Below are 57,671 nucleotides of genomic sequence, written 5' to 3' on the forward strand. Positions count from 1 at the left end.
TAATGACGTATGCTTCATTCAGCTTCTGGAATTTACGTGACGCATCAGGATCATCAGGGTGCAAATCCGGATGCAGTTCAAACGCCCGCTTACGGTATGCTTGTTTTACAACATCTTCAGATGCCCCGTTCGGCACATTCAATAATTTATAGCAATCGCGTAGTGTCACGGTTCCTCCATAGAAACAGCATGCAAGCAGGAGCAAAGCTTGCAATCCATATGTACTGAACAGAATTTCTCTGCGCACAGTAACGCTTCAAGAAAAATACCTTTTATATACACAGCATGGAAATTAAGCCAGTTTTACCTGAAAAAGCGTTTGCTCCATTTTACTTGTATATAAGCAGATACAACTTAGGCACGCATCATACAATAACGCACCGCAACTGCACGGAATATACAACATTCTAACAGTATATATAAAAAAAGGCCGGTTTCATAAAAGTACACTCTTATGAATACCCAGCCTTTCAGAAAAATCGCAACGCGTAAGGTTATGCCCTCTTATTCATCATCTAAGATAAGAGCACGAGCCTCACAGTGTTTGTCACTGGCAAGCAAATTATGTTCGCGCAAATAGTCTCGACCTTGCGCTGCAAATTCATCATGGCTTACATCTCTTCGGATGCCCGGGCAAAAGTCTTTAGCCATTTCCCAAGACTCCGAATCAACAATGTTACCACGGAAATACGGCCATGCACGACAAATATCCGGCTTAGCAATATGTACGCCGCAGCCTTTAGATTGTACAAAGAATATACAGTAGTTATCTTCACCTACACGAATTCTTAGTTTGCCGTCTTTTACTTCGCCATATTTTTCTGTAAATTCTTCGGCAGACATCTGTAAGTGTTCGGTAATGCGAACAAGGTCTGTCGGGCTGACAATAATACCGCCCTCACCTTCACAACAATGTCCACACATCTGGCAATCAAATGCTTCTTTCATTTATATACTCTCCAAACCGAGTCTGCTGTGTTCAACCATAATGCATTTATCTTCAACAACAGCAATCTCATTGGCAGCAAGTTTTTCGCCAGCGTCCTGACTTCTGATTCCAGACTGCATCCAGAACATGTTCGGCTTATGCTCCAACGCAAGCACCTCGTCTGCATGGGCTGCACAATACTGAGATGCACGGAATACATTAACAATATCAATTGGAACAGGGATATCTGCTATGGACTTATATGTGACTAAACCCCATACATTCTGCCGAACAGGATGCACTGGAATAACAGTATATCCTTGATCGATAAGATACGTTCCAACCCTATCGACAGGCTGACCAGCCTTATCTTTGGCACCGATTATCGCAATCACCTTTGCATCGGTAAGAGCTTTACGCATGGATTCATCAAAAATCATAATTTCCTCTCAGAAAAAAATACAAGGCAGTCAAAGTAGCTGCCTCCGGCTGACAATAAATCTGGAGACCATTGTAGCATATTGCCTTCAGCAACATACTAAATAACCGCCTACGTCAATCACTGGTTTCTGTATACTGTATTTGATATGAACACCAGAAGTTCATAACACCATTGCTCACAGAGTCAGATTGGCATATAACCAACTGGCATATCTAAGGAGCTATTATGACAAAGATTCTACCAGTTATCGAAAAAATACCTGCGGAAGAGCTTGCATTACGCCATGCACGATGCCGCGACATACTCAACCGGTTTATGCCGGAAGCCTCCGGCATGCTCGTATTCTCCCGTATCCAGCTCTACTACCTGACAGGTACTCTGGCTAACGGAATCTTCTGGCTACCTAAAGAGGGTAAGCCCGTTCTCATGGCTCGGCACGGCATAGAACGATGCAGGCTTGAAAGCGCAATTGAGGAGATTCATCCATTCCGCTCATTTAGCGATATAGAATCCATCGTTAGCAATGCTGGAAGTCCGCTTCTTCCAGCAGAAGCCGCAGATGTGGCGGTAGATTTTGCAGGACTCACATGGCAGCTCGGCGATCTTCTACGAAAAAAATTACCACACCTTTCTTTTATCCCATGTGATCGCGTTCTCACAGCAGCACGCTCTGTTAAGACAGAGTGGGAATTGAAAAAACTTCGCCTCAGTGGTGCGCGCCATCACAAAGCATTATACCACGACCTCCCCCGCAAGCTGCACATTGGCATGACAGAACGTGACGTTGCTCACAGGTCATGGGAAATATTTTTTGCTAAGGGACATTGCGGAATGTTACGCATGAACACATTTGGCGAAGATATTTTCCTTGGTCATATTGCCGCAGGTGAATCTGGAAACTACCCAAGCCATTTTAATGGCCCACTAGGATTAATGGGGGAACATCCAGCGACACCGTTCATGGGCTACTCCGGCAAAGTTTGGCGCAGCAAGTCACCATTGACTGTTGATATCGGCTTTGCTCTGGAAGGTTACCACACTGATAAAACACAAGTGTATTGGGCTGGCTCTCGCAGTTCCATTCCTGATATTGTCCGAAACGCACACGACACCTGCATTGAAATTCAACAAACTCTCGCTGCTGAGCTTCGAGTCGGCAGTACTCCTTCACTCTTATACAAAAAAGCTCTTTCAATGGCAGAACGTGCCGGATTTGAAGATGGTTTCATGGGGCTTGGCAACAACAAAGTGAAATTCGTTGGGCACGGCATCGGACTTGGGATTGATGAACATCCTGTTATTGCAACTGGCTTTGACGCCCCCTTGGAAAAAGGCAACGTCATTGCACTGGAGCCAAAGATAGGCATACAAGGCATTGGTATGGTCGGCGTCGAAAACACATTCGAAATAACAGATAACGCTAGCACATGTCTGACAGGTGATTCATTCGAGATGATTTGCATTGAATAACTTGTTTTAACTATATTTTTGGTTAGCATGGTTGAATCTTCCAATCATGCTAGCTAAAAATTTGGAAATCCATCATAACATGAATATGAAACAGACAAAGCGACTTTATACTCTCATTACAACTTTCCTGCTTGTACTGGCTGCAACTTCTCTTGCCCTTGCGGCAGACGCACCTGTACAATTTTCTGCTGAACCTTTCATTTCAGCGAGCCAAGATAACGCCATTGTCATCAAAATGCAGATTACACCTGATGCCGAGTACCATTTCTATTCACGACAACAAGGTGACACAGGCAAACCAACATCCATTGCTGTCTCCCCTTCTCCGGAAGGGACAACTGTACGGTATCCTGCCGGAGTTAAATCTCCCGACCCGATTTTAAAGAATAAAACAACGTACCTTTATGAAGGTGCAGAAGAATTTTATATTACCATTCCCGATGCAAAAGCGGGTAAAGCAGACCTGACAGTCTCTCTTCTTCTTTGTTCTAATGTCCGGTGTGCACCGGTACGCAAATCTATTCCTGTCACATGGAAGACTGACACGTTGACCGAAGCAGAAACGCAGCCGTGGTGGAAACAATATTCAGCCATCACACCAGTTGCACCGGATACGGCTGTACGTAGTTCCACACCTTCTAGTAGCAAAAATGCAGACCTTGCTAAAAAATTGGGCGTACAACTGCCATCATCTTCCGGTTCCGGCAAAAGCCTGTCTTCGAGTTTGCATGGCAAAACGTCTTCGCTAGGGGGAACCACATCATCTGAAACGTCCGTTTCGCTCATGCCCAAACGCAACCTTGCCCCAAAGCATGAGTACAAATTCACGCCCCGCTACTTTCTGAAAGCACTGGAAGTTTCAACACTTGGCAAAGCAATACTTTTCGGTTTGATTGCTGGCTTTATCCTTAACTTTATGCCGTGCGTTTTGCCTGTCATCAGTTTAAAGCTTTCATCACTGGTTGCAGCTGCACAAATTACAGATGACCAACACCGCAAGCATATGTTCCGTGAGCACAACTTGTACTTTGCTCTCGGCATTCTTACATGGTTCTCCCTCCTTACAATTGTGCTCACCAGCTTTGGTCTGGCATGGGGACAACTTTTCCAAAATGAAAACCTGCTGATTGGGCTGACTATCCTTATTTTTGTGCTCGCATTATCTATTTTCGATATATTCCCGCTTCCGATGTTCAGCCTTACAGGACGTGGCACACAAAACGGTAACGACAAATGGAGTGCCTATTCAACAGGACTACTTTCCACAGTATTGGCAACGCCTTGCAGTGGTCCATTTCTTGGCGGCGTCTTAGGCTGGGCTTTTTTACAACCTGTTGGTATTCTGGTTATTATTTTTCTTTCTGTAGGATTGGGAATGGCTCTGCCATATCTTGCCATGGCTGTTGTGCCAGACTTAATTAACCGCTTCCCGCGCCCCGGAGCATGGACAGGCACGCTCTCTCATATTGTCGGATTTTTCCTCATGGGAACAGTTGTGTACATGCTCTATGTACTTCCAATAGAAATCCTCCCCGACATGCTTATAGTCCTTTGGGCATCAGCTATTGCTGCATGGGCATGGGGACGTTTCTCAGGACTCTCATTTTCCAGAAAGCGGAACATTATTGTGCGATCTCTATGCGCCCTCTTTGTTGTTCTCACCATGTCTGTAGCGCTTAAAGAAGAACCACAAGCACGGCGTTGGAATTCGTTTACACCTGACCTGTTTTTCACCGAATTCAAAAACAAGCGCATAATCGTAGATTTTACAGCCGACTGGTGTCCGAACTGCAAAGTATTAGAACGTACAGTACTCACACCGGAAAATCGTCTCCGGTGGGAAGAAAAGTACAATGTGATATTCATTAAAGTTGACCTGACAAAAGAAGATGCTGAGAAGCAGCAATTCCTTGAAGCCCTTGGTTCCAACTCTATCCCTGTGGTGGCTATTTTCCCTAAAGGAGAAAAAGCGCACTCTCCTGTCGTGCTGCGCGACATCTTTACATCAGGACAGATGGAAGATGCATTACGAGAAGCATTTAAGTAGCTGAAGCTACACTGCGAAATAAAGCCCCTTCGTGACATGCCCATCATGCTAAACGAAGGGGTTTCTTTTTTGTATCCGACGGGCAGGGGATTATGAAGCCCCTTGCATCCCCCATTACGCGAGTCACTCTGTTTTTTAGTATAGGTTTCGGCGCGACAATGCTCTACATCAGAGAGACTCGAGCTACCTGCTCAAAGCAACAAAAAAATCCTCGTAGCTTATGCAACGAGGATTTTTAGAATCAATAGAACTGGTAAATGTAAGAACGCTACCAGAACGTAGGAGAACGAGTTATTCCCAGATAAGTGCAGCCCATTCACCTTCGATGATACGGCGTGCTTCTGGAAGCCCCAATTCTCTGTAAACAGCTTCAACTTGATCTGCCTGAATTGCGAGCAGACCGGAAAGAACAAGGCAGCCACCCGGTTTAACGAGCTTGATAATTTCTACCGCCATCTCCATTAAAGGACGCGCTAAAATATTAGCAAGCACAACGTCAAAATCACCACATACTGCATCAGCAGAACCTTGATATACTTCGAAAGCATCGGAAGAAACATCGTTGAGAACTTTGTTTTCTTCTGTATTTTCGATAGCGAGCATATCGATATCAACGCCTACGCCGGTAAGCCCAAGCTTAACACAGCCAATTCCAAGAATACCGGAGCCTGTTCCAAGATCAAGGAAGCTCTGCCCCTCATGAATGCGTCCTTCGGATGCAAGTTTTGAAACAGCAGAAAGGCACAGCGCAGTAGTCGGATGATGTCCGGTACCGAACGCAGTTTTCGGTTCAATCACAATTGGTGTACGTCCTTCCAGAGGTTCCTTACCCCGCATCCACGGCGCAATAACCTTAAAGTGTTCACCAATTTCAACCGGCGTGAAAAACTCGCGCCACGCTTGCATCCAATCCTGATTTGGAACGTCCTTACGAACCACATCTACTTCCGGTAACGAGCTATGGAGTGCAGCCATAAACTCTTCACAGAAAGCGGGATTTTCAATGTGGACACGATAAAGAATATCACCGGTAGGAAGATTTTCTTCTTCCCATCCATAATTAAGCTGCTGAACCATGACGAGTGTCGCCATATCCTGCATTTGCTCAGGTACACGTATTTCCAGTCTGACAAGGTCTGACATAAATTAATTATCCTCTTGCCTGATATCGAGCCATTTTCTTTTCAAGTTTGCGACTCAAGGCTGTAAGGACGTAACAAATCACGAAGTACATGACAAGGATGGTAAGATAGATCTCCATAGGAGCAGAAAGAGTACGATTGTTCACCTGTACAGCTGCACGAGTAAGTTCTACAACACCAATAACGTATGCCAAAGATGTATCTTTAGTTAATGATACAAACTGGTTAACAAAAGAAGGAATCATATTCCGCAATGCTTGCGGCAAAATAACATACCGCATCGCCTGCAAATGTGTGAGACCGCCAGCTCGGGCTGCTTCCATCTGTCCTCGTGGCAGTGCAATAACACCGGCACGGACGATTTCGCCGATATATGCACCAGTAAATACGATGAAAGCCACTAACGCGGATTCTGCTTCCGGTAACGTTTTTCCTAACAGAATCGGTGCAAGGAAATAAAACCAGAAAATAAGCATCAGCAAAGGTACGCCACGAATAATCTCAATATAGATTACAGATGGATACTTAATGTACCAGCGCTTTGAAAGACGCATTAAACCGGCAACAAGACCAATCCAAAACGCACCGAAAATACCACCTATTGAAAGCACAATACTCAGTGCGAGACCACCCAGCGGTCCTTGAGGATATGCACCCCACAGGAGGTACGGAAAGTTATCTATTACAATATCCCATTGCATGATCGATTCTCCTAATAGCTGACAGCACGCAAGTAGCGCTTGTTGTAGAAGTTGATGGAGAAGGAAACTATCAATGAGATACACAGATAGATAAGCGTACTGATGGTGAATGCCTCGAACCCGCGGAAGGTGTACGATTCAATCTGTCGTGCCATGTACGTTAACTCTGCAACACCGATAGTCATGCAAAGAGAAGAGTTTTTAACAAGGTTAAGTGCCTGCGAGATCATCGGCGGCACAATAATTCTAAATGCCTGAGGCAAAATAACATACCGCATCGCCTGAACAAACGTCAGACCGCAAGCGCGGGATGCTTCCAATTGGTTTTTTGGAATGGAGTTTACGCCTGCACGAATCTCTTCAGCAATAAATGCTGCTGTGTAAACAGACAGTGCAATAACGCCTGCACAGAATTCAAAATCCTGTTCATAAAGCCAATCAAGAGCAAATTGCGGCAACAGACTATCTGCACCGAAGTACCAGAAAAATATTTGTACAAGGAGCGGGGTATTACGGAAAAATTCAGTAAACGAAGCACTGAACCAGATAAGCGGCTTAACCTTTGTCATGCGCATTACAGCGATGGCAGTACCGAGTAGCAGAGCAATAAACAGCGAAACCGCAGAAATCTGCAGAGTAACGCCCACCCCGCTTATAATCCAATCCAGATATTCACCGGAGAGAACTTTATTCCAATCGAACGTATAATTCAAAACATCCTCGAAACAGTAAAACAAAGAGCGCAATGCAGCCATTGCGCTCTTTACCGGTTAGTTAGAGCTTATGGCCACAGTTCCATCTGCCATGTAAGAGGCAGGTAGTAGTTGGAGTCTTTACCAAACCATTTATTGTAAATTTTCTGGTATTCGCCGGAACGCCATAAGTCGTTAAGAGTTTTGTTGATGAGATCGCGGAAATCAGAGTCGTTTTCTGCAATGCCAAGACCGTATGGTTCGGCTGCAATGTACTCACCAACAATTTCCCATTTGGATGGGTCTGGAGCAGAATTTTTAAGACCGAGAAGAATAGTTGAGTCAGTAGTTACCGCAACAGCTTTACCTTGTTTAAGAGCAAGGAATGCCTGTGGGTACTCATCAAAAGACAGTACACGAGCTTTTGGCTGAGCATTTTTGATGTTTTTCTCAGAAGTAGAACCTTTTACAGTTGCAACTTTCTTACCTGCAAGATCAACAGCAGATTTGATGCCGGAATCTTTAGCTACGAGCAGTTTTTGACCATCCATGAAGTATGTAATGGAGAAATCGATAACTTCATCACGAGCATGTTTATGTGTCATTGTAGCAGCAGCAATATCAATCTGTCCGTTAACAACCATCGGAATACGTGTGGAGGAAGTAACAGTCTTCAGTTGCAGTTCTACGCCAAGTTCTTTTGCAATCGCACGGCAGATATCTACATCAAAACCTACAAGCTGGCTTGATGCCTGATCTACGTAACCAAAAGGAACTACAGAATCTTTAACGCCGCAAACTAACGCACCACGTGCTTTAATGTCGTCAATCTTACCCGCAAAAGCAGTAGTGCAGGTCAATACGAGACATAAAGTCAATGCCATCAGCACAAAACGTTTCATATACTTACTCCTATTTAGCTGGTCCAGAGCTTACACCAAAAGGCAAGCTCGCTTTATTCTAGAGGATTTCTTTCAAGAAAGCCTTTGTTCGCTCATGCTGAGGGTTACTGAAAAAATGTTCAGGCGTTCCCTCTTCAACAATTTCTCCGCCATCCATAAAGATCACGCGATCAGCCACTTCACGGGCAAAGCCCATTTCGTGAGTTACGCAAAGCATTGTCATACCTTCGCGAGCAAGATCTTTCATAGCGTTGAGAACTTCGTTAATCATTTCTGGATCAAGTGCGGATGTAGGTTCGTCAAACAGCATAACTTTCGGCTTCATTGCAAGAGCACGGGCAATAGCTACGCGCTGCTGCTGACCACCTGACAATTCGATAGGATACTTGCTTGCCTGATCGTTAATACCGACACGTTCAAGCAACTTCATGGCAAGCTCTTCAGCTTGCGCCTTAGGCATGCTGCGCACTTTAATAGGTGCAAGTGTCACATTATCGAGAACGGTCAAATGCGGGTACAAGTTGAATTGCTGAAAAACCATACCCACTTCTGTACGCAAATCGTTTACATTTACGTCATCAGCATGAATGGAATGTCCTTCCAGCAAAATTTCACCCTTCTGGATTTCTTCAAGACGGTTGATACAACGAATAAAGGTTGATTTACCAGAGCCTGAAGGTCCACAAATAACAAGCACCTCACCTTGCTCGACCTTTTCGCTCACGTTTTTAAGTACGTGAAAGTCGCCATACCATTTGTTAATATCCTTGATTTCAATCATCGCCATGAAGAATACACCCTATGCCGAGTACTACAGTAGCACTCGTTTCCATTTTTGTTATTTAAAAAAAAGAAAAAAGAAGCGTTCAAAAGAGGAGTAAATTCTAATAGTGGAGATAAAATCTGGAGATTTTTTTTAAATTCTTAAAAAGTAAAACCCCATACCCCCATCAACGCAAATTTCTCTAACCTCCCAATCTTATTACATGAGTATTTTATTTTTTGTCAACTCAACGCCAATTGTCGTAAAAAAAGATGCTATCGTATTTAATTGCACGCACAAACATTTTATATTTACCATAATTATTATAGATAATTATAATTAAATTTCTTCATACTATATTTTTCTCTACCACGCCCGCAGCATACAATTTTAATTCACACCAAAACGACTTTTTACCCTCTAAAAAAGGGTTGTTTGCGACTTTTACTTTTTTGTAATTTTTATTTTGAACCTCAAAACACTACCACTATCTTAGCGGTTTATCAGCAACAAGATTGTCGACAATTACGCCGACAACCCTGTTTGTCATTACAATTTATGCTGTTATAAATTACCGCGCAAAAAAAATTGTAAAAAAATAAAAAAAAATCCCCATTTCTTTCGAAACGGGGATTTACATCTATGGAAAAGTTAGCGTTACTTCATTTTTTGAGAAAGAAGCTCTTCAAGTGCACTTGCGAATACATCAATATCATCTTTAGAAATGACGAGTGGCGGAACTAAGCGCAAAACACGCTCCTGAGTGAGATTCAAAATAAACCCGCGCTCAACCAGAGCCTCCCAGATTTCCTTACCATTTTCTGTAAGCACAATGCCAATCATAAGCCCATGTCCTCGGACATCATCAATTGTCCCCGGACATTTTTTTCCGATTTCCCGAAAAGCGTTCATCGCATATTCACCAAGATCACGCGCTTGGTCTGCAAGCTTTTCGTCCACCATTATGTCGATAACTTTGGCTGCCACAGCAGAAAGCACTGCGCCTGCACCAAACGTTGTCGCATGGCTCCCCGGTTCAAAACCTTGAGCAACCTCCTCAGAACAAAGCATCGCTCCCATTGGTAAACCGTTCGCCAATGCTTTTGCGCATGTCATGACATCCGGCTTCAAATCAAAGAGCTGGTGCGCCCAGAATTTGCCAGTACGGCACAGTCCTGTCTGGATTTCATCCACCATAAACAGGATGTCCTTTTCACGACAAATGCGTTCAACGCCTTTTGCAAACTCTTCAGTCATCGGACGAATACCGCCCTCACCTTGAATAACCTCCACAAGTACACCTGCGGTAGATTCTGCAATCGCCTCTTCAAGAGCCGCTAAATCACCCCAAGGAACTTGCCGGAAGCCTTGCGGGATAGGGGCAAATCCGTCAGCAAATTTTGCCTGTCCTGTAGCAGCTACAGTGGCAAGTGTTCTACCATGAAACGCACCGCTAAAAGTGATGATTTCACCTGCATCACGCCCTTTAACCCGCTGTGTATATCGTCGGCAAATTTTAATAGCAGCTTCGTTTGCTTCTGCACCGGAGTTACAGAAAAACGCTTTATCAAAATGACAGGTGGCAAGAATTTTTTCTGCAAGCTCGAGCTGTTCTTCCTGATAAAACAGGTTACTTACATGCACGAGCTTTCGCGCCTGCTCTGCCATCACATCTGCAAGCTCCGGTCGACAATGCCCAATGTTGGTCACGGCGATTCCGGCTAACAAGTCGATATATTCTTTACCTTCAAAGTCATACAAACGAGCACCTTCGCCTCGCTCAATAGCAAGGGGATAACGCCCGTAAGTGCGGCATAAAAGCTTCTCTTCACGCTGTTTCAATGCATCAAAACTGGTACTCATTCTAATTTCCGCTTTTTACCGCTCACTGCGGGTTACAGGTTGTTACTACATGGTTCCGGTATGTCCAAAACCGCCTTCACCACGCTCAGTTTCTTCCAATGAATCCACTACAGAAATTTGAGCACGGAAAAACGGTTGAAAAACAAGCTGTGCAACACGCTCACCGCGTTTAATCACACGCGTTTCACCAGAGGTGTTCAACAGGGAAATAAAAATTTCTCCACGATAATCAGGGTCAACAACACCGACACCTTGACTGACAGTGAGTCCCTTCTTAGTGCCAAGCCCGCTGCGTGAATAAATAAATCCAGCTACAGCATTGCATTGCGGGTCAATCGCAATGCCTGCCGGAATAGGATACCGACCACCAGCTGGAATGGTAATTTCTTCCTCTTCAAAACAGGCACGCAAATCCAGTCCCGCAGAATACGGGGTTGCATATGCAAGTCCGGATGCTCCGTCTTCCCCAGCACTATATAAATCAGCGGCTGAATTACGCAAAAAACGCACATTCAGCTGTAATGACATGGTATTAGATAACGAGTCGTGATTGCTCACAGAGTACTCCAAAAATTCTAAAGTTGGTCAAACAAACGCAATCAATATTCCAGACACGCTGGAGAGTAAAGAAGCGAAAGTACGTTTTCACTGTTCGAATTATAAGTACAGCACAGATTCCCTGTTACTAAAAATAATCCGGCAAGATAGCTATCTTCCCGTTCTTATTGAGCGCTGATTAATCATCAAAAACCCTGCGAAAAAAAACTACTCTGTGGCATAACAGTGCTTAAATGCTCTAATCTACGCAGGAGAAATTGCATGCAGCCGTTAAAAATATTCAACGTAATTCCTAAGCTTCCTGAAGGTCTGGAAGATTTATGGAGACTCGCTTATAACTTCCGCTTTACATGGTGCGGGCATACTGACGATGTATTTAAGCAGATAGATCAGCAACTGTGGTCAAAAACAAGCCATAACCCTTTGCTTTTTCTCCATCTTGTATCCCCAAAGCGCCTAGCCACCGTTGCAAAAGATCCTTTTTTTCAATCACGGCTCAAGCTCACTATAGATACGCTTAACGAATATTTCGAAGACCGCCCTGCACCTATGATTGAGGGCGCATCACCGGAACACCCTGCAATTGCATATTTCAGTTTTGAATTCGGCATAGCCAGCTGTATGCCTATTTATTCCGGTGGATTGGGAATACTTGCGGGCGATCATTTAAAATCTGCGTCCGATTTAAATATTCCGCTTGTTGGGATAGGTCTACTCTACAAGCACGGTTACTACCGTCAGTACCTCACACCGGATGGCTGGCAGCAGGAATCATATCCTGATCTAGACTTTGACCAAATCCCTATTCAGCCTATGGAAGATGAAAGCGGCAACCACATTCAAATAGATATTCCTCTGGGAACGCGAAGGCTTAAAGCGCAAATTTGGAAAGCCAATGTAGGGCGCGTTACTCTTCTATTAATGGATACAGAAATTGCTGAGAACCCGCCTGAGCTTCGTTCCATTACCGCAAGTCTGTACGGTGGTGATAAAGAAATGCGCCTCTGGCAGGAAATCCTGCTGGGTATCGGCGGAATGAAGGTACTAGAGGTATGCGGATATCACCCGCAAGTTATCCATATGAACGAAGGGCACTCCGCCTTTGCCGGAGTTGAGCGTATCCGAAGTTTCATGCGAAAAGGTCTTTCCTTTGAATCTGCTTCTGAAATTGTGGCATCAAGCTCCATCTTTACGACGCATACACCAGTGCCAGCTGGCAATGATCGGTTCAGCCCTGAACTTATGGAACAATATTTTTCAGATTATGCGCGCGACCTTGGACTCGCATTCAAAGTATTTTTGTCATTCGGGCGCGAAAATCCTTTCGACGATCAAGAAGATTTCTGCATGACCGTGCTGGCACTCAAGCTTTCCCGCTTCAATAACGGGGTATCTAAACTACACAAACACGTATCCCGCAGAATGTGGAAATCACTATGGCCGCTCTACCCGCATGATGACATTCCCATTTCTGCCCTGACAAATGGTATTCATGCCGCAACGTGGACTGCTGATGACATGCGCGAAGTCTTTGACAGATACCTCGGTAATAACTGGCGGGAAGACCCGGATTGCAAAACAATCTGGAGCCGTGCCGCGAATATTTCGGACGCTGAATTGTGGCGAACACATGAACGCCTGCGTGCACGACTTGTAGATTTTGCTCGCGTGCGCTTACGTGAACAGCTACAGGCACACGGAGCACGGAAACAGGAAATCCAAAATGCCGATGAAATCCTCAACCCTCAAGCGTTAACCATCGGTTTTGCCAGACGTTTTGCAACGTACAAACGCGCAACGCTGATTATGCGTGAAAAAGACAAACTGCTGCGCCTGTTCAAAGATGCGGATAGACCTATCCAGTTCGTATTTGCAGGCAAAGCCCACCCTGCGGACAGTGAAGGTAAAAAATTCATTAAGGAAATTGTATCAACTTGCCGCAGCCTTGATTACCGCTTCCACATGGTTTTTCTGGAAGATTACGACATGGAAATTGCAAAACATATGCTTGCTGGTTGTGACATATGGTTAAACACACCACGCAGACCATACGAAGCATGCGGAACCAGCGGCATGAAGGCTATTTTTAACGGTGCGCTTACATTCAGTACACTAGATGGCTGGTGGGATGAAGCATACTTGCCGGACAACAGCATTGGTTGGGCAATCGGTAAAGGTGAAGAATACAACGACCCTGATTATCAGGACTATGTGGAACTTCGAACGCTGTTCAACGTGCTTGAATTTGAGATCATACCGGAATTTTATGATCGAGGACGCGGCGGACTTCCTCGTCAGTGGATTCGCCGCATGAAAAAAGCATTTACGACACTGGGACCGGAGTTCAACTCACATCGTATGGTCATAGATTATGTCAACAAAGCGTACAAACCGGCATACGATAATTATATCAAGCTCTCACGCTACGATTTTCAACCAGCACGTGAGCTTGCAGACTGGCGTACAGACATTATGACCAAATGGAGCGGCGTGAACCTCCGCAACGCTCATGTTCAAATCAAAGAAGAAACATTTGTGGGAGAATCAATTCTCATCAGCGTTGATGTCAAACTTAACGGCATCCACCGTGACAGCATTCTTACCGAAGCATATTTTGGGCAAGTACAACAAAATGGAGAATTTGCCTCCCGCAATATTAAAAGGCTTACCCCTGTGGGGGATACTGACGCAGATGGCTGGCAACATTTTGAAGGTGAAGTTACACCTTCAAAACCAGGACGGTTCGGATACACAATTCGTGTCATTCCTACCCACCCTCTTCTTATTGACCCTCGCTCACTTGGGCTTATCCGCTGGGCTGTACCGCAAGAAATGCTCTAGAGTAGCCATCAGCAACACAGATTTTTCACCCCAACGTAACATTATATATAAGGGCGAAGAAGCACCATTGCCTCTTCGCCCTTTCTAAAAGTGTTGCTAAACTGAAGCCAATGGTCTATTGGACGCACATTCCCATAGGAGGCTTCTGTGTCAGAACTATCCAACATTGCTATCATAGGCGGCGGTCTTGCAGGCTGCGAGTGTGCACGCAAACTTTCCCGTGCCGGAGTCGCCGTTACCATATTTGAAATGAAACCGGAGCATTATTCTCCGGCACACACCTACGAAGGACTTGCAGAACTTGTTTGTTCCAACTCCTTCCGCTCCGACCAGCCAGAGGCTGCGGTAGGCGTTCTTAAACAAGAAATGCGTGAACTCGACAGCCTTGTGCTGGAAGCCGCAGAGGCTACACGTGTTCCTGCCGGTAAAGCATTAGCGGTTAACCGTGAGTTGTTCAGCGATTACATTACGAGAATCATCACCGAGGATGAAAACATCACCCTCGTGCATAAAGAAATCACATCGCTGGATGCTGAAGAGCTTAAAGACTTTGACGCTGTTGTACTTGCAGCAGGTCCGCTTGCAAGTGAAGCTCTCAGTGATTCTCTCGCAGCTACCATCGATACAACGCATCTATATTTTTATGACGCAATTGCTCCGATTATTGCTGCTGATTCCGTTAACATGGATATTGCATTCTGGGGCTCTCGCTATAATCCAGACGACAAAGACTACCTGAACTGCGCATTGAACGAGGAAGAGTACCACGCTCTGCGCGAGGCTCTTATCAGCGGAGAAAAAGCACCTACAAAAGATTTTGAAAAAGAAATCCATTTTGAAGGCTGCATGCCTATTGAAGCACTTGCTGAACGCGGAGAAATGACTCTTGCGTTCGGTTCCTTCAAACCTGTTGGTTTCAACGACCCGCGTACCGGAGAACGTCCGTTTGCTTTGGTGCAGTTGCGTACAGAGAATTTAAACAAATCTATGTTTAACCTTGTAGGCTGCCAGACCAAACTCAAATACAAAGAGCAGGATAGAATTTTCCGCATGATTCCGGGTCTGGAAAATGCAGAATTCGTTCGTTACGGCAGTGTCCACCGTAACACATACGTTAATGCACCAAAGACGCTGAATACCGAACTGGCATTAAACAACCGCCCTAATGTCTATCTTGCTGGTCAAATTACCGGTGTTGAGGGCTATGTTGAATCCGCTGCTTCCGGTCTCTGGCTTGGTATTGTGCTGGCTGCTAAAGCCAAAAAACTTGCCATCGCTGAGCCTCCGGCAGAAACATGCCTTGGCGGCTTGCTTTCTCATCTTCGTACAGAGCAAAAGAACTTTCAGCCTGCAAACGTCCAGTTCGGTCTCACTCCTGAACTGAACAGAAAAGCACGCAAAAAAGAACGAAAGCTGCTGTATGCACAACGTGCACGCGAACGCTTTACAGCATGGATTACAGAACAAGAAGAAGCTTTAAACGACTGCTGCTTATAACTATAAAACGCGCTCCATTACGGAGCGCGTTTTTTGTATATGCTCTTTATCTACAAGCTACCATTGGCAAAACACCGCCAGACAAGGTGTTTTGATTAGCAGCCAAAACACGTTGCGAGTAGCCTACTTTATTGGACGTACAACATACGTTCGCCCTGTGCGTGGAGGAATAGACACTGAAAAAACTTTTTTTACAGCATGCAATTTTTCTCCTGTCAGCACTTCTTCAAGCACAACCTTTCCATTTGTAACTTTCTTCAACAAAGAAAAATCTTCCTTCATTGGCTTATCGGAAAAGTTAAATATATTCACTGCCGCAGTCGCATTCAAACTATTTTTCTGCGGCAATTGAAACACCTGAATCAGCAATCCGTTATGTTGTGTTCGCGGCAGTTGAACGAGCGTCGCTTGTGGCATTCCCATAGCATTTCGAACGTTAATGATGCGACGCATAGAGCCTGCAAACGACTCTTCCATCCGCACATCAACATCCAATTTACCGAACACGGTAGATGCTTTTGGTAACCCAATTTCTGTAAGGATATTACCACCAGCACGCGACGTCACATCATATGCGCCAGCTACGTTTTGGCGCAATGCATCATGTTCTGTGGAATACTCCAACAGTCCGGCAGATAACGGCAGCACGCCGAGTAATTCATCCGCTGAAAGCATAAACAGCCCCGGCTGCATAGCTTGAAAATGCCCTAACAAGCTCAAACCGTTGCTTACAGACTGCTTCTGCTCTTTCGTCAAATACCGGAAATCTCGAATGCCCTGCACGGTTGCAACAAATGCTGCTGGCGTCAGATACAATTGTTTTCCATGGAAAAAGACATCGCCACCATTCTGAGAAATTTTCTGGCGGACAGTTTCAAAGTACTGTTCCCGAATTGCCCTGTTTCGTTCATGCCCGGGATGGAACATAAACGGAAAGGAAAAATCAATGTATGACTCCGGCTGGATTCTATTGATAAAGCGCTTTTGGTCAAAGCCCATTTGAAGGATACTATAAAGGCTTTGATCTAACAACGTCGCATCGCCTGTTGCATACGCATACTGGGCAGCCGTTGCCACAGCATGATTCATTATGAAATCAACACCTTTTTCAGACGCGGCTTTCAAATCAGGAAGCGGCAAATTGTCTTCAAGGAATGTCCAGCCGCCATATCGTCGCACTTCCTGCGCGATATCGCGTGCAGCTTGTACTGCGGTGTCTCCGATGGCAAATCCAGAACGTTCTGCATTCGGATACGATGGTTCAAGCCCATACAAAGGAGAAACACTGACGCTTGTCACGGCGGCATGCAGCATTCCAATCTCTTGTATAAGAGAACCGGAAATTAAACGCCGTGCCGCCTTGGATGGGTCATTCCAGTTCAGCAGCGGACGCGCTTCTGAACCATATCCAAGAAAAACAAAACGGCGACCATTTCCATCCAGCCCTTGCACGACACCTGTTGCATACCAGTGCAAAGGCGTAAGTGGAATAACTGCCGCTTCGCGCACAAGCGGAGGAGGAAGAATGCGGGCACGGCGCAGCTTATCCAGCGAAATATCATCAACACGAACCGCACGGGTACGTGCAGTAATCTCTGGCAGAGCCTCCCACAACTCGCGGGGAACCTCCACCATACAATATAAGCCTTTGTATGATTCAATGCCGCGAGTGCTTAAAAAGTAGTCTGCCCCCCGTCCTGTTGCAAAAGGAACTGAGGTATCGCCTACTATCATCCCCTGTTGATTTGCTTTTCGTACGAACATATCAAAGCCAGCTTCATCACCAAATCCTTTTGAAAAAAGATAGCTGACAGTATCATCACCAAGCTGGCGCTGTTCGGACGGGTTACCCCAAATAGCACCACTCTCTCGCATTGATTTGATATGCACACCGCGCACACCCAATGTTTTCATGGTGGATAAAAATGTATTCCTCTGCAATGCTGACAGCACAGTGGCAGAACTTGGCGCAATTGTACGGGTTGCATCCAGTGTTATCCACACCGGAGCAAGGTTAAGCATCAATTCGACACGCGGCTTTTCATATGGACCAAGCCAAAAAAGATTAGTGCCGGATACAACTGAAGTTAATTCTTTTGAAGCACTCAGCATGGCTTGCTTTTCAAGCCACTGCACATACCCCGGATTAGCCCTGCCCATTGTTTCAGCTTCCAAAGACAGCCCTGTAGAAGCTGCTGAACGGGTTTCTTTTTGAGCAGAACACCCACCCAACATAGTCATAAGCAGCGCAACAATCAGCAACAAATTGTATTTTTTTATTCTCACAACTCTCTCCGCAATAAGCCATATATTCGCGACACAGCCATATGCGTAACGCATAGATACTGTTTTTTATTCAAACAAAACTCATCACACAAGTGCTGACATCCCAAATAAGTTAAAGAAAAAAGCGGAGACAGAACCCAAATACGTCTTCACAGCAACGCATCATTCTCGAAAATCTACCCTGAGTGTGCTCTGCCTCGTTCAGCACTTGCGATGTAAAGCGCCGCATACACTGCTAGGAAAAACGCGATCAGGCAAGTTGTTTAGCGTGGCTTTCTAAATTACAAACGTGTGCTGCTATCATCGTTTCTTCTTTAATACGTTAGTAACAAGGAGTTTGTGTTCTCTTTGCAAGTATCGCCCATCAGCTTCACAATCTTTTTACCTATTGTGCCCACAGATATATCTCGCTAAAAGAATTGACGAGAACTACAAGCAACCACGTAGATTGTGGATGCTCAAAAACTAATCAGCAAGATTGAGAATAAATTTGCCGAGTGAACATGAAGAAAAGCTCAAGAGAACGGCACAGTTCACATAAAACAACTAACGCCTGTTCAATAACGCGCACTATGCAAATTTGTCATCAATCTTAGAACCGGAGACTCCAAGATGGCAGCTACCAACAGCACGGATCACTTTATTCAAGAAAAAGCCGAAGTACAAAATGCAGATGCATCTATAACTTTTGGAAAAAAAACTGAGATCGATACTTTTTCAACCACCGATCAACATATATTCCTCATAGGTTTTTCCGGTAGTAAACGCGGAGAGCTGGCAGCACTTCTTGCCCAAAAGCTAACTATGGATGTTCAAGCACCGGAAGCAATTACTTCTTCAGCAGAACTTGACGCATTGTGCAAAGAAAAAGGCAGCATTATTATTGTGCCGCAATCTGCAATGGGAATTAGTGAAGTGCGTGATGTGCTGCGTGAAAAAGGCAAGGTTTTTTACCTGATGACAGAGTTATTACACCTTGCACATAATTTAGGGCTTGATGCAGAACAAGGGCGCGAGCAAATTGGACCGGACTTTATTGAGCTTGAGCCACATATGCTGGCTTCGCTTCATTTCATTCTGCATGGTTGGAAAGAACCAGAAGATTTAGTTGAAAATGTGCTAGAGCCTCTTAACCTGTTCTAGTAGCTTGTTCAAAAGAAAAAAGCGGGGAACCCAATAAAGGTCACCCGCTTTTTTTATACAGTTACATTGCACCGCGCCATATTTCAAATAGCCAACGCCCGATACCAGCAGCAAAGAGTAATGCCCCCTCGCTTCGAGAAATCTTTCCCTGCGTCCGAATAAATATCCACAGCACAGCAACCACTACAACGGCAAAAGTCATATTAAGCAGTTCATCCGGCATAATTGCTATCGGTCTAATCAGGGAAGTTATCCCAAGTACTCCAGCAAAGTTGAAGAAGTCACTGCCAATAAGGTTCCCAAGAATCATGTCATTCTTGCCTTTCACAGAAGCGGAGAGGCACGTCACCAGTTCAGGAAGCGAAGTACCCGCAGCAACAATAGTCACGCCGATAAGCCACTCACTCAATCCGAATGCACGAGCAACGCCGGAAGCACCATCAACAACGAACTGGCTGCCGAAGCTTACCGCAAGCAATCCAACAGGAAGCAGCAAGTAATCTTTAACCGTAGCTACTTCGCTGTCACTTACCATATCACACAAAGCCGCATCACTTGCTGACGAAGGCTTTTTGCAACGGTAATACATCCATGCAAGATATCCGACAAAAACAGAGGTAAGAATAACGCCGTCAAATCGTCCCAGCTCGCCGCCGGAAACCATCATGCGGATTAACAGCTCAACACCAAACAGAATTGGTATGTCACGGGTAATCAACGTCTTGCTACCGGACACACTTTTAATCATGGCAACAGCACCAAGAATAATGCCGAGATTGAAAATATTAGAGCCAACAATATTTGCAAAAGAAATTGAAGGAATTCCTTTCAATACAGCAGTCAACGTTACAAGAAATTCCGGCAGGCTGGTTCCCATTGCAACAATGGTCAAGCCAATAATAAGTTCTGAAATGCCAAAACGGCGCGCAATGGCAGAAGCCGCATCCACAACCCAGTCAGCTCCTTTCCATAAAAGAAGACCGCCAGCCAGAAGGTACGCAATGTGTAAAAGCATGAAGCTACCTGATTAAAAAGTTATTGTGCATAGTCAAAGTACGTTGAGACACAGTCTTTAGAAAGGGCTGATGTAAGATGTGTTCCACTCATTGTCTAGGGCTTGTTTGCAATTCTATAGAGTATAGAAACTTGATGAAAAAACTCTACAGGCATATTCTTTATCACAACTCAGTTAACTCTACGTAAAAGGATAAATCATGTCTGTGATAGCAGAACTTTCTATTTTTCCGATGGATAAAGGAGTCAGCATGAGTCCCTACGTGGCTCGCGTTGTCACTGTCATAAAACAAAGTGGACTCGCCTACGACTTTGGACCAATGGGCACTACCATTGAAGGTGAATGGGATGAAGTAATGGGGACAGTCTCAGCATGCTACAAAGAACTGGAGCAGGACTGTGACCGCATCTACCTGACACTTAAAGTAGATGCACGCAAAGGCAGAGTAAACGGCTTGAAGGGCAAAACGGATTCAGTAGCCGCCAAGCTTGAAAAATAAAATACCCGGTACGCTTGAACAACTTCAAGCGTACCGGGCTATAAGCTCTTATACAGGCTCTGTTTCTATGACTTCTATGTGTTCCCATTTTCCCGAACGGAAACGCAGGAACGCAGTAAGCGCAAGAATACAGACATATACAATCAGCATCGCCCACAGTGTATGCAAGCCAGCATCAAAGAAGAAGCGACCCGCTACTACAGGTACACCAAGGCAGAGCGTTGCACACAGCGCCATTGCCCGCATAACAAACATCGTGTCCCCTGCACCCTTCAATGCACCAAAAAAGATAAGTGCAACAGAATCCTGAAGACAGAAGAACGCTACGTACGCAAGCAACACCTGACACGTTGACTGAATTGCGGCAAACTGCTCAGCAGGAATCCCTTCCGGTCTGAACAGCGCTGTCAGCTCATATGGGAAGAGCAAGAAGATTGCAGCAAAAGTTCCCATCCAGAGCATGGCAATATGCAAAACATTGCGCGCTGCCACACGAGCCTTTGCAACATCTTTTCCGCCCATTGCCTGACCAACTAAAATGGAAGCAGCAATATTCAGTCCTACTACAGGTAGAAATGCCAGAGAGTTAATGGACAACACAATATTAGAAGCAGCAAGTTCCACTTCGCCAATTCGTCCAACAACCATAATAAAGACTGTAAATGCAAAGATATCGAAGAAGTTATTCAGACCACTTGGAATACCAAAGCGCATCATTCGCATAAACAGCTTTGCATTAAAATGCCATGCACGTTTTACATGATACGTAACATCATTTTGTGGTGTAAATACCAGCCACGCATACATAATAAGCTGCATGCCCCACGAAGAGACCGTTGCCAGCGCTGCACCCGCTATACCTAATTCCGGAAAAATCCACACACCATTAATCAGCATGTAATCAAGTGGAATATTGATAAGGACAGCAATAATATTCACAATCATGTTGGGACGAGTTTTCCCAAGCCCTGTGAAAAAGCAACCTATAGCGTTTGCAATAATTGCGAAGCCAGTTCCCAGAGTCAAAATAGAGAAGTACGTCACTTCCTCTTTTTGCACTTCGGGAGCATGCCCAACAAAAGCAAAAAACGGCTCTGCAACAAATACAAGCATCGCGATGGCTATCCATGCGAAGCAACAAAAATATATTGCCTGCCACACAGCTGAGCCAATTTTATCAAACTTACATGCACCGTAATACTGTGCAATAAATACTGAGCTGTACGAAGCAATACCCAGAGCAAAAAGCAAAAACACAAAGTTCGCCATCGCTGCCGGTAATGCAGCTGCAATGGATATCAGTGAGTAATTACTCAAAAAGATTCTGTCCGTGAACTCCATTGTTGTTGATGAGCCAAGGCTTACAACTAAAGGAAGTCCCACGTTGAGGGCATCGCGATACCCGAAAGGTTCGTTCCAGCGTTTTTTTAAACGGGATAGCATCAATTTCTCCTGAGGTAATCCCCTGACGGCATACTCGATAACCAAAATCTGTAGCCGACAGGACGTTAATAAAACTGTGTTGTGCCCCGCTTACACGGGCGTTAAAATAATCACAACTGTTTATTATTGAACTGTATTAATTGTACATTCAATAATACCGACTAGACTGTAACAACGTTACCGCCTGCTTAAATCAATAAAAATTGAAGTGACTAAATCAATTTTCATTGAAATAAGAAGCAACCTTCTACGCAACCAATTTTATTTTTACAAGAAAAACCTTCATAAAAAACTTTATCCTTTAAGCACAGCACCTTACTCACTATAATCAGGTACATTTTCTAATTACCTTTATGCATATGCATTTTAACCCTAGTATTTTCTTGAGTTTCTCATCCAATCAAGCTTATTTTATGCTAACTTTGAATGCACACCCTAGTTTTTTTGAAGCTACTCAAACATACAGGATATATCATGAGCGACTTTTCTGATTCCTCAAAGTCACAAAAAAAAACGAAGCCTACCGAAGAACAGCCAACTGGAGCTGAACAACAGGACGCTATCGATACTCCTTTAGAACAGGAAGAACATACTGACACCGAACCTGTCCTTTCTGAAGAATCTACCACTACGAACGCACCTTCTGAAAAAGAAATTACTGCCGCTTCTCCAATAGAACAGGATAATCAGCCGGAACAGGCAGATGAAGCACCGCAAGCTGATACACCTGCTGAAGCTGAAAAGACTGATGACATGCAATCGCATGAAAGCTCAGAAGAAACAGTTGATGCTGAAGTTGTATCAGCACCAAAAGATGCTCAAGAAAATGAAGCGACCTCTTCAGAAGAACCCAGTGCAGCACTTAGTGTAGAAAAAGATGATGATGTACATGACACCGATGACGAACTTATCGGTGCAGCAGCTTCTAAACTCAGCAGTAGGTTCGGAAAAAAAAGCAATGAGCCTGCCCAACCAGAGGCAGAAACTGTTGAATCGAAAGAAACACCGCCTATGCACGGCACTGTCTCAGCAGAAGTTCCACCAAAAAGAAAACCTGCCAAAAAGAAAAAAGAGAAAAAGCCCAAAGAACCACTTCCAGATGTTGCTCCTGAAAGTAAAATTCTCAACACTCTTTCTCTTATTCCAATTTTACCACTTCTAATTTTTGCAGCGTTGCAAGGTGGAGTAGCTCTCTTCTTCCGTGAATTGTGGCCATTACAGGAAGTTCAAACAGTAGCGGTTGTTCAAGATACCCTAGCCGCTTCAAACTGGCTCACCCCAATACTGGACGGCGCTCCTTACAGTAGCGCTATGCCGCTGTATTACTGGTTCAGCAGCATTATTGCTCTGATTCCAGATATTCCAATAAATTTTGCAATTAAAGCCAGCACGGTCATCAGTAGTGTACTGTTTGTACTTTCTACGTACCTCTTTGCCCGCGCCGCAGGTGTTTCTAAAAAAACAGGTCTTGCAGCCGGTATGTTGACCATGAGTGCTGTTATTCCAGCTGTTACAATACAGCTGAACGGCATGGAAACCCTATTTGCCGCTCTGGTAACGTTCTCGCATGCAGCCTTTGTTATGGGTTGGAAACAACAGCGATCTTACTTCTGGCTTGCTGCCGGATTCATCTGTGCAGCAGCGGCAACATTAACAGCTGGATTCCCCGGACTGTTTATTCCGCTTTTCTCTATTCTTTTCATCTCCTGCTGGCGCAAGCGTCCTACCAGATTCGGCGAATGGGATGTTGCAGGTGGATTCGGCGTATATCTCATTATTGTACTCAGCTGGTTTGCGTACGTATACTTTGCAGTTCAGCCGGAATACTTGCTCAATCTGGTACCAAACGTACTGGCAGCACCATTTAAAGGTGCACTCGCGCATCTTCCATACTGGTGGCATATGCTCAGCATACTCCCACTTATTTTACTGCCTTGGTTAGTGGTAGTACTTGTACTTCCATGGACAAAAATTGCCAGCATCTCTCTGTACAAAAACATTCTGGCAACGCGAAATCCTGAAAATATCGGTACTGCCTACTTGTGGCTTTCTGCGGTAATAACATGTGCAATGTACTGCTTCCTTGACTACATGACACCTGTATGGCTGCTTGTGCTGCTGCCGCAACTTGCAATTCTAGCCGCACGCGCCATCAAAAACTTTTCACCACTGCGCAATACAATTTTTTACCGACTTATTGCACTCGTCTTTTTTGCAGCAGGTATTACACTGATCGGTCTTGTTAACTTCACCCAGTTTATTCCATTTGAAATCAATGGCTGGATGTACCTTTCTGCAATCATGCTCGCTACTGCGGGAATATTCTGGCTCCGCGCACCGTGGAACAGCAGACTCGGCACAGTGGGTCTTGCACTTGCTGTCACAATTCTCCTCCAGCCGGTATTCATTATGTCAGCTTCTACAATCAACGAAGCCATCTCTGCAAAAGATATTTCCATGACTATGGAAGAATACGCAGAAAAGAACTTTGCGCCGGTTGTGTATAATGCTGACCCTGCCCCGTTTGCTTACTTTGTAAGAAAACCTGTCAAACATGCTTTTGATCTGCACACACTCAGCACAATTTTAAACACAAACAAAGATGTTGTTATCATAATGAGCGCAACAGATTGGGATAACTGGCTCACAAAACCGGAAACACTTAAGCTCGTCGACACACAGCACACTCCTATACCACACCTCGGAAAAGGATTTATTCTTGCGATTCAGGAAAAAAGTGCAGGAAACTATCGACCGGAGCCTCAAGTACAACCGGAAGAAGAACCTTCTGTAAACGAGCCAGAAACACCTCCTGCAACAGAGGAACAGCCTGCGTCTCCTGCTGAAGAAGAGCCTGCCACAGACTCTCCGCAGACAGATAATGAAGACGAGCCAGCCCCTCTCAAGCGACCGATTTTAGAGGAAACTACAACAGCAGAATCAACCGAAACCGCTCCTGAACCGGAAACTGATGAGCCAGCACAAGTTGAGCAAGTGTCTCAGGTAGCGCAGCCTGCACCTGTGACTCAAGAACCGGTCACCGAATAATCGCGATCTTCACAAACAAAAAAACGCTCTTCACATGCTGTGAAGAGCGTTTTTTTTAATTTAGCAACTTACTTTTTTTCTTCTTCAACTGGCTCACAGTCAATCACTATTGCCTGTCGAGGAGTTTGTTCTGCATCATTTTTAATTTCGCTATAAATGGTCTGCTCGTCTTTCTGCTGACCACCTGAGGAATGCCATGTGTAATACGTGAACCCTGCATGATTTTGCGCTCCGCCCTGTATAGTGGCAGCACTGAACTGCTTACGCAGCCAGCGGGCAAATGGTTTACGGGTTACCGGAAGCAACAAGGCAAGACCTGCAAAATCTGTAATAAAACCAGGAGTAAGCAACAGCAAGCCTGCAATAAGAATAAGCAATCCTTCTACCATTTCATCAGCAGGCATAGCCCCTTCGTTCAAAGACTGCCGTACCTTCTGCATGGTGTGAAAACCTTCCATGCGTGCAAGCCATGCCCCTGCAATCCCTGTAAGAACTACAATCCCGATAGTAGGAAGCCCGCCAATAACGGAGCCTACTGAAACAAGCATGTATAATTCAAGAATCGGGATGAGAGTAAACAGTAAAAATAATCTTCCAAACATATTGTTGTGCCCTTCATATTCTAAGCAATCTATCCGTACCTTTTTAAAACTAGTCATCCTGAACGAGATGACAAGTGTTTTTATGGTACATCCCCACCGCTAGAGTGCCATACACCCAATACACAATAAATAATGCAGAAGTCACCACCACTTACTGCATAGCACATGATCCATGTGTATTTCGGGTGAAAACTGGTACAGTATGTACAGCAACGCACTATAAAAAAATATCTGAATCAACGAGAATCATCTGGAGTGTAGAGTTCACTATCTGCGGTAATTAGTAAAGAAACTAATTAAGAAATGGCTCTTTATGACAGTAAAAATAAATTTTTTCTCAAAAAAGCAAGGAGTAGGTGTGCTTCTAGGTAAAAAAAAATCTCACCATTACTGGTGAGATTTTTTCTTTTCTTGTCCAACTGGATCGCCGAAAAGCTTAAGCACTCTTAGTTGCTACAGGCTTCACAACAGCGCCAGAGCGCAGACAACGGGTGCAAACATTGATAGCTTTTACCTGACCGTTAGGGAACTGATGACGAACTCGCTGAAGGTTAGGCAGGAAGCGACGTTTGGTTTTGATGTGTGAGTGAGAAACATTGTTACCCACCTGTGGGCCTTTACCGCAAATAGCACATTCTTTAGCCATGGCGATTCTCCGTATATTTAAAGAAAAAAATTTATTACTTTGATTTCTACGCGAGGGGAATTTTTTAAAAAATGTTCGCCCGCCCACGCAAGCAAAGAGATGGGTGTATTATACCCTCAGTACAAAAAAGGCAACCCTTTTCTTGACAAACAAACACTCTCGCATGTAGAAATCCCCTTCCGCAAGAGGACATCAATATGAAACAACTTTGGCTAGCAATCAAGGATCTGCCTCCAGAAGGCAAGGAAATAATCATCAACGATCAGTCCGTATGGCAAAGTCCGATTGATGAATTCGCTCTTCCCTACACTATTAAGGAAGAGCTTGCAGCCCGTTTATTCCTCATCCCTCAAGAAAAGGGATGTATTTTGCACGGTAGCATGACAGGTACTGTTAATCTGCCTTGCAACCGTTGCACTCAAGACGCAACTGTCAACATCAACCAAAATTTTGATGAAGTATTCATACTTGACGAAGAGCTAAGTTCGGACGATACCGAACCTAACGTTCGCATCGTCAATGAAAGTACTGGAATTGAAATTGAAGTTGCAGGCGTTCTTTGGGAAGAATTTGTTATCGCCCTTCCGGTCAAACCTTTATGCAAGGAAGACTGCAAGGGTCTTTGCGCTGAATGCGGCAAAGATTTAAACACTGGAAAATGCGAGTGTGAAGATTCAACACTCGATCCACGCTTTGCGGTTCTTAGAAACCTTAAAGTGGGTAAATAACGATTACGTCTTTCGGAATTCGTTCGAAAGCAGAATAAAGAGAGGATCTGTCATGGCTGTAGCACAGAAAAGAAAATCCAAGTCCCGTAAGGGCATGCGTCGCTCCCACCACCGTGTGGCTGTACCTTCCGTAGTATACTGCGAATGCGGCGAAGCAGCGCTTCCACACCGCGTTTGTGCAGCTTGCGGCACTTACAACGGTCGTCAGATCAGTAAGGACGATGCATAGCATTCCCGTTATAGCCGTAGACGCAATGGGCGGAGACATTGGTCCGTCCGTTAACGTCTCAGGTGCTATTAAGGCTGCTCGCACTTTCGGTATTAAGGTTATTCTTGTCGGTAACGAAAAGTTAATTAATGCCGAACTCGATAGGCTACCCCTAAAAGGGGTGGCCTATGAAGTTGTGCACACCGATGAGGTGGCAGGCATGGACGAGAAGCCTTCAGATATTCTTCGCCGTAAAAAAAATGCGTCCATTCAGATTGCATGCCGCCTTGTAAAAGAAGGCAAAGCAGATGGCATTGTAAGCGCCGGTAACTCCGGTGCTACTGTTGCATGCGGCATGTTTATTATTGGTCGCATTTCCGGCGTAGAACGTCCGGCTCTTGCGAGCGTAATGCCTACAGAAAAGAACCCTATTGTTCTTTTGGATGTAGGAGCCAACGTAGATTGTAAGCCTCAGCACCTGTTCCAGTTTGGCCTTATGGCTAACGCCTTTGCCCGTGACCTTCTGGAGTATGAATCTCCTAGAATTGGTCTGCTTTCTATTGGCGAAGAAGAGGGCAAAGGAAACACACAGGTAAAAGAAGCCTACGACCTGTTTAAACTTACAAACGATATCAACTTCCTAGGAAATGTTGAGGGACGTGACCTGTTTACAGGGGAAGTGGATGTTGTTGTATGTGACGGTTTTGTAGGCAACGTGGCCTTGAAACTCAGCGAGGGCTTAAGCACCTCTATGGGTCGGCTGTTAAAACGACAGTTGATGTCTAGTACAATTGCAAAAATAGGCACGTTACTGGCCAGAAAAGCGTTTAAAAAATTCGCGAAAATCGTGGATTATGCCGAATACGGCGGCGCTCCGGTACTGGGTCTTAAGGGGATCGCGATTGTATGCCACGGCGCATCGAATGATAAAGCTATCTTCAACGCTGTTAAAATGGCATCTACTTTCGTACGCAAAAAAACAAATGAGCGCCTAGTCGAGGCAATCAGCGCCAATGAAGAGCTGACAAGCTTCGGCAGAGCTATTAAGAACTAAAGCTGAGGCGGTGCAGTGTTACTGTGCCGCTTTGTGACTTTTCCGGAAACAGCAATGAAAAAGCAATGTTACATCCGGGGCTTCGGAGCATTTGTTCCTGAAAAGGTTCTAACGAACTTCGACCTCGAAGCGATGGTCGACACAAGCGACGAATGGATCAGAACTCGTACAGGCATCGAGCAGCGCCACATTGTGGCAGAAGGTCAGGCAACATCCGACCTTACAGCCCAAGCGGCAGAAGCTGCACTTGCTGATGCGAAAATGAACCGGGAAGAGTTATCCCATATTCTTGTGGCGACCTGTACTCCTGATGCCTACTGCCCTAACACGGCGTGCATCACTGAGGACAAGCTGGGCTTAAAAGGGCGTATGGCTCTTGACGTAAGTGCCGCTTGTTCCGGCTTCTTGTATGGGTTAAAGCTTGCAAGCTCCCTTGCACAAACAGAAGAAGATGCAAACATTCTTCTGTGCGGCGGCGAAACCATGTCATCCCGCATCAACTGGGAAGACCGCAACACCTGCGTTCTTTTCGGTGACGGCGCTGGTGCTGTAGTTATCTCCGCTACCCCCACTGAAGACTCCACAACTGTTGTAGACATCGAACTTTCCTCTGATGGCTCTTTATGCGAACTGCTGACAATTCGCGGCGGCGGCTCTTCTCTGCCGTACAAAGTCGGACAGCAGGTTCCTGAAGAACACTTCATCATGATGCAAGGACGCGAAGTCTTTAAACATGCTGTCCGCAGCATGGTCGGCGTGTGTAACACTCTTATTGAACGCAACGGTCTTAGCCCTGACGATATCGACATTCTCATTCCGCATCAGGCGAATATGAGAATCATTGAAGCTGTCGGCAAAAAACTTACTATCTCCAGCGAGCGAGTATTTGTTAATGTAGACAAGGTGGGCAACACATCCGCTGCGTCTATTCCGATTGCACTTGGACAGGCTAAAGCAGCTGGCACTCTTGAACCGGGTAAAAATATTCTGCTGACAACATTCGGCGGCGGCTTTACCTGGGGTGCAGCACTGCTTAGAACCTAGAAATCGTATTGCTTGCCGTCTTTTCCCAAAAACTTAAATATTCTTCAATGTTACACAGCCAGTTTTGGGAATTGAAGTTATACTCTCTTTGAGGTATAAGGCATTGCTTTTAACTCCTAACCAGAAGCGATTTATTATGGAATTACTTTCAACAGCACTGGTTACCGGCGGTTCACGCGGAATTGGCAAAGCTATTGCTGAACAGCTGGGCAAAGCCGGATTTCAGGTTTACCTCACATACGTTTCTAAGCCTGAAGAAGCTCAGAACGTAGCAGCTTCCATTGAAGCTGCTGGTGGTAAAGCAAAAGCGTTCAAATTAGATGTTGGCAATCCAGATGAGATTGCAACATTTTTTAAAGAAGAAATTAAAGACAAGGTGAAACTTGATGTTCTTGTTAACAATGCAGGTATCACCAAAGATGGTCTTCTCCTTCGTATGAAGAACGAAGACTTTGATCGTGTCATTAACGTAAACTTGCGCGGAGCTTTTGTTGCTTGTAGAGAAGCAGCAAAGATCATGAGCAAGCAACGCTGCGGTCGCATCATCAACCTTACTTCTGTAGTAGGTCAGATGGGCAACGCAGGTCAGGCTAACTACTGCTCTGCTAAAGCAGGCATTATCGGTATGACAAAATCCATGGCAAAAGAACTCGGTGCCCGTAATATCACCGTTAACGCTGTTGCCCCCGGCTTTATCAAAACCGATATGACAAATGCTCTTCCAGAGGCTGTTCGCAATGATTACGAAAAAGCAATTCCTCTTAAACGCATGGGCGATGTAGAAGATATTGCAAACACCGTAGCCTTCCTTGCATCAAGCGGTGCTGGCTACATCACAGGGCAGGTTATTGCCGTTAACGGCGGCATGTACTGCTAGCGGATTGCATCCGTAATAAAACTTTACTGCTTTCTTTCCAGAAGGCAAAATAACAAAAAAGAAAACAATCCATTGGAGGAATCCATGTCTGCAGAAGCTAAAGTAAAACAGATCATCATTGAGCAGCTCGGCGTATCTGAAGAAGAAGTAAAAAACAACGCTTCTTTCGTTGAAGACCTCGGCGCAGACTCTCTTGACCTCACCGAACTCATCATGGCTATGGAAGAAGAGTTCGGCGTAGAAATCGACGACGACGACGCACAGAAAATCCTGAAAGTTCAGGATGCATACGACTACATCGCAAAACAGCAGTAGTCCGCACTGTTACAGCGTTTTATATACAGGCGTCTTATGCTCGTTAGCATAAGACGCCTTACCCGCTTATTTTGACAGTACATTAATGAGGTAGTGCTGTCCGCGCAACGTACAGAGAAGCGGGTTGAACTAATCTCTTATACAGCGCACTTTTTCCCAGGAATGAAGCATATGACTGAAAAAAGAGTAGTAGTAACCGGCGTTGCCACCATTAACCCTCTCGGGAATGATGTTGACACCAGCTGGGAGAAACTTATTGCCGGAGAATCCGGCATCGGGCCTATCACCCAGTTTGATGCAAGTGAGTTTACTTCACAGATTGCAGGTGAAGTAAAAGACTTTAATGCAGCCGACCATATTCCGGCAAAACAGGCGCGTCGTATGGATCGCTTCGTACAGTTCGGTGTTGCCTGTGCAAAACAGCTCATGGAAGACTCCAAGTACGAAATAACTGACGAAAACGCCAAACGCGTCGGCGTTATGCTTGGCGTAGGTCTTGGTGGTCTCAATACTATCGAAACCTTCCATACTAAGCTCACCAGCGCGGGTCCTAATAAAATCAGCCCGTTCTGGATTCCGATGCTTATCTCGAACATGGCACCGGGGCAGGTTTCCATTTTCACTGGCGCAAAAGGTCCAAACCTTGTGTTCACCAGTGCCTGTGCGTCCGGTACTCATGCCATCGGACACGCATTTGAAGATATTAAATCCGGTCGCTGTGATGCAATCATCACCGGCGGTGTAGAATCTACAATCACCCCTATGGGTGTTTCCGGCTTTACCGCGCTTAAAGCGCTTTGCAGCAACCGTAACGATGAGCCTACCAAAGCTTCCCGTCCGTTCGATGGTGAACGCTCCGGCTTTATCATCGGTGAAGGCGCAGGTCTCCTGCTGCTTGAATCATACGATTCTGCAAAAGCACGCGGTGCAAAAATTTACGCAGAAGTTGTGGGCTTCGGTTCTACCGGTGATGCATACCATATGACTGCACCACGCGAAGATTCCGAAGGAATGGCTCAGTCCATGCTGAATGCTATTGAAGAAGCAGGCATTGAAACTGATGCTGTAGACTGCATCAACGCACACGGTACTTCCACCTCTCTTAACGACAAAGCAGAAACCGGTGCGATGAAAAAAGTCTTTGGGGATCATGCATACAACTTGCGTGTTTCCGCAAACAAATCCCAAACAGGTCACCTGCTAGGTGCCGCTGGCGGTATGGAAGGAGTATTCTCCTGCCTGACGCTCGATAAGGGGGTTGTTCCGGGAACCGCAAACCATGAAACACCCGACCCAGAATGCGATCTGAACTACATGGGGAATGGTTCAGAAGAGTATCAAGCTGAGTACGTACTCAGCAACAACTTCGGTTTTGGCGGCACCAACGCAAGTGTGCTGTTCAAACGTTTCGAAGGGTAATGTGTGGGCGTACACGGCAAGCTGCTGTGTACGCCCTTTTTCTTCCTCATTTAAATCGTAAGGGGCATCACTCATGGATGAAGTTTTTATCCAAGATCCTGAAGTAGGCCGTTCTATTTTTCAGGAAATCGATCGCCAGACCGGTGGGCTTGAATTAATCGCATCAGAAAACTTTGTGTCCGCAGCTGTACGCCAAACTCAAGGCTCAGTACTTACTCACAAGTATGCAGAAGGCTACCCGGGCAAGCGCTACTACGGTGGTTGTGAATACGTAGACGTTACCGAAACCATCGCTATCGAACGCGCAAAAGAAATCTTTGGTGCAGAATATGTTAACGTGCAGCCGCACTCCGGCAGTCAGGCTAACATGGCAGCGTACTATGCCATCGCGAACGCGGGCGATACTGTACTGGGTATGGACCTCTCCCACGGGGGACACCTTACACACGGCAGCCCTGTCAACTTCTCCGGTAAGTTCTTTGATGTAAAAGCGTACGGTGTAGACCGTGAGACTGGTCGTATTGATTACGATAATGTTCTCAAACTTGCGAAAGAGCATAAGCCTACTGTTATTATTGCAGGCGCAAGTGCTTACCCTAGAGAAATTGATTTTGCGAAATTCCGTGCTATCGCAGACGAAGTAGGCGCAAAGCTGTTTGTAGACATGGCGCATATTGCAGGTTTAGTTGCAGCTGGTTTGCATAACTCACCTGTTCCACATGCACATGTAACAACAACTACTACACACAAAACCCTGCGCGGTCCTCGCGGCGGTATGATTCTTTCCACAGAAGATCTGAGCAAGCCGTTGAACAGCCAGATTTTCCCTGGAATCCAAGGCGGCCCACTCATGCACGTGATTGCAGCTAAAGCAGTTGCATTCGGCGAAGCTTTACGTCCTGAGTACAAAGTCTACCAGCAGCAGGTTATCGATAATGCTAAAACCATGGGACAGGCTCTTCTTGATGAAGGCTTCAATCTGGTTTCCGGTGGTACAGACAACCACCTCCTGCTCATCGACCTGACCAATAAAGATATCACTGGTAAAGAAGCACAGCTTGCTCTTGATAAAGCTGGCATCACTACCAACAAAAACACTGTTCCTTTTGAAACACGCAGCCCGTTTGTTACTTCCGGTATTCGCATCGGAACACCGGCACTTACAAGCCGCGGTATGAAAGAAGCAGAAATGCAGCAAGTAGCAGCTTGGCTTGTTGATGCGCTCAAGCACATCGACAATGATGCGTACCTTGCCAACATACACAAGCAGGTTACGGCGTTCGCGCGTACATTCCCGCTTTTCGCTTGGTAACACACTAAGCCGGGGATTCTTCCCCGGCTTTTTTTTTTGCTCATGCTTCCTGCTTTTCGCTTTTATACTTTGGGTGATTTTTTAAATTATCTATGGTGGCTTGACTGCAACAAGTCAGACACATATCGTATCTGTCCCGTAATCATTTTTACAAATCAACGTCCCATTAGAAACACCTCCCGTCGGAGTTATTATCAATGCAGCAGAGACTTCCTTGGCCTCAATATTTCATGGACATAACCTACATGGTTGCCGAACGCTCTACTTGTCTTCGCCGTAAAGTTGGCGCTATCGCAGTTAAAGACAAACGCATTCTTGCAACAGGCTACAATGGCGCCCCTGCCAGCACATCACATTGTCTGGATATTGGATGTCTTCGTGCCGAACTGGGCATTCCTTCCGGTCAGCGTCACGAAATGTGCCGCGGACTTCATGCAGAGCAAAATGTTATCATTCAGGCAGCTGTTCACGGGGTATCCCTTGCTGGTGCAGAAATTTACTGTACCACCATGCCGTGCCTTATTTGCACTAAAATGCTGCTTAACTGCGGTATCAAAGGTGTTTACTATGTAGAAGGCTACAATGATGAACTTGCAGCAGCTATGGTACAAGAAGCTGGCATTCCGTTCACTAAAATAGATCATGTAGTCAGAGGCGCATAATGCAGCACCGCAATGCCCATTTTATGCGCCGTGCCATTGCGTTGGCTGAAAAAGGACGAGGAACTGCCGCCCCCAACCCGACTGTTGGAGCTGTGCTCGTCAAGCACGGACAAATTGTTGCTGAAGGATATCACACTGCATGTGGGCAACCGCATGCAGAAATAGAGTGCCTTCGCAACGCTGCCGAAAACAATATTTCTCCAAGCGATTGCAGCATGTATGTTACGCTTGAGCCATGCAATCATTACGGAAAAACTCCCCCTTGCTCCAAAGCTATTTTAGATGCTGGCATCAAGCATGTTGTCGTAGGGTTAGAAGACCCTAACCCGAAAGCTAAAGGCGGCGCACAATTTTTACGCGAAAACGGCGTGACTGTTGAAACAGGCATGCTTGAAGAAGAGTGCCGAAACCTTGTAGCAGATTTCCTCACTTGGATTCAGACGCCCTACCCTTTCACTGTACTGAAACTAGCCTCTACATTGGATGGAAAAATTGCCACCAAGACAGGACATTCTCAATGGATCAGCTGCGAAGAATCTCGAAAGCGAGTCCATGAGCTTAGGAAAAAAGTACAGGCAGTTATCGTCGGTGGGGGAACATTCTATGCAGACAATCCTCAATTGACCTGCCGTCTGGAAGGCGTTGAGCAGCAACCGCTTGCTGTAATTATAACCAAGCATCTTCCGGAAGACCCAGCACAGTTTACACTCTTGAAAGAGCGTCCTGAGCAAGTTATTTTCTGGACAAATGAAGAATCTGCATTATCTGAAACAGCAAGGAAGCTACAGACAATAGGCTGTTCTGTTGTAAGCTTACCGGAGCAAAACGGGAACCTTGATCTTGCAGCAGGGCTTATCTGGCTGCGTGAGGAAAAAAAGTGCCTCTATACCCTTTGCGAAGGCGGAGGAAAATTGGCATTATCGCTTCTTGAGAACAATCTCGTAAACGAATTTCAGTTGCATATGGCTCCCAAAATTGTCGGAGATCACAACGCACCCGACATCTTTTCTGGTAGAACTATCGCAACAATGGACGAAGCGCTCCGCTTACGAATTATCAAAACGGAACTTAGCGGCGATGATGTCATACTGACATTACGCCGACAGGAAATTTAGCATGTTCACAGGAATAATTCTTGGACAGGGTGAAGTCCGCTCTGTTCAGAATATGGGCAAAGAAACACGCCTTACAATTATACCACGCTGCGAGCTGACCGACTACGTACTCGGTGAATCCATCGCAACCAACGGCGTATGCCTTACTGTTGAAGAGTTCGGCGCTGACTGGTTTACTGTTTATGCTTCTGCGGAAACAATGGGGCTTACCAACCTTGGTAAGCTTAAATCCGGCAGTAAAGTAAACCTGGAACGCGCTCTTACAATGGGTGACCGCCTTGGCGGACACATTGTAAGCGGACACGTTGACTGTATCGGCACTGTAGATTCTGTACGTCCGGCAGGGCTTTCAAAAATCTACAAAATTTCTTTCCCGCAAGAGTTCGAAACGCAGGTTATCCCTAAAGGTTCAGTTACCCTTGATGGAATCAGCCTCACAGTTAATGCTTGTGGAAACAATTTTCTGGAAGTAAACATTATCCCCGAAACTCAAAAGATCACTACAATAGCCCAGTGGAATCCGGGATACAGTGTTAATATAGAGACGGACGTGATTGGAAAATACGTTCAACGCATGCTTGGGGCATGGCAGCCCAATGCTGCGCAGGAGAAATCTGCTCCTTCCTCTATTACTGAAGAGTTTCTCAGAAAAAATGGATTTTAATTTTCGCATTCATTAATCTGCTTCGTGGGACATGCAGTTTAAGAACATACAACGAGGTGCGACAATGCCAATGTGTACGGCCGAAGAGGCCATTGAAGAGATTAAAAAAGGTCGAATGGTTATTCTCGTAGATGACGAAGATCGCGAGAACGAAGGTGACCTTACTATTGCTGCTGAGCATGTAACACCAGAAGTTATTAACTTTATGGCGACATACGGGCGTGGACTCATTTGTCTTGCGCTGGCTCCTGAATGGGTAGACAAGCTTGAACTGCCGATGATGACCCAGCGTAACGGTTCCAAGTTCGGTACAAACTTTACCGTTTCTATTGAAGCGCGAACAGGCGTTACTACCGGTATCTCCGCTAAAGACAGAGCTACAACAATTCTTGCTGCAATTGCAGACGACGTACAGCCGGACGACATTGTTACTCCGGGTCACATCTTCCCATTACGCGCCCAGAGAGGCGGCGTACTTGTACGTGCCGGTCAGACAGAAGGTTCCGTTGACCTTGCTAAACTTGGCGGTCTTAAAGGCGCTGCTGTTATTTGCGAAATCATGAAAGATGATGGTGAAATGGCTCGCATGCCTGACCTCGTTGAATTTGCAGAAAAGCACGATTTAAAAATCGCAACTATCCGCGATCTTATCCGCCACCGCATGCGTCCGGACGAACTTTCCGTTACTCGTGTTGCAGAAGCGGAAATGCCTACTAAATATGGTGAATTTAAAATCATCGCATACGAAAACGAACTTGAGCCGGAAACTCATATTGCCCTTGTGAAAGGTCCAATCGATTCCAGCAAACCAGTACTCGTTCGCGTACACAGTGAGTGTCTCACTGGTGATGTGCTTGGTTCCATGCGTTGTGATTGCGGCGACCAGCTTGCAAACGCGATGTGTAAAGTTCAGGCAGAAGATCAGGGCATCATCCTGTACATGCGCCAAGAAGGACGCGGTATCGGGCTTGCCAACAAAATTAAAGCATACAACCTTCAAGATCAGGGCTACGACACTGTAGAAGCGAACGAAAAGCTCGGCTTTAAAGCTGACCTTCGTGATTATGGTATCGGCGCACAGATGTTGGTTGATCTTGGTGTACGCCAAATGCGTATGATGACCAACAACCCGAAAAAGATTGTTGGTATTGAAGGATACGGCATTGAAGTTGTAGAACGTGTTCCTATTGAAATGAACGCTTGCGAATTCAATGAAGACTACTTACGTACAAAAAAAGAAAAAATGGGTCACATGCTTGAACATCTTAATGATTCCAAGTAGTAACCATTATTCAAATTAAATACATGCTCCCTATCCCTAAAAATAGTTCTTTTCAGGGCTGGGGAGCTTGTTCTATACTTACCGACCCGCTTTTGCTGTTGGAGTAAAAAGTGGACTTAAGAAGGAGATTACACATGCTGCATATCAAAACTATCGAAGGTCAGTTCGACGCAAAAGGTCTTAAAATTGCAATTATCGCAACACGTTTCAACGATTTTGTTGTTGATCGTCTTGTTGGTGGCGCAGTAGACTACCTTGTTCGCAACGGCGGTGACCGCGAAGACATTACTATTGTAAAACTTCCGGGTGCATTCGAAATGCCGATTGCTGCCAAAAAACTGGCTGCCAGCGGTAAATATGACGGCATTGTAGCAGTTGGTGCAGTTATCCGCGGTGCTACTCCTCACTTTGATTTTGTATGTAATGAATGTGCAAAGGGTCTTGCTCAGGTTAGCCTCGATTCCGAAACACCAGTAGGCTTCGGTCTTCTTACCTGTGATTCCCTTGAACAAGCAATCGAACGCGCTGGCTCCAAAGGTGGCAACAAAGGCGTTGAAGCCGCATCCGCCATGCTTGAAACATACCGTGTTCTGGAGCAATTGTAATATATGGCTAACAAACCCAAAAAAACACCACGCAAGTTGGCACGTGCACAAGCATTTCAGTTTTTGTACGGCTTAAATTTTTCTCCTGCCATGACCATTGAGTCTTTGCAGGAAGCCTACACTATTTCGCCTGACAATGCCGACAAACCAGAAGCTCAGTGTCAGCCGGAAGGCTTCACATGGGAACTGATTGAAGGTGTATGGAGCAACTACCGTGCTCTGGACGACGTGATTGGACAATTTTCCCGCCACTGGAAAGTGGATCGTATTGGCAAAATTGAACTCACCGTGCTCCGTCTTGCAGTTTTTGAAATGCTTTATCGTGAAGATATTCCACCAAAAGTTGCTATTAACGAAGCTATCGAACTTGCAAAGCAGTTTGGCGACGAACGTTCTCGTCCATTCGTTAACGGTCTGCTAGATGCTGCTGCAAAAGCTCTGGATGAAGGAACACTGAAACTTAAATACTAGTACCAATGCCTCCGGCGAAAAGGTTACCCCTTACGCCACAAAGGAATATCCTTTAACCGCAATATGGCGAGCAATATCTCGCAGTACTTCCGGTTTTGGCATTGCTACGTATCCCATTTCAGACGCCTTCATATATAGCGTTTTTTTGTGCCCGGACTTCTTGAAAAAAGAAGTTCGGGCATCTCCCGTTAAAAAAATGACATTTTTGCGCAAAACAAAGCTTCCTTCTCTTGCCGAATAACAGGTTGTTTTGTATTGCAAGGCAGTAAAAATAAGTATGAAGTTCCAGACGGCTCGACAATCTGGTAACTATTTATATTGTTTAAGAATCAAAAAACTGTTGCGTGCCCCCATGTGGTAGCACAAGCGTAGAGTTGCTGAACAACCACATATACGCACAGTCACGGTAGTTTTCTGCACGGATAACGAATATCCTCCGTTAGAAATCGATTCCATGGCTGTAACAACAGACGTTTTTAATGAGCGAAAGATTAAAGGAACTGTCGGCAATGAAATATGATCCGCAAGCCATAGAAACTAAATGGCAGCAAACTTGGGCAGCCAACGGTGATTTCCACACCGATCACACTTCAGACAAACCTAAACACTATGTGCTGGAAATGTTCCCGTACCCTTCCGGCAACATTCACATGGGTCATGTTCGCAACTATTCACTTGGTGACGTTGTAGCGCGTTTCATGCGTATGAAAGGCAAAAACGTAATGCACCCTATGGGTTGGGATGCTTTTGGTCTTCCTGCGGAAAACGCAGCTATCAAAAACAACATCCACCCGGCAAAGTGGACTCATTCCAACATCGACAACATGCGTGACCAGCTTTCACGCCTTGGCTACTCTTTCGACTGGCGTCGTGAGCTTGCCACCTGCGATAAAGAATACTACCGCTGGGAACAGTTGTTCTTCCTCAAATTTCTTGAAAAAGGTCTGCTCTACCGCAAGCGTCAGGCTCAGAACTGGTGTCCTACATGTAACACCGTTCTTGCTAACGAACAGGTTGAAGACGGTCTTTGCTGGCGTTGTGACTCTGTTGTAGAACAGCGTGACCTCGCACAGTGGTTCCTTAAAATCACAGACTACGCTGAAGAGCTGCTTGCCGACCTCGACAAACTCAAAGGCGGCTGGCCGGATCGTGTTATCTCCATGCAGGAGAACTGGATTGGTAAATCTGTAGGTGCAGAAATCCAGTTCAAAGTCGAAGATTCCGACGAAATTATCCCTGTGTTCACCACCCGCCCAGACACTGTGTTTGGTGTATCTTTCATGAGCCTTGCGCCAGAACACCCACTGGTAGAAAAACTCATCGAAGGTAAAGAGCAGGCTGATGACGTACGTGCATTCGTAAAGCGCATCACAAACATGGATCGCATTGAGCGTACCTCTGACAATCTGGAAAAAGAAGGTATCTTCACCGGTGCATACTGCATCAACCCAGTGAATGGTGCTAAAGTTCCTGTATACGTTGCCAACTTTGTTCTCGTTGACTACGGCACAGGTGCTGTAATGGCAGTACCGGCACATGACCAGCGTGACTTTGAATTTGCACATAAATATGAGTTGCCACTGCATGTTGTAATTCAGCAGGAAGGCGAAGAGCTTGATCCTGCTACCATGACAGAAGCATACACTGCGCCTGGCATCATGGTTAATTCCGGTGAATTCAGCGGCATTACCAACGAAGAAGGCAAAGAAAAAGTTGCCGTATGGTTGCAGGAAAACAACTGCGGCGAAAAAACCGTCAACTACCGCCTGCGTGACTGGAACATTTCCCGTCAGCGCTACTGGGGTGCTCCAATCCCTGTAGTATATTGTGACGAATGCGGCATTGTTCCAGAAAAAGAGGAAAATCTTCCTATTGAACTTCCACTGAACGTGCAGACACATGCCGATGGTCGTTCACCACTTCCAGACTCTCCTGAATTCGTAAACTGCACTTGCCCTAAGTGTGGAAAGCCTGCACGTCGCGAAACAGATACCATGGATACTTTCGTAGAATCCTCATGGTACTTTGCACGCTACACTGATGCACAGAATCACGAAGCACCATTTACACCGGAAGCTCTCAACTACTGGGCACCAGTTGATCAGTACATTGGTGGTGTTGAACACGCTATTCTTCACCTGCTTTACGCACGCTTCTTCACCAAAGCACTGCGTGACTGCGGCTACATGAACTTCGACGAGCCTTTCGCTAACCTGCTCACTCAGGGCATGGTTCTCATGGATGGCTCCAAAATGTCCAAATCCAAAGGTAACGTTGTTGACCCGACTGCTATGATCGAGCGCTACGGTGCTGACACAGTACGTCTGTTCTGCCTCTTTGCTGCCCCACCAGAGCGTGACTTTGAATGGTCTGAAACCGGCATCGACGGTTCTTTCCGCTTTGTAAACCGCATCTGGCGTCTCATTGAAGAGCTTGAAGGCGACCTTATTACCGCTGAACCTTGTTCTTCTACTGCTGATGACTGCACCTGCAAAGAAGCAAAAGGCATTCGTCTTAAAGAACATGAGACCGTCAAAAAAGCGGGTGACGACATTGAACAGCGCTTCCAGTTCAACACCGCTATCGCAGCGGTTATGGAACTGGTAAACGAAATCTACCTTGCTAAAGATGCTCTGAAAGGTGACGAAAAAGGTCGCAAAGTTCTGTCTTCAGCAATCAGCACAGTTATCAACCTCATGTCCCCATTCACTCCGCACCTGTGCGAAGAAATCTGGGAACAGCTTGGACACACTGAGCGCCTTGTACATGCAAGCTGGCCAACCTACAGCGAAGAAGCAATGGTAAAAGATGTACTCACCGTTGTAGTACAGGTAAACGGCAAGGTTCGTGCTCGTCTCGAAGTGCCTGCCTCCGCAAGCAAAGATGAAGTTGAAGAACTCGCAAAAACTGATGCGAATGTTCTCAAGCACATTGAAGGAAAAACAATCCGCAAAGTGATCGTTGTTCCTGGCAAGCTTGTTAACATCGTAGCTAACTAAATCATGAAGGGTGGAGTTTTTACTCCACCCTTTTTCTTGCTAAGCTTTTTTTGCCTCCGACGGGCAAGGGACTTCAAGCCCCTTGCATCCCCGATTAGGCGAATCAGATTCTATGCGTGAATAGCCCTTGCGGCGCTATCAACGTGATTCAAAAAAAGTGGCGAGCAGAATATTTTTAGGGTGGAGTTTTTACTCCACCCTTTTTTTTGCGATAACATCATAAAAACAAATGGTATTCGCTTAATAGCTAGTGCTGATTATTTCTATTGGGAAATGTAATCTGTAAAAAAGGCTTCACATTCTAAATACAATGCGCGAGAAATTATGAAAGAAAAAACTACACAACGTAACCTCCGTATAACGGACTTTTTGGACTCACATGCAATCAAAACTCAAAATCATACTCGCACTTATTGGCGGTGTCCTGTGCATCGCAGTGGTATCCTTACTACTTTCCGGCATTCGCGTAATCGCCGACCTTTTCGCATACATAAATCCGGTCTACGTTCCGATTGTATTCTGGTCACTTACCGCTATTGGTAGCGCACTACTTAGCTACGCAGCCCTGACACTATTTATTTTTCCAAAACCACTGCTCATACCGGAAAACCCAACGGATGAGCAGCTAGAAGAATACCGTCGCAGATACATTGAACGGCTTCGATGCAATCCTTTTATCAAAAGCCAGCAGTTAGCTTGCGAAACTCAGCAAGAAATTGACGACTGTATCGCTGTTCTGAAAACAAAAGCCAACAAGCAGATTGAAGAAACCTCTAAGCGAGTTTTTGTCGGTACTGCAACAGCACAAAACGGCAGACTGGATACGCTTATTGTCTTTGCACTTATCACTCATCTTATCTACAAAATTACTAAGTTGTATGCGCAACGCCCACACGTAAGTGACTTGATAACACTCTATAAGAACGTTGCTGCAACCGCCTTCTTCGCTGGTGCATTGGAAGATATAGTTGTGGAAGAATACACGCAGCAAATCGTAGCTCCACTTGTGGCAACCTCGGCGATTGGCAGTATTCCGGGGGCACAATCAGTTGCGTCCGTTGTTACAACCTCAATTCTTGATGGTTCCATGAACTCACTGCTAACCATGCGCTGTGGAATTATTGCCCGCAACTACATGAGCATTTATTCAGACAGTGATTTAGTCTCACAAAAAGAGCTGCGAAAATCTGCAACAGCAGAGGCAGCCGCAATGTTTATGCGAACATCAGGTGACACAATCTCAACAGTTGCCCAGCTACTCATTTCCGGCGCATCCAAAACCGTTAAGCGTAGCATGGCAAAAGCATGGGATGCCGTTCGTAGCGTCGCTCCGTCCTCAAAAAAACGTACAGCATCTGAAGAGCCTGAAGAAGCCACAAAACCACCAAAGGAAAAGAAAGAGCGTTTCAGCACTGCGCGTTCCTGTGTATCTGGTGCAGCAGAAAAAATTGCTTCTGGAGCTTCCGCTACGGGGACAACCATCAAGCATGCGACGAAAAAAACAGCCTCGGGCGTAGCTTCCGGCTTTTCCACTGCTACGTCTACTGCAAGCAAAGGTGTTTCAGCAGCGGCGTCCAGCGCATCAAAAAGTGCTTCTTGCGCCGCACACACCGTCTCAAAGGGAATTTCAGATGTTGCATCTGCGGCAAATGTCGCCAAAAAGAATATCAATACGACAGTGTCCACAACAGCAAGCCGTATTAATGCGAAAGCCACTGACGCAACAAGTGGATTACACACCGCCGCAACGGCTGCTACACATAACCTTCACTCCGTTAGCAAAAAGACAGCAACAGCAGTGAATAAAGCTGATGCCAAATTAAAAAACGGTGTAAAAAAATCCGGTAAAAAAGTATCAGCTGTCGCTGGAAAAGCTAAAAAGACTCTTGTCCGTCCTTTCTCAAAGAAAAACACTGGAAAAGACTCAACACAGCACCCTGAATAATTCATAAAAAAAGAGCTGAGAAGGTGACAGTCCTTCTCAGCTCTTTTTTTATAACATTACTAGCTGCTAGCAAAATAGTGAGTAGCACAGGACACTGTTTGCTGAAAACTTCTTGAAAGCCCAAAAGCTACCACAGATGCCCACGTCAGGTGTTCGCTACTCACCTTCTTCGTTAAGCCTGCGTGTCACAAATTTATCCAGCTGGTTTGTAAATTCCTGTTTATCCCGTGCACCAAGGGGAGCAGGTCCACCACCGACCATTCCACCGCTACGTAACTCTTCCATAAGATGACGCATGCGTAGCAACCCTTTGATATTATCTTCTGTATACAGCTGCCCTCGTGGGTTCAACCCAGTGGCGCCCTTTTCAACAACCTTGTCTGCAAGCGGAACATCCGCTGTCACTACAAGGTCACCCTCGTCTGCACGCTTTGCAATTTCATTGTCTGCCTCGTCAAACCCAGCCCCTACTCGAATAAAATCAATATATGGAGAAGGCGGAACAGCCATTCCGCTGTTCGCAACAAGTGTTGTTCTTACTTTTCGTCGCACAGCTACCTTAAAAAGCACATCTTTAATCACTCGGGGGCAGGCATCTGCATCTACCCATATCTGCATAGTAACTCCGGTGTATTTTGTTGGATACCTTACCATATCAACGTGTCACAAGCCTTGTTTTTACAACGCCTGTTTACCTGTTAACCGCATCCGAAGCTAGACGTAATCACACTTCATCTGTTATCTAATATCGTGTTGGTATCTCATTGCATATACCGAGTTGTACCAACTGTATTTTCTTTTTTGACACAAACAATAACATAGGAATCTCGAATGACGCTTCCTGCATTATCCTCTGTATCCCGCCTTTGTGCACTCATATGCCTGCTTGCTACGCTCGCTCTCTCAGGCTGCGGATATACATTTACTAACAACCAGCCAAGCCTTTTCGGCGACGGTTCATCCACAATGCGTATTAGAGAAGTAAAGAACTCTACTATTTACCCGTGGATTACTCAGGTTGTCCGTACTGCTATGTACGACGAAATTACCGATAGAAATCTCGCTGTTATGACCGCATCTGACAAAGCAGATTATAGTATGGTCATTGATATTGAGAAATTCACTATCAACAGTCGTATTAAAGGTACAAAAGACGAAACACTCGAATACACTGTCACTATCATATTTAGTACATCCGTTTACAGCAAAGCAAATAAGCTGGTGTGGACTTCGGACAAAACAACTCTATCACGCTCATATCCTGTTTCTGATGAACGCACAGCAGGTGTAGAAATTATCAACCTGCTGGTTGAAAAAATGGCTGATAAGATGCGTAACACATTCTAGCGTTGCATTACTGCCCATAGACCTGCGTGATACCATTGTATATAAAGAGGCTCGGAGTCATTGCTCCGAGCCTTTTTTAGTAATTATACAACGGCAAGCATCGAAATATCATTTCGGTGTAATGCAATGCCGAATAGTAGTGCTTACCGCCCTAATTTTGAACACCACAAAACAGGATACCACATGCCAAGACCCGGATTTTCCATTTGCGTCTGCCCCGATATACAGCTGACCAAAAACTACATCAATTCCCTATTACAGGAAAATCCCGCTCCAGAGGGAGCGTGGGAAAAACACGTATACTGGAGCGATGAAGGGCTGCCGCCTGTCTTCTGGGAAAACCTTACGCTGCAAGGATTGTTTGCCTCACCCAAAGTGCTCATGATTCGTAATGCACAAAACCTTCCCATTGATGCGTGGCGTAAACTCAGCACAAGTCTCGGGCAATATAATCCGCTGGCATGGGTCATTATTTTCCTTGAAGCCCCATACGATAGAGGCAAACCTAAAATCCCAGCTGCAATAAAGAAACTACCATGCTGGAAACTGGCAGAAACGAAAGCATGGATATGGCAATCAGCAGGACTTACAGAACGTGCAATGCGTGGTTTCATTGAACAATGGGCAGCACAAAATCATATGCAAATTGAACCCAAAATAGTTCATGCGCTATCACAAGTTTTACCCCAAGATGCCTCTGCCGCAAAAAATGAGCTGGAAAAACTCGCTCTTGCTGCCGGAGATGCTCGAATAATTGCAGACGAGCACATTAAAGATATTTCCCATGATGCTGATATGGATATATTCGCGTTCATCAACGCACTACAATCAGGCAAAACACCTGATAAGGTGTGGAACAAGGTTCTATCCAGTCAGGCAGCAGGCGACGCAATGATCTTTTCATTCCTTGCCATGCTCCTGCGCGAAGCACGTATTTTATGGCAACTCTATGCAGGCGAAACCGTCCGCTTACCCTCCGGTATTGTGCAACAAAAAAAACGACTCGCAACAAACCTCGGTCCAGTTCGCCTTTCAAAAATATGGGATCTGGCTCTGGAAGCAGAAATGGGTATCAAAACTGGTGAACGCAAGCCAGAACAGGCGATGGAAATATTAGTTGCCGGTCTTCTTGCTCTTTTTTCTCCAAAAAAGTAGCTTTTTTGCCTTGTTTTACCACTAACTGTCTCTTTTTTTCTGCTTGATGCACCTTTTTTGTTGAAATATAATTAAAATTCACCTGTTATCGCTTGCCACGTTGCAATTCCTGTTTATTATGACAGAAAAAGCTCACTATCATGGACATAGGAAGCGTCTGCGCGAAAAATTAAACAAAGACGAGCAGTCGCTTGCTGACTACGAAATCCTAGAACTTGTGCTCGGAACTGTTATTTTGCGTTCCGACACAAAACCGCTCGCTAAAGAACTATTACATCGATTTGGTACACTTCGAGGTGTGCTAGATGCGCAAGATGAAGACCTGCTTCAACTCAAAGGCTTCGGGGCATCTCTTCTGAGCCACTGGAAGTTACTACGGGAACTCTTCTCCCGTTACATGGAATCTGGAATCTCGGAAAAGAAAAAGCTTTCCAGCCCTGCTGAAGTTGCAGAAATGGCACGCATCCGATTGGGACGTAAAGATAAAGAAGAGTTTTGGGCAGCTTTTTTGGATAACCAGAACAGGCTCATTTCTTGGGAAAGAATTTCAACCGGCACAGTGAATACTACCATGATCTACCCAAGGGAGCTTATGGAGCAGGCACTGCAACGCAAAGCCAGTTCGCTGGTAATTGTACACAATCATCCGGGTGGCAATCTTAATCCTTCGTCACCGGATATAGAAATAACACGGCACATTGTACAGGCAGGACGCATATTAGGCATTAGACTACTCGACCATCTAATAATTACAGCAGAGACATACTACAGCCTGAAGGATGAGGGACACATGTAACATCTTCCAAAAGGAGGCGTATCATGGCTAGGCAGCGCTATATCATATCAGGGAAAGTACAAGGGGTTGGGTTCCGGTATTGGGCACACCACACAGCAATTTCTTTGGGATTAAGCGGTTGGGTACGCAATCTGCCGGATGGACGTGTTGAGCTTGTTGCAGAGGGAGATATCAGTAGTCTGCGTCAATTTGAAAAAGAACTGTGGCAAGGTCCGGTAAGTGGGCATGTCACGGATGTTCAGCCGTGTGACACAAATTTACAGGAAGAACTTACGGGTTTTTCCATGCATTAAACACATGTTACTGTCGTAGATACGCCAGCAACTATATATAACACCGTATCTGCCCAGCTTGGAGGGCACCCATGACTGACGATATAATGAACAGCACACCGTTAATTACCGAAGAGGAAGTTCTTTCAGGCGCTCTGGAGCACGATGCAGATGCAACGCTACCGGAATTCCCCGCCGAACTTCCTGTACTTCCGGTTCGAGATATTGTTGTCTTCAATTACATGATTCTTCCGCTCTTTGTAGGGCGTGAAAAATCTGTTCAGGCCGTTGACGCTGCCCTTAACGGCAGCCGCTACATGATGATTACAACACAGAAAGACGAATCCACTGAAGATCCTTCGCCAGAGGATTTGCACACCACTGGTACTGTTGTAATGATTATGCGCATGCTTAAAATGCCTGACGGACGCCTCAAAGTGCTCGTACAAGGTGTAAGCCGTGCAAAAATCGATCACTTCACCAGCACAGAGCCATACCTTGTGGCAGAAGTGAATGGTCTGGAAGAAGTCGAAATCGAAGAAGTTTCCGTTGAAACAGAAGCTATGATGCGTGCCGTACGCGAACAGAGCGAAGAAATTCTCTCCCTGCGTGGTGTTGCAACATCTGAAATTATGTCTGTTCTCAACACAGTGCACGATCCAGGACGCCTTGCAGATTTGATTGCAGCAAATTTGCGAATGAAAGTACCGGATGCACAGTCTATTCTTGAGTGCAACGACCCTCTGGATCGTTTAGACCTTGTCAATAAGCAGCTCCAAAAAGAATCAGAAGTTGCTAACGTACAGGCACGCATTCAATCTATGGCTCGAGAAGGCATGGATAAGGCACAACGCGACTACTACCTGCGCGAACAGCTTAAAGCTATCCGTACAGAGCTTGGTGAAGGTGAAGGTGCAGAAGAAGAAGCAGAAGAGCTTGCTGAAGCACTGAACAAAGCAGGTCTGCCTAAGGATGTTCGCAAAGAAGCTTCTAAACAATTGCGTCGTCTTACCGGAATGCATCCAGAATCATCTGAAGCCAGCGTTGTTCGCAGCTACCTTGAGTGGCTTTCTGAACTTCCTTGGAAAAAGCTTTCCCGTGATCGACTTGATATTTTAAAAGCGCAGGAAATTTTGGACGAAGATCATTACGGTCTGGAAAAAGTCAAAGATCGTATTCTTGAATACCTCTCTGTTCGCAAACTTAACCCGAAATCTAAAGGACCTATCCTTTGTTTCGCAGGCCCTCCGGGGGTTGGTAAAACGTCTTTAGGACGTTCCATTGCGCGCTCTTTGGGGCGTAAATTTCAGCGTATTTCGCTTGGTGGTATGCGCGACGAAGCAGAAATCCGCGGTCATCGCCGTACATACGTCGGCGCTATGCCGGGGCGTATAATCCAGACAATGAAACTTATGGGAACTCGTAACCCTGTCATCATGCTGGATGAAATCGACAAGCTCGGCTCTGATTTTAGAGGCGACCCGTCTTCTGCACTGCTGGAAGTCCTTGACCCTGAGCAGAACAGTAATTTTTCAGACCACTACCTGAATGTTCCTTTTGATCTGTCGAAAGTCATGTTCATCTGCACAGCAAACCAGCTGGATACTATTCCGGGACCTTTGCGTGACCGCATGGAAATTATCCAGATTCCGGGATACACAATGCAGGAAAAAACCCGCATTGCGCGTCGCTATCTGTTGCCACGTCAGGCAGAAGAAAACGGTCTGAAAAAAGACGAAGTTTCTATTGCAGACAGCGTGCTCTCTAAAATAATTCAAGAATACACACGCGAAGCCGGACTGCGTAACCTTGAACGTGAAATCGGCGCAGTATGCCGCAAGCTTGCGCGTCAAAAAGCAGAAGGCACAGCTGGTCCTTACAAGGTCACTGCCAAAACGCTTCAGAAGCTGCTGGGTATCCCACGCTTCATTGATGAAGAAAAAGATGCTGATCTTATTCCGGGTGTCGCACAGGGGTTGGCATGGACTCCATATGGCGGCGTGATTCTTAACATCGAAGTGACGCCTATGAAGGGAAAAGGCAAACTTACCCTTACAGGTCAGCTCGGTGATGTTATGAAAGAATCCGCACAGGCTGCACTAAGTTATGCACGAGCCAATGCAGAAGAGTTGAACATTGATGCCGATTTCCTTGATAAGCACGATATTCACATTCACGTTCCAGCGGGTGCTACCCCTAAAGATGGACCTTCCGCCGGTGTAACTTTGCTCATCGCGCTTATCTCCGCTTTGAAAGGTGAACCTGTGAACCACGATCTTTGTATGACTGGCGAAATTACTCTGCGTGGACGTGTCTTACCTGTTGGTGGCATCAAAGAAAAAATTCTTGCCGGTGTTGCCCGTGGATTACATCAAGTATGCATTCCTAAACAGAATGAAAAAGACCTTGAAGATGTTCCAGCGGATTTACTCAAAAAGATTGATGTGCATACCGCATCGCACATTCAAGATATCATCCCGTTAGCTTTTACAAAATAGTCGGCTAAATCTAACAACATGCTGGACTCTGCTTGCTACTTCTGGTAGCGCAAAAGTCCAAGAACATGTACGCAATAAAGGCGGTGAACCCAATGTTCACCGCCTTATTTTTTTGATAAAAGGACGCCAGTATGCAGACTGATGACACTTCGCTTTCCAACATCCACCCATTATTCAGCCGTCTGTCCGGTCAGGTTGTTTGGTTACTTATGGAAGAAAATGATGCCTCATCCGAGGACATCAATGCTTTTATGGATAATGTCATTGCATGGCGAACTGCTCATCTAAAAACGATGCGAGCACTTCTGGAAGACTCCAGCCTGTACATGCAGATAACTGTTGACCACATTGGAGACATTCCCGCAGACCAAGAAGCATGCAGCAGATGCGAAAATTTGGCAGGTAAAATTTTGCCAGCATCCCATCCTTCTCTTATCAGCATGCTTCCTCCTTACTCGCTCGGTTGTCGATGCCGTGGAAAAATTTTGACTGAATCTGAGCTGCCAGAAAATCCAGACTTTCTTGTCCCTGAAGATTGTCCGGAACATTCTTTTATGTGCCAAACAGGATGGTTTCTCCATTACCCGTGGGCAAGTAAAAAGAAAGAACAACAATAAGCCTGTTTCTGAAAAGCAAATGTTCAAAAGACGCTGTCCGGTCTTTTGAAAGGCTTTGCTAAGCAACGGCTCATGCGCTATCTTCCCGCACACAAGAGGGAACAATGAATCAAACTCCACTAGACATTCTTCGGACAACCTACGGATTTAGAGACTTCAGAGGCAAGCAGGAAGACATCATCAATCACATGATTGATGGTGGCGATGCACTTGTCATCATGCCTACAGGCAGCGGTAAATCGCTTTGCTATCAATTGCCTTCTATTATCCGCAAAGGCACTGGCATCATCGTTTCACCTTTGATTGCGCTTATGCAAGATCAGGTAAACGAATTAGTGCAAATGGGGATACGGGCAGCTTTTCTGAACTCAAGCCAAAGCCCGCAAGAACAGCAGCTAGTGGAACAACAGCTCCGTAATAATGAGCTGGACATGCTCTATGTTGCGCCTGAACGCCTTGTCACACCTGTATTTCTGGCATTACTTGACACAATCCACCCTGCACTATTTACTATTGATGAAGCACACTGCGTCTCACAGTGGGGACACGATTTCAGACCGGAATACACGCGCCTGTCAATTTTACGTGAACGTTTCCCGCAAGTTCCGCTCATTGCACTTACAGCAACAGCTGATGACCCCACCCGCAAAGACATTGCAGAACAGTTGCACCTTCAACAAGCCCCTGTTTTTGCCACAGGGTTTGATAGACCGAATATCACGTATACTATTCAAAATAGAGAACGAGGACAGGATCAACTTTTCAGTTTTATCCGCAATAACTACAAGGATGAGTCCGGCATTGTCTATTGCCAGTCACGCAAAAAAGTAGAAGAGATTGCCTCTAAGCTTACCGAGGCAGGTTTCAACGCACTGCCGTACCATGCAGGGATGAGCGCAATTCAGCGAAATCATAACCAGTCCAGATTCATGATGGAAGAAAACGTCATTATGGTTGCCACTATTGCCTTTGGTATGGGGGTTAACAAACCAAACGTGCGTTTTGTTGTACATATTGGACTACCCAAAAGCCTTGAGGCATACCATCAGGAAACAGGTCGTGCTGGTCGCGACGGTCTTCCGGCAGACGCTCTTCTTTTATACAACTTGCAGGACATTGTGCTTGCAAGACGTATGATTACACGATCTTCAACAAACCGTGCCATCATTGAGCAGCACAAATTCAACTCCCTACTCGGATTCATTGAAACAACTGAATGCCGCCGCAACGTTATTCTCTCTTACTTCGGCGAACACCGTACAGAAAAATGCGGCAACTGCGACACCTGCCTGTTCCCTGTCGAAACATGGGACGGCACAATTGCAGCGCAAAAAGCACTTTCATGCGTGTATCGAACAGGGCAACGGTTCGGGGCAACGCATCTTACAGATATTTTGATTGGCAACCTGACGAAGCGAGTTTCAGAGCACGAACATAATCTGATAAAAACATTTGCGTGCGGTAAAGAACTTGGGAAAGAGACGTGGAAAGGTGTATTCAGACAACTGGTTGCCTTGCAGATGCTTGATTCTGACCCTGAAAACGGAAGCCTGAAGCTTAATGACACAAGCTGGCAAATTCTGCGTAGCGAAAAAACAGTCTCACTGCGACGCGACTCTCTTTCTGCCACAACCACAAAACATGTGAATAAGAAAGAACTGGACGCAGCCATGCAGCATGCGCTTCAACTTCCGGATGCAACCTTGCTGCTTGATCTTCTTAAGATAGAACGCACACGTATTTCACGGGAACAAAACATCCCGCCATACTCTGTACTCCCAGATAAAACGCTGCTGGAGCTTGTTGCCTATCGCCCTATTCAAAAAGACGATCTGTGTAATATTCACGGAATCGGACAAACAAAGCTTGCTATGTATGGTGACCTGATGCTCTCCGTGCTTACCAACTTTGAGGCAGAACACGGACGCCCTGACTCCTTGCCAGAACTTCCGCAACGGGCAGCTGCAAAGCAAAAAAAGAAAGATGCCGGAAAAACTATTACCGACACCGTCCAAAAATCAATCGACTTATTCCGACAACTGGGAAGCGTTACGCTAGTTGCTGCTGAACGCAACTTAGTAGATGGAACTGTTTATGGACATATCGCCCGTGCCGTTGAACTAGGTGAAATTGAACTTGCAGCCGTTACAGCACAACTGACAGCAGACGAAATAGAAGCTGTGCGGGCACAAGTTGCCGCAGCCATTGGCTCAGGAACAGGGATCAAAGGTGCGCATACAGCCCTGAAAGGAAAGTATGACTACGGTCTTTTACGGTGTATTGCGGTAGATTTAAAAAAAGCCAGCTCAGAAGAATGGTAAAAGAAAAGCCCGTTACTACTCAGGTAGTAATGGGCTTTTGATTTCAATATCATCAACAGCATCCTAGCCGCCACCAACGGCAGGAAACAAGCCAAGGCGATCCCCTTCGCTAAGCACACTGCTCAGTGATTGATGCTTTCCGTTTATGAACATAATTTTCACATCTTCAGTTTTAATCCCAAGAGCATCAATAACCTGCTGAATGGTTGCACCATCTTCAACAGTCATCATATTCCCTTCCGGTGTAAAATCAGAAAGAGTCGCAAAACATTTTATTTCTATCTGCATGGCATATCCTTTTATTTACAACCACAAGATACGCAATAAGAAAAAAGAAATGGAAACACAAGCTCCTCTCGTATCATACGCAAAAAACTATGCTGTGTACTGACGGACAGACACAGATAGGGGCATTACATCCCCTCTACCAGGGCAGCTCCGTTGTACATTTCATCCATTGGAGCTAACACTCCCCGCAAAAAAGTATCCCCGTTACGCTGCAGCGGAGTGATATGCAGGCTGATATTTTTTTGTCCTTCCGCTGAATCAAGAACTGTTTGTGTACGCATAGTGCTTTGTGTCTTAGCAAGTGATTCTGTTTGATACTCTTGCTCAGGGACACTGAAAGCACAGCAACTGATAAGAAGCGATGCGATACGCTCACGCTCTTCTGGAATAAGAAATTCTGTCAAATACCTTTTTTCTGGTGTGGCAACACTGCCTAACAATTTGCTGGCGAATTTATTAGTAATCAGGATACGTCCGTTTTTACTCAAATCTACGACGCCAGCAGGCAACGAATCTGAAAATGCAATAACATCCTCGCCACCGCACTTAAAGCATTTATACAATTCAAACACTTCTACAGCAGACGCACAGTTCTTACAGACAATAGAAAGCAGTGCCATTTCAACAGCAGTAAGATTTTTGGCACCTTCTGAAAAAACGCCTACAAACATCCCCCTCACACGCGAAGATGTTTCCAGAACATGCAACACTACTCTACGCTGCAATTCAACAGAGTGCACAATCACAGGACGCCCTTCCCGCAGAGCAAAGGTAAACATCCCGCTATCAATAAATGATGTTATTGCGGATTCTATCTGAGCACTCCATTCCTGCCTGTCTGAATATGCCTGATAAAAATCCGAACTCCCTTCATCCACAAGATACACAGCAGAAGCAGCAAACGGTGTAATAGTTGCTACTCGAGCTACAACCTCGCGCAAAAGCAGTGTCGGCTCGTGCAGTGAGCTTATCCCCACTTCAAACTCGCCCAACGACGCAGCAAGTTCCAACGCATCCAAAGTAAATCGAGTTTGATCTTCTAACCGAGCGACCCGCCCCTCAAGAGACTCTACGTCTACAGGTGCTTTTTTACTCTCCATATACCAACCGTATGATTTCGTTAGACTTCAAATAAATAACTTCCACAATCTCAGACAGTGACTCTTCTGTAATATTCAGTATAGCCCACGCATCACTATCTAAAGAAGGCGGAAGGGTGTCGTACTCCGGGTTATAAAAAAGAGCCTTTGTCACAAACGCTGCTACCTGCATAATAGCATGCTCTTTTGTTCCAACCTTGCTGAAGCGTAAGTGGTGTTCCAACACGCTTTTTTCTGCCGCTACAGGAAAACCCAATGCCTTTAATATTCGTCCCCCGACCTCAGCATGAGTCATCCCAAAATGTAAAATTTCCGCAGTGCAAATATTCAAGTTATTCTGTGCTGCTGTCCTGCGCACTGCATTATATTCCGAAGAGAAATGACGTACAAAAAACAAACGTCCGACGTCTCGCAATATTCCATTGCTAAAAAATGAATCTTTACTACTTGCACCAGATGCAATTGCAATGTAGCGCGCTGCCACACCTGTTGCAAGAGCACTTTTAGCAGTATGTAACACTGCTTCAGAAGAATTAAGTTCGTATAAATGCTCAAGATAAACTAGAATAATAGCTAAATATAGTACAGTCCTATTTCCTAAAAAAGCTGCGCAGCTATAAATAGATTTTATTTCACAACCCGTAACATTGATAAAACTTTCGCAAATTCTAAGAATTTTATCCCGTATCCGTTTATTTTTTTCAATTACTGCAACAACAGTTTCGGGTGTTGTATATACATTGTTCAGCATCTGCACAAAAACAAAGTAATCCTCAGGAAAACCATCAAAGTAATATTGAATATCACCTGCAAGAGCATCAGCAATTTTCTTTTGACTATTTGATAGCTGGTGGCTTCCAGAAGTTTGCTCGCAACATGATGGAAAAAGACCGTCTTCCCCCCTCCCGTCAACATTTGCCAGTCTGATACAATCTTCAACAATACTGGAAACAGGAAATATTCCGGCTTTACTCTGGCGTAACAATATCCGGATAGCAGAAGCTGAATCTGTGATACAAGTATGTCGGCTACTGTCTTCACCAGCAAAATTGCTGGTGCAGTCATCAGACGTACCATGAACAGATACGTGCTGTACTCCCCATATTTTAAGAACACGCAGCGTCTGGTCTGTAACAATATGTCCACGAGAAAACAGCCTTCTTCCATTGGCAATCTGCACATCGCATGAAAGAGCCTGCCCTATCTCAAGGCTGGAAATCGTCATTGTATTTTATTTCCCTCTAATAAGAACACGATAACAACGAATTATAACAGTTTATTTTCACAACAAGTACTCATAGTTATCAACAAACGCAATTGCAATTGTGTAAATAGCTGTCTTTTCCAACGTATTTTTTTATGTTATTGGTCGCGAAGTTTCAAAACCGATTACTTTTCTGTAGGCAGTGCATGAACTATCTTGATCTCATTTTTATTCTTATTACTGGATTTTTTTGTGTCCGGGGCTTTTTCAGGGGTCTAATATTAGAAATCACTTCAATTGCAGGAGTCATTGGCGGTTTTATTCTTGCCAACAATTATTACGAACAGTTGGCACCGCATCTTGCTACTGTCATCTCCCCAAAGTGGGCTGATGTTACAGCATACGCACTCATTTTTATTGGCGTATTGCTTGCTGCTGCTATTATTTCAAGCTTGCTGCGAAAAATCATCGGTGCAGCCGGTGCGGCATGGCTTGACTACACTTTTGGCGGAGTTCTCGGCGGCGCAAAGGGTGTTCTGCTTTGCTGCATTGTTCTCGCTTTTATCTTACATTTCTTCCCATACTCCGAAACAGTGCAGACATCTATTGTGGTTCCCCATCTAAGCTCAGTAACAGACATGCTCCGGCAGTTTATCCCCGAAACGCTATAACCATTAATTTCGACAAACTGCCCTTGCTTCGCCAAGGGCTTTTTTGTGTATACCTCACACCAACGTATAAAAAACGAAGAGCAGAACAATGACCAAAAGTACTACTGAAGCCTTACTTGCCCTGCGGAACGTAATTGACGAGCTCCTCGGTGAAAACGGGTGTCCTTGGGACAAAGAGCAGACTCCACAAACGTTATGCGACTACCTGCTGGAAGAAACCTACGAGCTTGTAGATGCCATTCGCAGTGGTAGCGTTATTGATGTCCGAGAAGAAATGGGCGATGTTGCATTTCTCATCCTCTTCATAAGCAGCCTGTACGAAAAAGAAGGCTTTACTCTTGCCGATTCTATGCAGGAAAATGCTGCTAAAATGATCCGACGTCACCCGCACGTATTTGGTGAACTGGATATACAGAACGTTGAAGAAGTATGGGCTAACTGGGAAAAAATTAAGCGCACCGAAAAACAATCAGACGCTGAAGACAAACCTAAAGGCACTTTTGACAGCTTGCCTAAGGGACTCCCTTCCTTGCTTAAAGCCTACCGGCTCAACTCTAAGGCTGCACGGGTTGGCTTTACCTGGAACTCAGATGCTGATGTAGAGAAGCAATACCATGCAGAATGGAAAGAGTTTCAAGATGCACTCGCATCAGGTGATACTGAAGCCATTACCTCCGAGTTCGGTGATGTACTCTTTACCTTGGTAGAGCTTGGCAGACGCAAGGGAATTAAAGCGAACACTGCACTTGATGGAACCAACTTAAAGTTTCTTGATCGATTTGAAAAAATGGAAGCACTCTCCCACGAACGCGGCATGACGTTTTCTGATCTTTCTTTTGAAGAGATGGATGCACTGTGGGATGAAGTTAAAAAGCAGAGCAGCTAAGCTACGACAAGTTGCCCTGTATAATCATTCATAAAAGAGACTCTGCATTACATGCAATCCACTACCAAAGCCGTCTACGCCAGTATCATAGCATGGTTGAAAGGCGGGCAACAATTCACAGCAGACGTCAAGGACTACGCAGAAGCTGTCCTTGGCGTCTGTACTCTTTCGGAACTGGAACCTCTTCTAGCGGAAAGCGACAATCCAGACATTGAGCCGTTTGTGGAGCTAATTCTTTTTCCGGATGATACGTTACGCCACAGGCTTGAATCTATTCTTACGCAGCCACTGCAAGATGAAGAGGTAGAACAACTAACGGAACACCTTGCTCTAGCCTCGCCGTCCCTAATGCTTCATAGCGACGAAAAAACACTCTCACTTACCGTTCCAGAATGGATGTGGGGTGATGTTGTTACACGCCTTTGTCTAAAGGACTCAACCGTTGCATCGCTACTTCACTTAGCGCCACAAATCGAAAGTACGCTGAGCATTCCAACGCAAAGTTACCTTCGTACCGCAAAAATCCCCACGTCTACAGCAGCATATAAGACTCTTATACAGTTTTTCACTACCACTCTGCCGCATGACCCGCTTTTCCATCTAATGCTTTCCACATGGGTATCCGTGCTTACATCTGTATCACCAACTTGTGAATATGATGAAAAAAAGCTTATGGAACATTTGGAAAAATTCAGACGCCGCTTATATAAAGCTATTTTTGATGCCACAGAGTTTACGCGAAAGCTCCAGCGTTTTAATATGGAAACACTCATGCTTTCCGGTGACGTGCCGCCCGCAATCAATATCAACGAAGCCCGATTACAAATTCGTCTCATAGATCGACTCTCCATTGCCCTCTTCGCAAAAAATGTCGGCGCAATTGAAGAGCTTGAAGACAGAGCATGGGGAGACTACAGAGACTACCGCGAACACGCCCTGATGCTCCCTGTGGACATGTAAGTTTTCTTACCTTCTGTTTTCTTAGTCTACACCAATGAATAATCCCGTACTTTTTTGTTGGCGGATAAAATCTATTATGGATACAATATCCCATAAACTGTTTTCAAATACATACAGGTTCTCTGCCTGATGTATGTAACTACTATCCGGATAAATTCTTTGCTTATGACTGAAGAAACAAAAAACAACAGTACGGCTGAATATACTGCTGAAGACACAGAACCTACTCTTAAATTCCCGCGGAATAACCTGTTCCGCTACTTCACCATTCTGCTGCTTTTATTTTCCCTGTACCTTGCATACCTCATTGCAGCGCCTTTTTTAAACA

53 protein-coding genes (2 of these 53 cut by a window edge) are annotated in these 57,671 nt (G+C 45.3%); 34 read left to right on the plus strand and 19 right to left on the minus strand.

The genetic code is table 11. From position 1 onward, the window contains the following. From N4A56_RS07240 to N4A56_RS07250, 3 genes are all read right to left on the minus strand, one after another. On the minus strand, positions 1-169 hold the 5' portion of the coding sequence (locus tag N4A56_RS07240) for a J domain-containing protein (protein ID WP_293671392.1). It extends 695 nt beyond the left edge of the window; 169 of the gene's 864 nt are visible here — the first part of the coding sequence; its start codon is at positions 167-169; the stop codon falls past the left edge of the window. A 335-nt stretch (positions 170-504) separates the two neighbouring features. Further along, positions 505-948: a YkgJ family cysteine cluster protein gene (locus N4A56_RS07245; RefSeq protein WP_293671393.1), complete on the minus strand. Its 444-nt coding sequence runs from the start codon at positions 946-948 to the stop codon at positions 505-507. Then, on the minus strand, positions 949-1,368 hold the full coding sequence (locus N4A56_RS07250) for a CoA-binding protein (protein ID WP_295546138.1): 420 nt from the start codon (positions 1,366-1,368) through the stop codon (positions 949-951). A gap of 227 nt (positions 1,369-1,595) precedes the next feature. On the opposite strand from N4A56_RS07250, the gene N4A56_RS07255 reads away from it, so the two are divergent. Beyond that, positions 1,596-2,840, plus strand: a complete 1,245-nt coding sequence (locus N4A56_RS07255; RefSeq protein WP_295546141.1) for a M24 family metallopeptidase — start codon at positions 1,596-1,598, stop codon at positions 2,838-2,840. A 79-nt stretch (positions 2,841-2,919) separates the two neighbouring features. Continuing rightward, entirely contained in the window at positions 2,920-4,887 is a 1,968-nt protein-coding gene (locus N4A56_RS07260; protein ID WP_295546144.1) for a cytochrome c biogenesis protein CcdA, read from the plus strand. Positions 4,888-5,178: 291 nt separating this feature from the next. Here the strand turns inward: N4A56_RS07260 and N4A56_RS07265 are convergent, their stop codons facing one another. The 7 genes from N4A56_RS07265 to dut form a co-directional block, all read right to left on the minus strand. Continuing rightward, positions 5,179-6,030: a 50S ribosomal protein L11 methyltransferase gene (locus N4A56_RS07265; protein WP_295546147.1), complete on the minus strand. Its 852-nt coding sequence runs from the start codon at positions 6,028-6,030 to the stop codon at positions 5,179-5,181. Positions 6,031-6,037: 7 nt separating this feature from the next. Continuing rightward, entirely contained in the window at positions 6,038-6,730 is a 693-nt protein-coding gene (locus tag N4A56_RS07270) for an amino acid ABC transporter permease (RefSeq protein ID WP_293671398.1), read from the minus strand. An 11-nt stretch (positions 6,731-6,741) separates the two neighbouring features. Beyond that, positions 6,742-7,443, minus strand: a complete 702-nt coding sequence (locus N4A56_RS07275; RefSeq protein WP_293671399.1) for an amino acid ABC transporter permease — start codon at positions 7,441-7,443, stop codon at positions 6,742-6,744. A 68-nt stretch (positions 7,444-7,511) separates the two neighbouring features. Next, positions 7,512-8,324: an ABC transporter substrate-binding protein gene (locus N4A56_RS07280; RefSeq protein ID WP_295546151.1), complete on the minus strand. Its 813-nt coding sequence runs from the start codon at positions 8,322-8,324 to the stop codon at positions 7,512-7,514. 58 nt (positions 8,325-8,382) lie between these two features. Beyond that, a complete protein-coding gene (locus tag N4A56_RS07285; protein WP_293671401.1) occupies positions 8,383-9,111 on the minus strand; it encodes an amino acid ABC transporter ATP-binding protein in 729 nt (242 codons plus the stop codon). A gap of 633 nt (positions 9,112-9,744) precedes the next feature. After that, positions 9,745-10,950, minus strand: coding sequence for an aspartate aminotransferase family protein (locus N4A56_RS07290; RefSeq protein WP_295546155.1), 1,206 nt, complete (start codon positions 10,948-10,950; stop codon positions 9,745-9,747). A 45-nt stretch (positions 10,951-10,995) separates the two neighbouring features. Beyond that, positions 10,996-11,508, minus strand: a complete 513-nt coding sequence (dut, locus tag N4A56_RS07295; RefSeq protein WP_295546157.1) for a dUTP diphosphatase — start codon at positions 11,506-11,508, stop codon at positions 10,996-10,998. A gap of 261 nt (positions 11,509-11,769) precedes the next feature. Between dut and glgP the strand changes: the two genes are divergently transcribed. Together glgP and trmFO are read left to right on the plus strand one after the other, a co-directional pair. Beyond that, positions 11,770-14,349: an alpha-glucan family phosphorylase gene (glgP, locus tag N4A56_RS07300; RefSeq protein WP_295546159.1), complete on the plus strand. Its 2,580-nt coding sequence runs from the start codon at positions 11,770-11,772 to the stop codon at positions 14,347-14,349. A gap of 147 nt (positions 14,350-14,496) precedes the next feature. After that, complete coding sequence (gene trmFO / locus N4A56_RS07305; protein WP_295546162.1) at positions 14,497-15,846, plus strand: methylenetetrahydrofolate--tRNA-(uracil(54)-C(5))-methyltransferase (FADH(2)-oxidizing) TrmFO; 1,350 nt, start codon at positions 14,497-14,499, stop codon at positions 15,844-15,846. A gap of 123 nt (positions 15,847-15,969) precedes the next feature. On the opposite strand, the gene N4A56_RS07310 is transcribed toward trmFO, so the two are convergent. Next, positions 15,970-18,132, minus strand: coding sequence for a hypothetical protein (locus N4A56_RS07310; RefSeq protein WP_295546165.1), 2,163 nt, complete (start codon positions 18,130-18,132; stop codon positions 15,970-15,972). Between the two features lie 612 nt (positions 18,133-18,744). Between N4A56_RS07310 and N4A56_RS07315 the strand changes: the two genes are divergently transcribed. After that, on the plus strand, positions 18,745-19,275 hold the full coding sequence (locus tag N4A56_RS07315; RefSeq protein ID WP_295546167.1) for a hypothetical protein: 531 nt from the start codon (positions 18,745-18,747) through the stop codon (positions 19,273-19,275). Positions 19,276-19,336: 61 nt separating this feature from the next. On the opposite strand, the gene N4A56_RS07320 is transcribed toward N4A56_RS07315, so the two are convergent. Beyond that, a complete protein-coding gene (locus N4A56_RS07320) occupies positions 19,337-20,290 on the minus strand; it encodes a calcium/sodium antiporter (protein WP_295546171.1) in 954 nt (317 codons plus the stop codon). Between the two features lie 199 nt (positions 20,291-20,489). Here N4A56_RS07320 and N4A56_RS07325 point away from each other — a divergent pair, with 199 nt between their 5' ends. Beyond that, entirely contained in the window at positions 20,490-20,789 is a 300-nt protein-coding gene (locus tag N4A56_RS07325; RefSeq protein ID WP_293671411.1) for an MTH1187 family thiamine-binding protein, read from the plus strand. Between the two features lie 48 nt (positions 20,790-20,837). Here the strand turns inward: N4A56_RS07325 and N4A56_RS07330 are convergent, their stop codons facing one another. Beyond that, entirely contained in the window at positions 20,838-22,232 is a 1,395-nt protein-coding gene (locus N4A56_RS07330; protein ID WP_293671413.1) for an MATE family efflux transporter, read from the minus strand. Positions 22,233-22,706: 474 nt separating this feature from the next. Between N4A56_RS07330 and N4A56_RS07335 the strand changes: the two genes are divergently transcribed. Continuing rightward, complete coding sequence (locus N4A56_RS07335) at positions 22,707-25,280, plus strand: hypothetical protein (protein ID WP_295546174.1); 2,574 nt, start codon at positions 22,707-22,709, stop codon at positions 25,278-25,280. Positions 25,281-25,348: 68 nt separating this feature from the next. Here N4A56_RS07335 and N4A56_RS07340 read toward each other — a convergent pair whose 3' ends face one another. Next, the gene (locus tag N4A56_RS07340; RefSeq protein ID WP_293671416.1) at positions 25,349-25,882 is read right to left on the minus strand and encodes an FxsA family protein; all 534 of its coding nucleotides are present in this window, start codon (positions 25,880-25,882) and stop codon (positions 25,349-25,351) included. Between the two features lie 436 nt (positions 25,883-26,318). Further along, positions 26,319-26,528 carry a 50S ribosomal protein L28 gene (rpmB, locus tag N4A56_RS07345; protein ID WP_293671417.1) on the minus strand — a complete coding sequence of 70 codons (210 nt, stop codon included), beginning with the start codon at positions 26,526-26,528 and terminating at the stop codon, positions 26,319-26,321. Between the two features lie 197 nt (positions 26,529-26,725). Here rpmB and N4A56_RS07350 point away from each other — a divergent pair, with 197 nt between their 5' ends. The 16 genes from N4A56_RS07350 (at position 26,726) to N4A56_RS07425 (ending at position 43,228) form a co-directional block, all read left to right on the plus strand. Next, on the plus strand, positions 26,726-27,256 hold the full coding sequence (locus N4A56_RS07350) for a DUF177 domain-containing protein (RefSeq protein ID WP_295546176.1): 531 nt from the start codon (positions 26,726-26,728) through the stop codon (positions 27,254-27,256). Positions 27,257-27,308: 52 nt separating this feature from the next. Beyond that, positions 27,309-27,485, plus strand: coding sequence for a 50S ribosomal protein L32 (gene rpmF / locus N4A56_RS07355; protein WP_020001270.1), 177 nt, complete (start codon positions 27,309-27,311; stop codon positions 27,483-27,485). Further along, positions 27,478-28,518 carry a phosphate acyltransferase PlsX gene (gene plsX / locus N4A56_RS07360; protein WP_293671420.1) on the plus strand — a complete coding sequence of 347 codons (1,041 nt, stop codon included), beginning with the start codon at positions 27,478-27,480 and terminating at the stop codon, positions 28,516-28,518. The genes rpmF and plsX overlap by 8 nt, the downstream gene beginning before the upstream one ends. 54 nt (positions 28,519-28,572) lie before the next feature. Then, positions 28,573-29,562, plus strand: a complete 990-nt coding sequence (locus tag N4A56_RS07365) for a beta-ketoacyl-ACP synthase III (RefSeq protein WP_295546181.1) — start codon at positions 28,573-28,575, stop codon at positions 29,560-29,562. 133 nt (positions 29,563-29,695) lie between these two features. Beyond that, positions 29,696-30,439 (plus strand): 3-oxoacyl-[acyl-carrier-protein] reductase, encoded by a 744-nt coding sequence (gene fabG, locus N4A56_RS07370; RefSeq protein WP_295546363.1) that lies wholly within the window; start codon positions 29,696-29,698, stop codon positions 30,437-30,439. A gap of 84 nt (positions 30,440-30,523) precedes the next feature. Next, entirely contained in the window at positions 30,524-30,754 is a 231-nt protein-coding gene (gene acpP / locus N4A56_RS07375) for an acyl carrier protein (RefSeq protein ID WP_293671422.1), read from the plus strand. Between the two features lie 171 nt (positions 30,755-30,925). After that, complete coding sequence (gene fabF / locus N4A56_RS07380) at positions 30,926-32,173, plus strand: beta-ketoacyl-ACP synthase II (protein ID WP_295546183.1); 1,248 nt, start codon at positions 30,926-30,928, stop codon at positions 32,171-32,173. 73 nt (positions 32,174-32,246) lie between these two features. Next, a complete protein-coding gene (gene glyA, locus N4A56_RS07385; RefSeq protein WP_295546185.1) occupies positions 32,247-33,485 on the plus strand; it encodes a serine hydroxymethyltransferase in 1,239 nt (412 codons plus the stop codon). Between the two features lie 197 nt (positions 33,486-33,682). After that, positions 33,683-34,147: a cytidine/deoxycytidylate deaminase family protein gene (locus N4A56_RS07390; protein WP_293671425.1), complete on the plus strand. Its 465-nt coding sequence runs from the start codon at positions 33,683-33,685 to the stop codon at positions 34,145-34,147. Further along, on the plus strand, positions 34,147-35,262 hold the full coding sequence (gene ribD / locus N4A56_RS07395) for a bifunctional diaminohydroxyphosphoribosylaminopyrimidine deaminase/5-amino-6-(5-phosphoribosylamino)uracil reductase RibD (protein WP_295546187.1): 1,116 nt from the start codon (positions 34,147-34,149) through the stop codon (positions 35,260-35,262). Before N4A56_RS07390 ends, ribD begins: the two co-directional genes overlap by 1 nt. Before the next feature lies 1 nt (position 35,263). Then, positions 35,264-35,926, plus strand: coding sequence for a riboflavin synthase (locus N4A56_RS07400; protein ID WP_295546189.1), 663 nt, complete (start codon positions 35,264-35,266; stop codon positions 35,924-35,926). 64 nt (positions 35,927-35,990) lie between these two features. Next, positions 35,991-37,208, plus strand: a complete 1,218-nt coding sequence (locus N4A56_RS07405) for a bifunctional 3,4-dihydroxy-2-butanone-4-phosphate synthase/GTP cyclohydrolase II (RefSeq protein ID WP_293671430.1) — start codon at positions 35,991-35,993, stop codon at positions 37,206-37,208. Between the two features lie 134 nt (positions 37,209-37,342). Further along, a complete protein-coding gene (gene ribE / locus N4A56_RS07410; protein WP_293671431.1) occupies positions 37,343-37,813 on the plus strand; it encodes a 6,7-dimethyl-8-ribityllumazine synthase in 471 nt (156 codons plus the stop codon). Positions 37,814-37,816: 3 nt separating this feature from the next. After that, on the plus strand, positions 37,817-38,284 hold the full coding sequence (gene nusB / locus N4A56_RS07415; protein ID WP_293671433.1) for a transcription antitermination factor NusB: 468 nt from the start codon (positions 37,817-37,819) through the stop codon (positions 38,282-38,284). A gap of 509 nt (positions 38,285-38,793) precedes the next feature. Further along, on the plus strand, positions 38,794-41,283 hold the full coding sequence (gene leuS, locus N4A56_RS07420) for a leucine--tRNA ligase (protein WP_295546364.1): 2,490 nt from the start codon (positions 38,794-38,796) through the stop codon (positions 41,281-41,283). Between the two features lie 379 nt (positions 41,284-41,662). Further along, a complete protein-coding gene (locus tag N4A56_RS07425) occupies positions 41,663-43,228 on the plus strand; it encodes a DUF697 domain-containing protein (RefSeq protein WP_295546192.1) in 1,566 nt (521 codons plus the stop codon). Between the two features lie 156 nt (positions 43,229-43,384). Here N4A56_RS07425 and N4A56_RS07430 read toward each other — a convergent pair whose 3' ends face one another. After that, complete coding sequence (locus tag N4A56_RS07430; RefSeq protein WP_295546195.1) at positions 43,385-43,846, minus strand: YaiI/YqxD family protein; 462 nt, start codon at positions 43,844-43,846, stop codon at positions 43,385-43,387. Positions 43,847-44,059: 213 nt separating this feature from the next. Here N4A56_RS07430 and N4A56_RS07435 point away from each other — a divergent pair, with 213 nt between their 5' ends. From N4A56_RS07435 to recQ, 7 genes are all read left to right on the plus strand, one after another. Continuing rightward, positions 44,060-44,575 carry an LPS assembly lipoprotein LptE gene (locus N4A56_RS07435; RefSeq protein ID WP_295546196.1) on the plus strand — a complete coding sequence of 172 codons (516 nt, stop codon included), beginning with the start codon at positions 44,060-44,062 and terminating at the stop codon, positions 44,573-44,575. Between the two features lie 183 nt (positions 44,576-44,758). Beyond that, the gene (gene holA, locus N4A56_RS07440; RefSeq protein ID WP_295546197.1) at positions 44,759-45,730 is read left to right on the plus strand and encodes a DNA polymerase III subunit delta; all 972 of its coding nucleotides are present in this window, start codon (positions 44,759-44,761) and stop codon (positions 45,728-45,730) included. A gap of 118 nt (positions 45,731-45,848) precedes the next feature. Beyond that, positions 45,849-46,526 carry a DNA repair protein RadC gene (gene radC / locus N4A56_RS07445; protein WP_295546199.1) on the plus strand — a complete coding sequence of 226 codons (678 nt, stop codon included), beginning with the start codon at positions 45,849-45,851 and terminating at the stop codon, positions 46,524-46,526. Positions 46,527-46,549: 23 nt separating this feature from the next. Further along, positions 46,550-46,819 (plus strand): acylphosphatase, encoded by a 270-nt coding sequence (locus tag N4A56_RS07450; protein WP_293671445.1) that lies wholly within the window; start codon positions 46,550-46,552, stop codon positions 46,817-46,819. A 71-nt stretch (positions 46,820-46,890) separates the two neighbouring features. Then, on the plus strand, positions 46,891-49,296 hold the full coding sequence (lon, locus tag N4A56_RS07455) for an endopeptidase La (protein WP_295546202.1): 2,406 nt from the start codon (positions 46,891-46,893) through the stop codon (positions 49,294-49,296). A 131-nt stretch (positions 49,297-49,427) separates the two neighbouring features. Further along, entirely contained in the window at positions 49,428-49,913 is a 486-nt protein-coding gene (locus N4A56_RS07460; protein ID WP_293671449.1) for a hypothetical protein, read from the plus strand. A gap of 104 nt (positions 49,914-50,017) precedes the next feature. Further along, complete coding sequence (recQ, locus tag N4A56_RS07465) at positions 50,018-52,234, plus strand: DNA helicase RecQ (protein WP_295546204.1); 2,217 nt, start codon at positions 50,018-50,020, stop codon at positions 52,232-52,234. Positions 52,235-52,297: 63 nt separating this feature from the next. On the opposite strand, the gene N4A56_RS07470 is transcribed toward recQ, so the two are convergent. The 3 genes from N4A56_RS07470 to N4A56_RS07480 all read right to left on the minus strand — a co-directional run bounded on the left by N4A56_RS07470 (position 52,298) and on the right by N4A56_RS07480 (position 54,847). Continuing rightward, a complete protein-coding gene (locus N4A56_RS07470; RefSeq protein ID WP_293671453.1) occupies positions 52,298-52,522 on the minus strand; it encodes a MoaD/ThiS family protein in 225 nt (74 codons plus the stop codon). Positions 52,523-52,647: 125 nt separating this feature from the next. Further along, positions 52,648-53,622 carry a GAF domain-containing protein gene (locus tag N4A56_RS07475; RefSeq protein ID WP_295546208.1) on the minus strand — a complete coding sequence of 325 codons (975 nt, stop codon included), beginning with the start codon at positions 53,620-53,622 and terminating at the stop codon, positions 52,648-52,650. Further along, positions 53,612-54,847 (minus strand): HDOD domain-containing protein, encoded by a 1,236-nt coding sequence (locus tag N4A56_RS07480; protein ID WP_295546209.1) that lies wholly within the window; start codon positions 54,845-54,847, stop codon positions 53,612-53,614. The genes N4A56_RS07475 and N4A56_RS07480 overlap by 11 nt, the downstream gene beginning before the upstream one ends. Before the next feature lie 185 nt (positions 54,848-55,032). Here N4A56_RS07480 and N4A56_RS07485 point away from each other — a divergent pair, with 185 nt between their 5' ends. The 4 genes from N4A56_RS07485 to N4A56_RS07500 all read left to right on the plus strand — a co-directional run. After that, positions 55,033-55,497, plus strand: a complete 465-nt coding sequence (locus tag N4A56_RS07485) for a CvpA family protein (protein WP_295546211.1) — start codon at positions 55,033-55,035, stop codon at positions 55,495-55,497. An 88-nt stretch (positions 55,498-55,585) separates the two neighbouring features. Further along, the gene (gene mazG, locus N4A56_RS07490; RefSeq protein WP_293671461.1) at positions 55,586-56,383 is read left to right on the plus strand and encodes a nucleoside triphosphate pyrophosphohydrolase; all 798 of its coding nucleotides are present in this window, start codon (positions 55,586-55,588) and stop codon (positions 56,381-56,383) included. A gap of 51 nt (positions 56,384-56,434) precedes the next feature. Continuing rightward, on the plus strand, positions 56,435-57,343 hold the full coding sequence (locus N4A56_RS07495; protein WP_295546213.1) for a hypothetical protein: 909 nt from the start codon (positions 56,435-56,437) through the stop codon (positions 57,341-57,343). Between the two features lie 165 nt (positions 57,344-57,508). Next, positions 57,509-57,671: the start of an AI-2E family transporter gene (locus tag N4A56_RS07500; RefSeq protein ID WP_293671464.1), read on the plus strand. Its footprint extends 983 nt past the window's final position; 163 of the gene's 1,146 nt are visible here — the first part of the coding sequence; it begins with the start codon at positions 57,509-57,511; the stop codon falls past the right edge of the window.

The organism is Halodesulfovibrio sp., assembly GCF_025210605.1.
Classification (GTDB): Bacteria; Desulfobacterota; Desulfovibrionia; order Desulfovibrionales; family Desulfovibrionaceae; genus Halodesulfovibrio.

Coding starts and splice junctions, on each gene's coding strand:
- N4A56_RS07245 (WP_293671393.1), bottom strand. CDS start 948: ATGAAAGAAGCATTTGATTGCCAGATGTGTGGACATTGTTGTGAAGGT.
- N4A56_RS07250 (WP_295546138.1), bottom strand. CDS start 1,368: ATGATTTTTGATGAATCCATGCGTAAAGCTCTTACCGATGCAAAGGTG.
- N4A56_RS07255 (WP_295546141.1), top strand. CDS start 1,596: ATGACAAAGATTCTACCAGTTATCGAAAAAATACCTGCGGAAGAGCTT.
- N4A56_RS07260 (WP_295546144.1), top strand. CDS start 2,920: ATGAATATGAAACAGACAAAGCGACTTTATACTCTCATTACAACTTTC.
- N4A56_RS07265 (WP_295546147.1), bottom strand. CDS start 6,030: ATGTCAGACCTTGTCAGACTGGAAATACGTGTACCTGAGCAAATGCAG.
- N4A56_RS07270 (WP_293671398.1), bottom strand. CDS start 6,730: ATGCAATGGGATATTGTAATAGATAACTTTCCGTACCTCCTGTGGGGT.
- N4A56_RS07280 (WP_295546151.1), bottom strand. CDS start 8,324: ATGAAACGTTTTGTGCTGATGGCATTGACTTTATGTCTCGTATTGACC.
- N4A56_RS07285 (WP_293671401.1), bottom strand. CDS start 9,111: ATGGCGATGATTGAAATCAAGGATATTAACAAATGGTATGGCGACTTT.
- N4A56_RS07290 (WP_295546155.1), bottom strand. CDS start 10,950: ATGAGTACCAGTTTTGATGCATTGAAACAGCGTGAAGAGAAGCTTTTA.
- glgP (WP_295546159.1), top strand. CDS start 11,770: ATGCAGCCGTTAAAAATATTCAACGTAATTCCTAAGCTTCCTGAAGGT.
- N4A56_RS07315 (WP_295546167.1), top strand. CDS start 18,745: ATGGCAGCTACCAACAGCACGGATCACTTTATTCAAGAAAAAGCCGAA.
- N4A56_RS07320 (WP_295546171.1), bottom strand. CDS start 20,290: ATGCTTTTACACATTGCGTACCTTCTGGCTGGCGGTCTTCTTTTATGG.
- N4A56_RS07325 (WP_293671411.1), top strand. CDS start 20,490: ATGTCTGTGATAGCAGAACTTTCTATTTTTCCGATGGATAAAGGAGTC.
- N4A56_RS07330 (WP_293671413.1), bottom strand. CDS start 22,232: ATGCTATCCCGTTTAAAAAAACGCTGGAACGAACCTTTCGGGTATCGC.
- N4A56_RS07335 (WP_295546174.1), top strand. CDS start 22,707: ATGAGCGACTTTTCTGATTCCTCAAAGTCACAAAAAAAAACGAAGCCT.
- N4A56_RS07340 (WP_293671416.1), bottom strand. CDS start 25,882: ATGTTTGGAAGATTATTTTTACTGTTTACTCTCATCCCGATTCTTGAA.
- rpmB (WP_293671417.1), bottom strand. CDS start 26,528: ATGGCTAAAGAATGTGCTATTTGCGGTAAAGGCCCACAGGTGGGTAAC.
- N4A56_RS07350 (WP_295546176.1), top strand. CDS start 26,726: ATGAAACAACTTTGGCTAGCAATCAAGGATCTGCCTCCAGAAGGCAAG.
- rpmF (WP_020001270.1), top strand. CDS start 27,309: ATGGCTGTAGCACAGAAAAGAAAATCCAAGTCCCGTAAGGGCATGCGT.
- plsX (WP_293671420.1), top strand. CDS start 27,478: ATGCATAGCATTCCCGTTATAGCCGTAGACGCAATGGGCGGAGACATT.
- N4A56_RS07365 (WP_295546181.1), top strand. CDS start 28,573: ATGAAAAAGCAATGTTACATCCGGGGCTTCGGAGCATTTGTTCCTGAA.
- acpP (WP_293671422.1), top strand. CDS start 30,524: ATGTCTGCAGAAGCTAAAGTAAAACAGATCATCATTGAGCAGCTCGGC.
- fabF (WP_295546183.1), top strand. CDS start 30,926: ATGACTGAAAAAAGAGTAGTAGTAACCGGCGTTGCCACCATTAACCCT.
- glyA (WP_295546185.1), top strand. CDS start 32,247: ATGGATGAAGTTTTTATCCAAGATCCTGAAGTAGGCCGTTCTATTTTT.
- N4A56_RS07390 (WP_293671425.1), top strand. CDS start 33,683: ATGCAGCAGAGACTTCCTTGGCCTCAATATTTCATGGACATAACCTAC.
- ribD (WP_295546187.1), top strand. CDS start 34,147: ATGCAGCACCGCAATGCCCATTTTATGCGCCGTGCCATTGCGTTGGCT.
- N4A56_RS07400 (WP_295546189.1), top strand. CDS start 35,264: ATGTTCACAGGAATAATTCTTGGACAGGGTGAAGTCCGCTCTGTTCAG.
- N4A56_RS07405 (WP_293671430.1), top strand. CDS start 35,991: ATGCCAATGTGTACGGCCGAAGAGGCCATTGAAGAGATTAAAAAAGGT.
- ribE (WP_293671431.1), top strand. CDS start 37,343: ATGCTGCATATCAAAACTATCGAAGGTCAGTTCGACGCAAAAGGTCTT.
- nusB (WP_293671433.1), top strand. CDS start 37,817: ATGGCTAACAAACCCAAAAAAACACCACGCAAGTTGGCACGTGCACAA.
- leuS (WP_295546364.1), top strand. CDS start 38,794: ATGAAATATGATCCGCAAGCCATAGAAACTAAATGGCAGCAAACTTGG.
- N4A56_RS07425 (WP_295546192.1), top strand. CDS start 41,663: ATGCAATCAAAACTCAAAATCATACTCGCACTTATTGGCGGTGTCCTG.
- N4A56_RS07430 (WP_295546195.1), bottom strand. CDS start 43,846: ATGCAGATATGGGTAGATGCAGATGCCTGCCCCCGAGTGATTAAAGAT.
- N4A56_RS07435 (WP_295546196.1), top strand. CDS start 44,060: ATGACGCTTCCTGCATTATCCTCTGTATCCCGCCTTTGTGCACTCATA.
- holA (WP_295546197.1), top strand. CDS start 44,759: ATGCCAAGACCCGGATTTTCCATTTGCGTCTGCCCCGATATACAGCTG.
- radC (WP_295546199.1), top strand. CDS start 45,849: ATGACAGAAAAAGCTCACTATCATGGACATAGGAAGCGTCTGCGCGAA.
- N4A56_RS07450 (WP_293671445.1), top strand. CDS start 46,550: ATGGCTAGGCAGCGCTATATCATATCAGGGAAAGTACAAGGGGTTGGG.
- lon (WP_295546202.1), top strand. CDS start 46,891: ATGACTGACGATATAATGAACAGCACACCGTTAATTACCGAAGAGGAA.
- N4A56_RS07460 (WP_293671449.1), top strand. CDS start 49,428: ATGCAGACTGATGACACTTCGCTTTCCAACATCCACCCATTATTCAGC.
- recQ (WP_295546204.1), top strand. CDS start 50,018: ATGAATCAAACTCCACTAGACATTCTTCGGACAACCTACGGATTTAGA.
- N4A56_RS07470 (WP_293671453.1), bottom strand. CDS start 52,522: ATGCAGATAGAAATAAAATGTTTTGCGACTCTTTCTGATTTTACACCG.
- N4A56_RS07475 (WP_295546208.1), bottom strand. CDS start 53,622: ATGGAGAGTAAAAAAGCACCTGTAGACGTAGAGTCTCTTGAGGGGCGG.
- N4A56_RS07480 (WP_295546209.1), bottom strand. CDS start 54,847: ATGACGATTTCCAGCCTTGAGATAGGGCAGGCTCTTTCATGCGATGTG.
- N4A56_RS07485 (WP_295546211.1), top strand. CDS start 55,033: ATGAACTATCTTGATCTCATTTTTATTCTTATTACTGGATTTTTTTGT.
- mazG (WP_293671461.1), top strand. CDS start 55,586: ATGACCAAAAGTACTACTGAAGCCTTACTTGCCCTGCGGAACGTAATT.
- N4A56_RS07495 (WP_295546213.1), top strand. CDS start 56,435: ATGCAATCCACTACCAAAGCCGTCTACGCCAGTATCATAGCATGGTTG.